This window comes from Pantoea sp. SM3, from assembly GCF_000963995.1.
GTDB classification, from domain to species: Bacteria; Pseudomonadota; Gammaproteobacteria; order Enterobacterales; family Enterobacteriaceae; genus Pantoea; species Pantoea rwandensis_B.
Map to the genome: position 1 here is coordinate 1 of NZ_JZRD01000046.1, position 49,193 is coordinate 49,193.

Consider the following 49,193-nt stretch of genomic DNA (forward strand, 5'->3'; position numbering starts at 1 on the left):
CAGTCTCTCAGTCTCTCAGTCTCTTAGTTTCTTAGTCTCTCAATCCTTAATCCTTAATCCTTAATCCTTAATCCTTAATCCTTAATCCTTAATCCTTAAATGCAGCATGCTGCGGGGCATATTCCATTCCGCTATAGCCTATAGCCAAATTATTCCGTTCCACGATAGACGCCGCCCTGCGCTTACCACTACAGTGGAGACATCGCGTTATGTGTCAGAAAAATCGCAGCAACTGCTGCTGATGGAGAGCCTAACTTTATGAGCCTGCCTGCCGTCCTGCTGGAAAACGCCCTGAAATGGCGCCGTCAGTTACACCAACATCCTGAACTCGGTTACCAGGAGCAACAAACCAGCGAGCTGGTTGCGAACGTGCTCTCCGAAGCAGGATTACAAGTGTTCCGTGGCCTGGCAGGCACTGGCGTGATTGGCACACTAGAAAACGGTCCTGGGCCGGTGATTGGCTTGCGTGCCGATATGGATGCCCTACCGATGACCGAAAAAGGTGCGCCAGAGTGGAAATCCAGCCGCCCTGGCGTGATGCACGCCTGCGGTCACGATGGACATACGGCGATTCTCCTCGCAGCAGCCTGCCAGTTGGCCACCACACGCAACTTCAAAGGCACCGTGCACTTCCTGTTCCAGCCCGCGGAAGAGAATCTTGGCGGTGCGCAGAAAATGGTGGAAGAAGGTTTATTTAAGCGTTTCCCAATGGATGCGGTTTACGCCATGCACAACTGGCCGGGTTTGCCGGTGGGTTCACTGGCGGTGAATCCAGGTGCGATGATGGCCTCGCTGGATTCCTTTGAGATCACCCTCAACGGTAAAAGCTGCCATGCGGCGATGCCAGAGAGCGGTGCCGACCCGATGGTGGTGGCAGCAGAATTGATTATGGCGCTGCAAACCATCCCGTCACGCCGTTTGTCACCGCTGGCGTCAGCGGTGGTGAGCGTGACGCAGATCCATGGCGGTGAAGCGATTAATGTGATTCCCGAGCAGATTGTGTTGCGTGGTACGGTGCGATGTTTGCAGACTGACGTACGTGACCGCGTGCGCAGTCTGATAGAAGATTTTGTCACTACCCTGCCGCGCCCGTTTGGCGTCAGCGGCGAGATTCACTGGTATCCGGGTTACCCCGTTACCGCCAACCATGCCCTCCCGGCGGAACAGGTACGTGAGGTTGCCCAGCGCGTGTTAGGCGAATCACAGGTGCATTGGCAGGTGAATCCCTCCATGGCATCGGAAGATTTCGCCTGTATGCTGGAATCCTGCCCGGGTGCTTACTTCTGGCTCGGTGCCGATGGCACAACACCTTCCGCGCCATTGCACAACGCGCATTACGATTTCAATGATGAGTTGCTGCCGATTGGTATCAGTTTCTGGCAGCAACTGGTGGAGAGCGTGCTGGTCAAAGCCTGACTAGCAGGATTCGCGGAATCCAGGAATCTCAAGCGGCATTGCGCGCTTGATCTTCTATCATCTCTGCTGTGCATTTGACCCGCAACCAAAGGCTGCGGGTATTGTTCTACCCGTCAGATCCCAGCTTGCTGCAAGCGGGTTTTCGCTTCATCCAGCGTCGCTGATTCCCCGGTTGCCACTAAGCAGCACGCCAGCTGTAAACGCAGCGCCTGTGGCACCGCTCGTTCGCCGCACAGCACCTGTTTTATCCAGTCTGCGGTGTCCTGGGCATTTTTACTTTCTGGCAGTTCCACACTGATTTCTGGCTGGCGCTCTACCCACACTTCCGCCTGTGCGCCCGCACCGGCAATGTAGTTAATCGCCGGACAGCGCTGTGGATTGGCATACACTTCACCTTCGGTGCCGTTCAGCAGAATGCCGGGTGCATCGATATCCTGAAAGAACTTGCCGACGCGCGGCACATATTCCGGATGGGAAACACTCGCCAGACGCAACGCGGCACGTTCGGCAAACGGCGTGGCCAGCTTCGCCAGCGTGTGCGCACTATTACGCACGCCCATGCGCCAGCGCAGCGACAGCTGTTTTGCCATCGGTGCACACAGGTGATCGATGGTGATAAAGGCCAGTTCGCCGCTCTCCAGCTTCGCTTGTGCCTGTTGCGCGTTGGTGACCGGCGCAATATCCAGCGCCGCCAGCACGGCTTCGGTGGTGATGCGCGTCGGATCGTCACTCACACCGTGCAGCAATACCGGAAAACCGAGTTTGCTTAACAGTAAAGCTAACAGCGGCGTGAGATTGCCCTGACGACGTGCGCCGTTGTAGCTGGGGATCACTATCGGCATCGGGCGATTGGCGGGCGGCTGCAACTGCATCATCTGCTGCTGCATGGCCTGGTAAAAACCGCGCATCTCCTCTTCACCTTCGCCCTTGATACGCAGGGCGATCAGCACACCGCCGAGTTCCAATTCGGGTACTTCATCCGCCAGCATCGCGCTGTACAGCGCAACGGCGGTGTCGAAATCGATATCGCGCGCGTGATTCTTACCGCGCCCAATCTCTTTGATGATTTTATTCAGTTCCATCAGGGCATTCCCGCTTCCAGGGCGCGCCGATATCCGGCGGCCAAAAGGTCATTGAGGTGCGCCTGGGCACACCTAAGATTTCTTACTTTTACGCTTCGCTGATTTTACTGGGGCTTTAACCACTGCTGTTACCGCTGGTTTTATGCTGGCTTCAGGCACCATTGGTTGCTCAATCGGAAACACCGGTAAGGCGGCCAGCAGTCGACTGCCATAAGCTTTATTAAGCAGTCGCCGATCGTATATCACGATCTCCCCGAAGCAGTGATGGCTACGAATCAGACGCCCGACTTGCTGAATCAACGTAAACGAGGCGCTGGGTAAACTCTGCACTTCGAACGGGTAGCGTTTGAGGCTCTTCAGCCACTCCCCTTCGGTCAAAATTACCGGACTGTCAACCGGGGGAAAAGCAATTTTATGGATATGCACCTGCGTCAGCAGATCGCCCTTTAAATCCAGGCCTTCAGCAAAAGACTGCAGTCCGACCAGAATACTGGTTTGCCCCGCTTCGACTCGCTGGCGATGCAGCTCCACTAAGCGCGAACGAGGTTGATCGCCCTGCACCAACATCGATAAGCGTAATGCGCTGACATGGCTGACAAACTGCTGCATCGCGCGCCCGCTGGCAAACAGCACCAGCACGCCTTTGTGCTTCTCTTCTGCCATTTGTTGCAGGAAAAATCCTGCCATCTCAGCGATGTGCTCTGCTTCATTGACCATCAGCGGTTCATAGCGCATTTGCGGGATCACCAGCTTGCCCTGATCGACATGATTAAATGGCGAATCCAGCGCCACAAAGCGATCGCCCGCTTTCTCGTTTAGCCCTGACATCTCTTGCAGCCGATTGAAGCTGTTCAGTGAGCGCAAGGTCGCCGAGGTCACTACCACATGCGGGATTTTACGCCACAGCAGTTTTTCCAGCTGATCGCTGACGCGAATCCCGGCGCAGTGAAACAGCAGATGCGCCTGGCCGTCGCGAATTTCTCGCGTAATCCATTTCGATACCGGCGCATTAGAGGCTTTCTCCATGGCCGCCAGTCGCCAAAGTTTACTGATCGATTCGAACCAGCCAAACTGGCGGTTAAGCTGAATAATCGCCCGATGCAGTCGCATAATGTCGGCTTTGCCGGTTTGCTCACCTAACTCATTGAGTAACCCTTCGCTCAACCCGCGTAAGGCATCGCTCAGTTTGAACAACCGTGCGCACATCGTCATCAGTTCTTCCGGCAACTCACCCAGCACAAAACGGAACTCACCCGGCTGGTTGTGCGCGGGTAATAACGGATTCAGCGCGTCGCACAGAATTTGCAGCAGTTCACGCATCTCATCACAATGGCCTTTTAACCGCTCAGGGTGGGTCAATGGAGGAGGCGATTTCGGGCGGAACTGCGCCATGATGGTTTCCACCAGCCGCACAAACAGATCGAGCTGCAAACTGCTCCAGCCGGGGGTGATTTCTGCGCTCATCTCCAGCGCGTCACGCGCCACTTCTGGCAGATGATGACCTTCGTCCAGCACCAGCATCAGGTGTTTGGCAGGCGGTAAGACAGATTCATTCTCCATCGCCGCCATCACCAGCGCATGGTTGGCCACCACCACATCCGCCTGTTCTATTTCACGACGAGCAACAAAGAACGGGCATTCACGATACCAGCGGCAGTGATGCCCCAGGCAGTTGGCTTTATCGGTGGAAAGGCGCAGCCACAGGCTGTCATCAATCGAGACATCGGAGTGATCGCGCAGGCCATCCCATTTGTAGCTGCTGAGTTGCTTTTCCAGTTTGGCGCAGAACTTCTGCTCTTCTTTCGACCCGGTTACCGCTTCTTCATCGAGATACAGCAGCAGGTCACCCTGCTGATCCTCGGTCGCCACTAGCGCCGCGAGATTGCGCGGGCAAACATAGCGGCCACGACCAAACGCGGCGGTGAAGGTGAGATCGGGGATGATTTTTTTCAGCAGCGGCAGATCTTTGCTGAAGATCTGATCCTGCAGCGCGACGTTGGCGGTGCTGATCACTAACCGCTTCTCTTCGGCGCGGCTCACCGCAATGCCGGGAATCAGATAAGACAAGGTTTTGCCCACGCCGGTGGGAGCTTCAATCGCCAGATGGCGGCCTTCATCACCGGCCAGACTTTTTGCCACTTCGGCAATCATCTGACGCTGGGGCGCACGGGGGATAAAGTCAGGAACCTGCTGCTGCAGCGCCTTATACCATTGCGCAATCTGGCTTTTTATCGCTGCTGTCAGGGCCATGTTCATTACTGTTTGCTGAATTGGCCTGTATTTTTACACAGTATCGGCGCAGCGTCAGCTTTCGCTGCTATTTTTTCGCGCTGGATTCAGAATTTCACGCATCGCACGAATCAGCGTTTCGCGGGCGCGTCCCCGACGGAAGGCAAAGGAGAACGGTGCGCGGAAGTGAAAATGTTGCGGCAACAAGCGGCATAGCTTGCCCTGCTGTTCTCCACTTTGCGCGTAGTGTTCCGGCAAATAGCCGATATATCTCCCGGAGAGGATCAGCGTCAACTGCGCCTCTATACTCTCCACTGAGGCGTTAGTCTGGCGGAAGCCGCGCTTGTTTAGCTCCTGCTGATTCCAGTAACGCCGCGTCACCATGCCGGTTTGCTGCACGGTGCGCATATCCGGATCGCCCTGCGCCAGGGGATGTTGCGGACTGCAATACAACCAGTGTTGCTCCTCATAAAGCGGAATGGTGACCAGATTGCTGGCACGCAGTGGAAAGTGTCCGATTGCCAGATCGAGGCGGTCTTCCAGTAACTGCTGCTGCAGTTCATTGGGATCGCGCACGCTGAGATTGAAAAATACCGCCGGAAAACGCTGATTAAAGCGCGCAATCGCCGCCGGCAGATCCAGCGTGCTGTCCGTGACAGTGGCATCCACCACGCCCAGCGAAAAGGTGCCACCCTGGGCACTTTTTAGCGTCTCAACCTGCTCTTGCCAACCCGCCAGCGTGGCCAGCATTTCCTGACTGTAACGATGAAACTGTTCGCCTTTCGTGGTGAGGGTAAAACCGCCACGTCCGCGCTGACACAGAATAAAACCCAGCTGCGTTTCCAGCTCGCTCATATAGGCGCTAATGGCGGGCGTGGTCATATTCAGCGCCTGCTGAGCACGTGAATAGCCCTGATTCTCCACCACGCTGGCGAACACCTGGAGCAGTTTGAGATTGGGGAGCGTTTGCACCTCATTTCCTTCAGTGATTACAGACTAAAGTTAACCAATCTATGAAGTGATTATTTGCTGTCAAGGATTTTTCCCGCGCCTGCCTCAGGCCATGATGAGACTCACTTAGCCGAAGGAGTTCGTGATGACCGATTTTCCTCAGCCGCAGGGCGGCAACGAGATGCCCCGTTTCGCCGGCCGTGGCACCATGATGCGTTTGCCCGCTGCCGAATCCCCTGCCGATCTTGATGTCGCGTTTGTAGGCATTCCGCTGGATATCGGCACGTCGCAGCGTAGCGGCACGCGCTATGGTCCACGCGCCATTCGCGCTGATTCCGTGATGATTCGCCCGTATAACATGGCGACGGGCGCAGCGCCTTTTGATTCGTTGCGCGTCGGCGATCTCGGCGATGTGCCCATCAATACTTACAGCCTGCTGAAGTCGGTCGATATCATCGAAAACTATTATACCGAGCTGAACAATTGGCCGATTATCCCGTTAACGCTCGGGGGCGATCACACGCTAACGCTGCCGATTTTGCGGGCGCTGGCGAAGAAGCACGGGCCGATGGGCCTGATCCACATTGACGCGCACACCGATACTAACGATGAGATGTTCGGCGAAAAGATCGCCCACGGCACCACATTCCGCCGTGCGGTAGAAGAAGGCCTGCTCGACTGCCAGCGCGTGGTGCAAATTGGTCAGCGCGCTCAAGGCTACGCCGCCGATGATTTCCAGTGGGGCGTCGATCAAGGCTTCCACCTGGTGCCGGCCGAGCAGTGCTGGTATCGATCCATGACGCCTCTGATGGCCGAAGTGCGTGCGCGTATCGGCAACGGTCCGGTGTATCTCAGCTATGACATCGACAGTTTCGATCCTGCATGGGCACCCGGCACCGGTACGCCAGAAGTGGGTGGATTGACCTCAATGCAGGGACTGGAGATTGTGCGCGGCTGTCGCGGACTCAATCTGGTCGGTGGCGATCTGGTCGAAGTGTCACCGCCTTACGATATCAGCGGCATGACCTCCCAGCTGGCAGCCAATATCCTTTATGAGATGCTGTGCGTATTGCCCGGTGTCCGTTACACAGAGAAAAAAGCATGACACAACAGAATTTGGTGTTTCCGGCGCGCGTGCTGCGCGGCGCGGGTATGATCAATCAGCTGGGCGAGATTTGCGCGGGGCTGGGCAAACGCGCTCTGCTGATTGGCGGCCATCAGTCACTGCAGTCGGTGGAAGCGCAGGTGCGCGCTCAACTGCTGGCGGCCAACGTGACGCTGCTGGCGCAGGAGTGGTTTGGTGGTGAGACCTCGATTAACCAGATTAACCGTCTGGCCGCCATCGCCACCGAACTGCAAGCTGACGTGATTATCGGTGTCGGCGGCGGTAAATCGCTGGATACCGTAAAAGCCGTGGGTGCGCAGTTGGGCTTGCCGTTTATCACCATCCCGACCATTGCCGCCACCTGTTCGGCAGTGACGCCATTGACCATTCGCTATGATGATAACGGCAATTTCTTCGATATTTTCCCGCTGCCACAGGCACCCGCGGCAGTGATCATCGACAGTGAGTTGCTGGCTAAAGCCCCTGCTCGCTGGCTGGCAGCCGGTCTGGGCGATACCCTGGCAAAATGGTATGAGTTCCGCGCGGTGAGCGTCCGCCATCCGGCACGCGAAGGCAATGCATTGTCATCATTGGCTCATAGCCAGATTTGCTATGACGTGATCGCGGAACACGGCCCGGCGGCCTATGCGGCGGTGCTGCGCGGCGAGAGCAGCGCCTCATTGGATCAGGTGCTGGATGCAATCTTTACCTGGGCCGGATTGACCTCGCTGATGAGCAACGGCGCCCATGCGGCAGCATCCCATGCAATTTATGAAGGATTTACCTTCTGCGATAAGACGCGTGAGTTCGGTCATGGCCTGTTGGTTGGCTTTGGCAACTTGTGCCTGTTGGCGCTGGAAGATCGCAGCGATGAAGAGGTACTGGATGAGATGCGTCTGGCGCGCGATTGCGGTGTGCCATTGACGCTGCATGAGATTGCCGAGTTGGATGATGCCGAGCTGGCGCTGATTGTGCGTGAATCCGTGCATGCACCGGACATGGAGAATATGTCGGTAGCGGTCACCGAAGCCCGCCTGCTGGCGGCGATGCAGCGGATTGAAGGGTTGGCTGGTCGGGTTTAAACCCGGGGGTGAGTGCTTGTGCGGGCCGTAGCACCGCTGCTGCTGCCGGGCAGTCCTCGCGCCGCTGACGCGGTGCCCTCGGCTTCCACGTCGTGCCGACGGACCGTTCGGGGATCGACCATCCCTGGTCGGCCCCGAACTGATCCACGCATCCCTGCGTGGATCTCCTGGCCCAACGTAAAAGCCTCAGCGCTGCGGATAGCCCTTGTAGCATCAGCGGTGCTACGGCCTCAAATATTGTGCCCCTTTCAATAACATTCACTTCAGCTCATCAGCCGACTGGGAAATTTGGCTCATTGCTGCGTGGATTTCCCTGCCCAACGTAAAAGCCTCAGCGCTGCAGATAGCCCTTGCAGCAGCAGCGGTGCTTCGGCCTCAAATATTGTGCCCCTTTCAACAACATTCACTTCAGCCCATCAGCCGACTGGGAAATTTGGCTCATCGCTGCGTGGATTTCCCAGCCCAACGTAAAAGCCTCAGCGCTGCGGATAGCCCTTGCAGCAGCAGCGGTGCTACGGCCTCAAATATTGTGCCCCTTTCAACAACATTCACTTCAGCCCATCAGCCGACTGGAAGTTCTGGATCAACATGCCCGCTATGGACTTAAACCCGGAGGTCTTTAACAGCAAGCACGATGGTTAATGAGCAGGCTGGGGGCGCTTTGGCGCAGGCAATCCGCAGCGCCGAACAGAGTGAGTCTGCCAGGATAGCCCGCAGGGACGCGGGCGAAAGGCGGGGCGGCACAGGGATGTGCCATCCCCGCCGTTCCGTCAGGCAGACGAACGAAGTGAGGGCACCGCGTCAGCGGCGCGAGGACGCCAGCGCCAAAGCGCCCCCAGCCTGCGTCATCACCTGCGGACATCAACATCATTACCTGCGAACTACAACATCAGCCGTGAATTAATCTGCGAGCATGCAAATGCATCAGCAGACTCTGTTTTTCTACAAATTCTGGTGCAAATTCTGCACCCAAACCCTATACGCGAGCCAGCAGTGCCACCAGTTCCTGCACATCCGCGACGTCTTCCAACTCCATGCAAATCGCTTCCAGCTGTTCAACCTGCTCAATCGGCAATACACGCCCCGCTAAGCTACGGTATTTAGCCAGCAGCGCTTCAAGGCTCAGCGGATTAGCCGGCGCACCAGACGGCACCGGCACATGCTGCTGCCACTGCTCGCCCTGCAGGGTTTCAATCCGCACCCACGGCTCGTCGTCACGGCCCTGCTGCTCATCAATCACCAGCTCAATCCGCGCCATAAAGGCTTCCACCTGTGGATGCAGACGTTTGGCATCATCGTAGCTGGCCAGCTCGGCGGAACCGTACAGTGCACGCGCCGCCAGTGCATACGGCAGGCTCATTTGTGCACTTGCCAGGCTTTTCAGCTTATGTCCGCCACACATCTCCAGCAGGAACGGATTTAATCCCACCAGGATACGTTCAATCTGTGCAGGCTGTACCGAATGCTGCGTCAGCATCAGGTTCAAGGCATCCACCGCAGAATGGGTTCCACGACAGGCGGCATACGGCTTGATCGAGCAGCGTGCCAGCTTCCACACCACGCCAAGATCGGCGGTTAACGCAGCGGGTTGCTGTGTTTCAGATGCAAGGGTTTGCAGGAATCCGCCCCACTTCGCTTCGAAAACCGCCGATGGACCATTAATACCACGCTGCGCCAGCTGTGCTGCCTGCACGCCACCTTCAGCCGCACGCGCCGCATGCAACTTTTTGGTGTGCGAGCCGTCGTGAATAAAGCCCCACAACCCACCGCTAAAGCTGGCGGCAATGCCCAAAGCCGACGCGCACTGTTCACGATCCAGCTGCAGCAGTGAACACACCGCCGCTGCGGCACCAAACACGCCACAGCTGGCGGTGGAGTGCCAGCCTGCGCCGTTGTGCGCAGAGTAGCCGCCGCAAGCTTCCAGCACCCGGCGTCCGACGTCATAACCGATCACCATCGCCACCAGCAGCGCCTGGCCGTCAACCGGCTGCGTCGCCAAAGGTAGTGCCGCCAGAATAGCGGGAATCACCACCGCGCCCGAGTGATCGCAGCCGCCGGTATCATCCAGCTCATACATATGCGCAGCCACGCCGTTGAGCCATGCCGCCTGGCGTGGACTCACCTGCTTTGCACTTCCCCACACTTGTGCCTGCTGATGCCCACCTTCTGCGAGCGCCAATAGCAGACATTCGCGCCAGATTGGGCTGTCGCTGCCCGCCAGTGAAGCCCCGAGCGTATCCAGCAAATGGCGTTTTGCCTGTTCGACCAGCGCATCAGGCAGCTGTTCAAAACCTGTTTCGGCGATAAATGCCGCCAGTTGATCAAGCGAACTGCCCATGCGCACCTCCTGTGATGCGGGTAAACACTTCGGCTGGATGGGAAACATCGTTACCCGGCTGCGTTTGCCAATGCGTCGCCACCTGCTCCGCCGTGGCGATCCACACGTTGTGCTGTTGCAGCGTCTCGATCAACTCACGCAGCAAGCCGATGCGCCCGGCAGTGCCGATGATTTCCGGATGCAGGCGCAGCAGATAACACAGACCAAAGCGGTGGAAGCCCTGGAAGTCTTGTGTCATGTTTGCCAGCGTTTCGGCATAAGGTGCAATCCGCGACTGCCCCGGCGGGATGGCCGGGCTCAGGTTAAAGGCGAAATAGGGTTCGTCTTCCAGCGTGTAGTGCATCGGCAATTCCACCATCCGCGTGCCGGGATGGAAGTACGGCAAATCGTCGCCGCGCCAGCTGGATGACCAACGAATACCCTGATCCACCAGCGCCTGTGCCAGACCCGGTTTCCACTGCCCTGCTGGGGTGCGGAAGCCCTGAATCGGTTTGCCGGTAAACTGTGCCAGCTGCTCACAGCCGCGCGTCACGCTGGCAATCTGCTGCTCCAGCGACAGCACCGAGAAATCTTCATGGCGCTCGCCGCTACAGGCGATTTCATGGCCATCAGCCACGATGCGTTTAATCAGTTCCGGCTGCTCTTCCGCCACAATTGCCGGTAAGCACCAGCTGGCTTTCAGCTGTTTTTCTGCCAGCAATGCCAGCAAGCGATCCACGCCGCGCAGGGTGCCATAGCGCCATACCGACAGGGTTTTATCACGTCCGGCGACGGCCGGTGCCTGCGTCAAAATGCCGTGAATGTCGTTGAAATCGATGGTCAAAACGGCGGCGGACTGGAAGCCCAGCGGCCAGCGGGAAGATTCAGTCATGCTGTTGCTCCTGCAGATACCACTGCGCCACCGCATCACAGCGCGCAAACCACACGTCGTCACGCGCTGTCATATGTTCAAACAACTGCTCCAGCAGCAAGATACGTCCTGGCTGGCCGGAAATTTTCGGGTGGAATAACGTGGTCAGGCACAAGCCTTCATCCATCGCACCATCGAATTCGCGCTGCCAGTTATCGCGTGTGTACGCATAGCTGGCGATGCGGTCGCCGCCTTTCGGGAAGTCCGGCTGGCGCGTGTAGGCCAGTGAGGCGTAATCATCCATCTCCCACTTGCCTGGGATCTCGACCAGCGGCGTGTGACCCGCCACCGGGATGCTATAAGGACGGTCGTCGCCGCGCATGCTGCTGGAGTAAATCACCCCAGCATCACGCAAAATTTGTGGCGTTTCGGCATGCCAGTCACCCGACGGCGTACGGAAACCGCAGGCGGTGATACCCAAATGCTGTTTAAAGATTTCAGCGGATTTCGCCATCACGGCACGCTGTTCAACTGGCGGAATCGCCCAGAAAGATTCGTGACGATAGCCGTGATAGGCCACTTCGTGGCCTTGTTCGATAATCGCCTGACACTGCTGCGGCCACTGTTCCACCACCCACGCCGGCACAAAAAACGTGGCGGGAATCTGGAAAGCGCGCAGCAGGTCGAGCAATCGCCCGAGCGCACGGTACGGCCCATACGCACCGAAGGTGAAATATTCTGGCGTTGACCACAGGCTGCCATTCAACATGGCATCGCCGGTGGGACCATCAAGGTCAAACGCCAGCGCCATACAGCCGCGTTTCCCCTGCGGCCAGCGCACTGCGCCCGGTTGTTGCATCGCTACGCTCCTTTAGCCCTGGTTAACGGTCGCCTGAGTCACGCCATTGTCGGCCAGACCCCATTTCGCGAGGATCTTCTGGTAGCTGCCATCGGCAATCATCGCGTCAATGGCCGCCTGAATGGCTGTGGTCAGCTCGCCAGCATCTTTACCAATTGCCATGCCGGTGTACTGGAAGGAGAAGGCTTTATCGAGCGGCTTATATTTGCCTTTCTCAAGATCCATGATGTACGGCAGCGTTTCACTCCCCTGCACCACGCCATCCAGACGGTTTTGACGCAGCTGAGTACGCGCATCGGCCGTCCCTTCGGCGCCGACCACAATGATTGCTGGCTTGCCGGCGGCTTCGCAGTGCGCTTTAGACCAGTTGGCAATCTCTACCGGGAAAGTGGTACGACGGCTGGTGCCGACTTTCTTGCCGCACAGATCCATGGCGCTGTTGATGTCGCTACGCGCTGCCTGGGTGTAGAACTGCGGGCCGGTTTTGAAGTAATCGATGAAGTTAACCACCTTCTGACGTTCTTTGGTGTCGGTCATACCGGACATCACCAAATCGACACGCTTGGTCACCACGGCGTTCACCATCTGCTCAAAGGCGATCTCCTGCCAGTTGATCTTCACACCCAGCTTCTCACCGATCGCCTGACCGAGATCGTAATCCACACCAGTGAGCTGGTTGGTGGCCGGATCTTTGAAATCCATGGGCGGATAGTTCGGCATGATCGCCACGGTCAGGCCTTTCTCTTTGATGGCGGCTGGCACGGCGATGTCCGCCCAGGCAGAAGATTGCAGTAACAGCACGGCACTGATGGCACTCAATAACAGTTTTTTCATGTTTTTCACCCCGGTCACGTTAAAGAAGAATCGCGTTAATAAAGTTTTTCATCCGTGGGTTTTGCGGGTTCAGCAGAATGTCTTCTGGTGCGCCCTGCTCGATAATGCGTCCCTCGTCCATAAACACCACCTGATTGGCCACTTCACGGGCAAAGCCCATCTCATGAGTGACCACCAGCATGGTGGTGCCCTCTTTTGCTAACTGGCGCATAACGGCCAGCACTTCACCCACCATCTCCGGATCCAGCGCCGAAGTGGGTTCGTCAAACAGCATCAGTTTCGGTTTCATCGCCAGCGCACGCGCAATCGCCACACGCTGCTGCTGCCCGCCAGACAGTGACTGCGGATAATCGTGCGCTTTGTGTGCCAGACCAACGCGATCCAGCAGTGCCATTGCCTCTTCCGCTGCTTCACGCTTCGGACGCAGCAGGACACGACACGGCCCTTCGATAATGTTCTCCAGCGCGGTTTTGTGCGGGAACAGATTAAAACGCTGGAACACCATGCCGGTTTGCAGGCGCTGGCGGGCAATCTGCTTATCGCTTAACGCATGCAGTTTGTTGCCCGCAATGCGATAGCCCGCTAATTCGTTGTCGACCCAAATGCCACCCTGATCGATTTTCTCCAGCTGGTTGATGCAGCGCAGGAAGGTGCTTTTACCGGAACCGGAAGGCCCGAGGATGCACATCACCTCGCCGTAATTCACTTCGAGGCTGACGTCCTTCAGCGCGTGGAACTGGTCGAAATATTTGTTCACCTTGACGGCGCGCACGATGTTTCTCATCTCTCTCTCCCAATTACTGACGCTGGCGGTGGCCGCGTGAGAAGAAGCGCTCAAGGCGACTTTGACCAAACGACAGCACGGTGACGATGATCAGGTACCAGATGCCCGCCACGAACAGCAGTTCCATCACGCGCGCATTGGCGAAGTAGATGGTTTGCGTGTTGTAGAGCAGTTCGGAGTACTGGATCATGCTCGCCAGACTGGTGGTTTTGATCATGCTGATGAATTCGTTGCCCACCGGCGGCAAAATCACGCGCATCGCCTGCGGCAGAATAATGCGTTGCAGCGCTTGCAGACGTGGCATGCCAATCGCTTTCGCCGCTTCATATTGACCGGTATCCACGGACAGCAAGCCGGCGCGCACCACTTCGGAGGTGTAAGCCCCCTGGTTGATGCTCAGACCCAGCAGGGCCGCGAGGAACGGCGTCATGATGGTGACGGTTTGCACGCTGAACACGCCGGGAATACTGATGGTGGGAAACACCAGCGCGAGGTTAAACCACAGCAGCAGTTGCAAAATCAGCGGCGTACCACGGAAGATCCACGCGTAGCCCACGGCGATGTAGTGCAACACCGGATTGGGCGACATATACATAATCGCGGTGATCACGCCGAACAGGATGCCGAGCCCCATTGCCAGCACCGACATAATCAGCGTGTTCACCACGCCGTTGAGGATCGCCTGAGCAGTAAAGAACTGGCCGACAAACGACCATTCAATGTTGCCGTGGGCGAAGGCATTCACCAGCAACGCCAGCAGCACCAGGATCACCGCCGAGGCAGTGATGCGGCCGTAATAACGGCGCGGCACTACCTGATAGCGATCCAGATCGTAATGCGTCTGCTCGCGGCTGTTTTTCAGGCTGGGTTCAACCGGGGTGGTTTGCGACATCAGCGTCTCCTCAGGCGCGCGGGCCAGCGTAATCTTCAGTCCAGCGCTGCTGGTCCTGCATCAGGATTTGCAAACGCGCTAACTGTTCACGTACGCGGGCGGGTGCTGTGCCGCCATAGCCACTGCGTGCCGCCAGTGCCGCTTCCAGCGTCAGGGCACTGCGCACTTCAGGCGTTAAGCGGGCATCGACAGCCTGCAACTGCGCATCGCTCAGGTCGGACAGACCGCAATCTTCGCGTTCGCACAGTTGCACCAGCTGACCGGTGATTTCATGCGCTTCACGGAACGGCACGCCGCGCATCGCCAGCCAGTCGGCGACTTCCGTTGCTAAAGTGAAACCATCCGGCGCCTGCTCACGCATGACGTCGGTGTTGAATTTCAGCGTCGACATCATGCCCGCCATGGCAGGCAGCACCAGCAGCAGTGTGTCCACAGCATCAATCACGTTGCGCTTGTCATCGCTGAGGTCGCGGTTATAGGAGAGCGGCATGGCTTTCATGGTGGTGAGCAACGCCATCAGATTGCCGACCAGACGTCCTGAACGACCGCGCGTCAGTTCGGCAATGTCCGGGTTTTTCTTCTGCGGCATGATTGAGCTACCCGTGGCATAGCTGTCATGCAATTCCACCCAGCGGAACTGGCGCGACGCCCACATGCACACTTCTTCGCACAGGCGAGACAGGTTGATACCGATCATGCTGGTGACAAACAGGAATTCTGCGGCGTAATCGCGGCTGGCAACGGCATCGATCGAGTTCTCGCACGGTGCCAGATAGGTCAGGTCTTCAGCGGCTTTTTCCGGCTGGCGCGCAATTGCCGATCCTGCCATCGCTGCGGCACCCAGTGGGCAGCGCGCGCTGCGGCGATCCCAGTCCTGCATACGCTCGATATCGCGGGCAAAAGATTGCGCATGAGCCAGCAGTTGGTGACCAAACACAATCGGCTGTGCCTGTTGTAAATGGGTGAAACCCGGCGCCACGCTTTCGGTGTGCAGTGCCGCTTGCTCAACCAGAGATTGCTGCAGTGCCAGTAAAGCGCTGACCACTTTGCGGCCGTTATCACGCAGGTAGAGACGCAAATCGTTGACCGTCTGATCGTTACGAGAGCGACCGGCGCGCAGTTTGCCGCCCAGTGGTCCTAAGCGCTCGGTCAGTGCGCGTTCAATGAACGTGTGGACATCTTCATCAGCAGCAATCGGGTGCAGATTGCCCGCACGATAATCAGCATCCAGCGCATCAATCGCTGCCAGCATGGTTTTGAGTTCTTCACTGCTCAGCAGATCGCCGCGTGCCAGTTCACGGGCATGTGCCCGGCAGCCTGCTAAATCGTAAGGTGCCAGGGCAAAGTAATAATCCGGGCTGCGCGACAGCGCGGTTAAACTGGCCGCCGGTGCCGCTTTAAAACGCGCGCCCCATAACAGTTCGGCATTATCAGACATGCTATTTCCCCTTACAGATACTCGTCAGCGATATGGAAAAGATATGAATAAACCAGCCGTGATAATAAAAACTTATTTCACACTCACACTGGTAAATACGTCATATTTCAGGTTCACTGTACTTTCACCGCAATTATTCCGGAGTTGAATAGCAAAGATGGAAAGTAAAGTTTCCCAGTCTGGAAACAATGCAAATAATCGCGGCGACAATGCGGTTCTGGCACTGAGTAATATTGACTTAAAATTGCTTCGCGTATTTAAATGCGTGGTGGAAGCCGGAGGATTAACCGCTGCCAGCAACGAACTGAATATTGGTTTAGCCGCCATCAGCAAGCAGGTTTCCGATCTGGAGATTCGTCTCGGCATGACGTTATGCAGCCGTGGACGCGAAGGCTTTGAACTGACGCAGTACGGCATTAATGTCTATCAGGCCACGCTGGAACTGTTCGTCTCCCTGAATCTTTTCCGCGAACGTCTGCACAACAGCCGCAATGAGTTGCTGGGTGACATCGCCATCTGTGTGGTGGACAACACTATTTCTGATCCGCATTCACCGGTCACTGCGGCGGTGCAACAGTTGCACCAGAAAGCACCAAAGGTGCAGATTCGCTTACAGACTGCGCAATTAGATGATATTGAACGGGGCATGAGTGAAGGTCGTTTTCATTGTGGTATTGCGCCGGTTTATGAAATGAAAAGTGATTTTGATTACTTCCCGCTTTATAAAGAATATTCGAAATTATATTGCTCCATGTCACATCCTTTATATTCTGGATCTTGTGATAAGAATATATCGGTGGAAATATTACGTGAGCAGAAAATCATTAATCATTTATATGTCACACCGCGCGATGACCGTCGCCTTATTCCATTAAAGGACAGCGGAGCGCAGGCGGTGCAAGTGGAATCCGTCGCCATGCTGATTCTAACCGGGCACTTTATTGGTTATTTACCCGAACACTATGCTGCCCCCTTTATTGCGCGGGGGCAGCTTTGTGAGTTAGGTGATGAATCGGTGCGCCGGGAAAATCCGTTCTGCCTGATGATGAAAAAAGGCCGGAAAATTAATCCGATTATCCGGCTATTTATGCAATCACTGGGCCTGGCAGAGGCCGAAGAGGCGCACTAAGTTGGTGCAATCACCCCACCACTTTATACATCACCGTGGTGGCATCTAACGCCCCTTCCGTCGATTCGGCGTACAACGGAATGGAACCCGCAATTTGCCAGTCCATCGATAAGTAGAGTTGCGTGGCCACATCGCCGCTGCGCGTATCCAGCACCAGCAGTGTTTTGCCCTGCTCAACCGCTAATTGCTCAGCCTGCTGCATCAGACGACGCGCAATTCCCTGACGCCGGGCACGGGGATGCACCAGCAATTTACTGATCTCCGCGCGATGACGGCCATTGGGCATAGCACTAAACCCAACCATCACTGTCGCGACAATCACACCCTGCTGCCACGCCACGAGCAGTTGATTATCGCCGCTTGCCAGGCTGTAGATTTTATCCTGCCAGAAGCGTTCCATCACTGTGCGATCATCGGCATCAATAAAACCGACGCTGGCCCCGTCAGCCACGCAACCGTGTAACACCTCGGTCAGCGCGGCCAGCAGGGGCTGTGCCTGTGTAGCACTTAACTGTTCAATTTCAGTCATGGTTTGCACACCACCAAAATGTAACGTGCGCCGCCTTCAGGGTGCGCCTGGAATGATGATTTGCCGGTGAGATGAAAACGCAGGCAATCCCCCGCCTGCAGTGTCCAGCGTTGATCGTCCATGGTGAACGTCAGCTCGCCGGATTGCAGCCAGATATGCTGTTCCAGCCCCTGTATCGGAGGTGCGTCATAATCGATGCGCGCGCCGGGGCGCAGCACGCCTTCCACCATTTCCGCTTTGAAGTGGCTGGCCGGTGGCGAGACGCTGCGGCGCTGATACCCGCTGGCATCATCACGCCACACTGTTTGATCGCTAGCCTTGAGCAGCAGCGCCGCCTCCTCTTCCACTTCACTCAGCAGGCGTGACATGGTCAAGCCATAGGCAACGCACAGCCGGTTAAGCAAAGCGGCTGTGGGGCTGGTCTCCGCCCGTTCAATGCGCGACAATGAAGCCCGGCTGATGCCGGTAGCCATCGCCAGTTCGTCCAGTGACCAGCCACATTGCACGCGCAATTCGGCTAAACGTGCGGCCAGTCGATCTTCGGTATCCGGTACAGGCATGTTCACCTCTCATATATGGGAAATAATTCTCACATATGAAATAAGGCCTTAATTTGCATAAAACGTCAAGTTGTACAAACATAAAAGAGTTGTACAACCCAAGCGAGGCAGTTAAGGTGTTGTAATGCAGGTCAGAATTTTCGAGGACGCCATGGCCTTATACAGTATCGGCGATGTTGCCGAACGCTGTGGAATCAACCCGGTAACGTTGCGCGCCTGGCAGCGCCGTTACGGTTTATTAAAACCTCAGCGTACAGAAGGCGGTCACCGCCAGTTTGATGATGAAGATGTTCAGCGGATTGAAGAGATCAAACGCTGGATAGAGAGTGGTGTGCCTGTTGGCAAGGTCAAAGCCCTGCTGGAAGGCCAAAGCATTAATGTGCACGATGGCTGGACCGCAATGCAGGAAGAGCTAATGAGCGTGCTGCGTCACGTTCGTCCGGCTAAACTACGCACTAAAATTGCCACCATTGGCCGCGAACATCCGGTGGATGCACTGATTGATCATGTGTTTGTCCCGGTGCGTCAACGTCTGGGATTGGATCAGCACACCGCGCGCACCATGTGTAGCCTGTTAGATGGCGCACTGATTGATTACGTGGCGTTTTGTCTCGCTGGCGGCCGAAAAAAGGCCGGCAAAGATGCTTTAATGATTGGCTGGGGCGTGGAAGATCGTACCCGTCTTTGGCTCGAAGCCTGGCGCTTGTCACAGCAGGGCTGGCGCATGGATGTCTTAGCCGAGCCGCTGGATATGCCGCGTCCTGAACTGTTCCCCGGTCAGAATCTGTTTATCTGGACCGGTAAAAAACCAACACGACGCCAGTTAGAGCAGTTTGAGCACTGGCAGGCGCAAGGGTTTGCCACCCATATTCACGAACCAGCCTGACAAAAAATCGCACACACGGCCTTTGCCTTGCCGGGTGTGCGCGTTATCATGCCGCACTCCATGACTTTTCTCAGGTTTCCCTTATGAACTGGAATAAAATTCTCATTGGCACCCTGTTTGCCGTGATGGCCATTGGCGGCATGGGTGGCATGATGCTGGTAGGCTACAGTCTTATCCTTCCCAGCCACTGAGTTGACGTTGCACGCGTTCTAACACGCGGTCGCAAATCAGTGCCAATAGCGCCACCAACAGCGCGCCCTGAATGACATAGGCGGTGTTAAAGCCGCTCAGTCCGATAATCACCGGCGATCCCAGACTTTCTGCGCCCACCGTAGAAGCGATCGTTGCGGTGCCGATGCTGATCATCACCGATGTACGCACGCCAGCCATGATCACCGGTGCGGCCAGCGCCAGTTCAATCTGCCATAAGCGCCGCCAGGGTCCCATACCCAGCCCAACGGCAATTTCCCGGTTGCTGTCGGGCACGCTATCTAATCCTGCCAGCGTGCCCTGCAAAATCGGCAACAGCCCGTAAAGAAACAGCGCCATAATGGCAGGTGTCGCGCCAAATCCCATCACTGGCACGGCTATCGCCAGCACCGCTACCGGCGGAAAAGTCTGCCCTGCTGCCGCCAGCGTCTCCAGTAACGGTCTGAATGCCCGCCCGGCACGTCGCGTGGCGAAAACACCACAGCCTACGCCAAAAATTATCGCCAGGGCGCTGCCGCTGACCACCAGTGACAGATGTGCGAGGGCCAGCCGCCAGAAGCTCTCCTGCTGATATAACGGACGTTCCAGCTGCGGGAACCAGTGGGCAAACAGCGATCCGCTGTACGGCAATCCCCACAGCAACAGCAAAAACGTCGCCAGCAGCCAGTAAAGGGGATCGCGCCATAACCGCATCACATCGCCTCCCGCTGGCGCAACAGATCGCTGAAGTGCAATACACCCAACGGCTGTTGATGCTGATCGATCACCGGCAGTTTGTCGGTGCGCCGGGCGATAAACTGTGACAGCGCCTCACGCAACGTCAGGCTGGCGGCTATCGGCTCACCGTCCAGCCACTCACCGCGCCGTGCTGCACCGCCCGCACGGCCCAATGCCAGCAACCGTACGCCTAGCTCGCTGCGGCCAAAGAATTCACGGGCAAAATCCGTGGCCGGTTGCGTCAGCAGTTCAATCGGCTTGCCCTGCTGCACGATTTCACCGCCATCCATCAATACCAGTTGATCCGCCAGCGTCAGCGCTTCGTCGATATCGTGCGTCACCAGCACCACCGTGCGTCCTGACAGCTTCTGAATGCGCAGCATCTCCTGTTGCAGCGCCTGACGGTTCACCGGATCGAGCGCGCCAAACGGCTCATCCATCAGCAACAATTCAGGATCGGCCGCCAGAGCGCGCGCCACGCCAACCCGCTGCTGCTGCCCCCCGGAGAGTTGATGGGGAAAACGCGTCGCCAGATGCGTATCCAGATTCAGCAACGCCAGCAGTTCCTCTACGCGCTGTTGAATTTTTGCCTGCGGCCAGCCGAGCAGTGACGGCACGGTGGCGATGTTCTTTGCCACGTTCCAGTGCGGGAACAAGCCAATCGACTGAATGGCGTAGCCAATGCGCCGCCGCAGCGCGCGCGCATCCATGCGTTCGATCGGTTCACCGGCAAAGCGGATTTCGCCGCTGTCATGTTCCACCAGCCGATTGATCATTTTGAGCGTGGTGGATTTGCCTGAACCGGACGTGCCAATCAGCACGGTGAAACTGCCCTTCTCAATGTGCAACGTGAGATCACGCACCGCCGCTTTGCCGGCAAATATTTTGCTTACCTGGTGAAACTCAATCATCGGTTCTCTCCAGCAGTGCCGACAGTAAACGCAATGCGGCATCAAACACCACCGCCAGCGCGACCACCGGAATCACGCCCAGCAACACCAAGTCCAGTGCGCTGCTTAATAATCCCTGAAAAACAATGGCGCCAAAGCCACCGGCACCAATCAGCGCGGCAACCACCGCCAGGCCAATGGTTTGTACCACCACCACGCGCAAGCCCGAAAGCCACACCGGCAGCGCCAGCGGGAGTTCGGCGAGCCAGAACTGTTGCAGCGCGCTCATGCCCATACCGCGTGCGGTTTCACGTACCTCCTGCGGCACCTGCTGCAACCCCGCCACCACGCTGCGCACCAGCGGCAGCAACGCATACAGCACCAGCGCAATCAGCGCCGGAGCCAGACCAATACCGCTGATGCCCCAACTTGCCAGTACCGGGAAGTGAGCCACTAGCCTCGCCAGCGGCGCAATCAGCAAACCAAACAACGCCACAGAAGGCACGGTCTGGATCAGGTTGAGTACGCTGAAAGCGGCACTTTGCCAGCGCGATCGCCGGGCAATCACCAGGCCGAGCGGCAAACCAATCAATACCGTCGGCAACAGCGTGCCAGCCAGCAACAGCAGATGCTGGCTAAAGGCGGCATCAAATACCGCCCTGCGGTTGGCATACTCTTTCATCAGGGAGAGGTGGTCGAGGTGACCGCTGAGCAATAACAGCAGCGGTACCAGCCAGATTTGCAGATTCAGCAGGATACGCCATGGCGTACTGGCCGTGAGTTGGCGGATAGCCTCAGCGGCCAGCAATAACGCCAGCGCCGCCGTACACCATAAACCGCTGCCAAAGGCCGTACGTGCCAACGGGCTGCCATTGTTAGCCAGCTGCGCCGCCGTCTGCCCGCCAATAAAGATCAGCAGCGCAAACAGAATCTCAGCGTCCAGCAATGCCATCACCAGATTGCGACGCCGTGGCTTCCACCACAATCCTTGCCATAACCAGAGTAACGGCAGGAGCAACAACCAGGATTGCGCCACTTGCCATAACATCAGCGGCTGTCCGGACACCAGTCGGTTGGCGGCGAAACTGAGTAACGGCAAAGCCAATAGCGCGCAAGTGATCAGCAGCGTGAGTACCAGCAGCACCGGCTGCTGGCGCGGTCTTGATAACAGTAACGACACCGCTTACAGCAACTTATTCTGCTGTAGCCACTGCTTCGCCACCTGGCTGGCATCCTGACCGTCAACCGCAATCTGCGCATTGAGCTGTTGCAGGGTTTTCTCATCCAGCTTACTGAACACCGGCTGTAACCAATTGCCGATGTCCGGATACTGTTTCAGCACGCTTTCCCGAATCACTGGCGCAGGCGCATAGATCGGCTGCACCCCTTTAGGATCGGTCAGGGTTTGCAGTCCGAGCGCTGCTACCGGGCCATCGGTGCCATAAGCCATCGCGGCATTCACGCCAGACGTTTGCTGCGCGGCCGCTTTGATGGTCACCGCTGTATCACCGCCTGCCAGCGACAGCAGCTGTGACTGATCCAGCTTGAAGTTGTAGGCTTTTTCAAACGCAGGCAGCGCATCGCTGCGTTCGATAAATTCCGCCGACGCCGCCAGCTTGAAGGTGCCGCCTTTTTTCAGGTAAGCGCTGAGATCGTCGAGAGAGTTAAGATTATTTTTCTGAGCCACATCGCCGCGCACCGCAATGGTCCAGGTGTTGTTGGCGGGCGCTGGGGTTAACCACACCAGATGGTTTTTATCCGCATCGAGCTTTTTCACCTTCTCATAGCCCTGCTGCGCATTTTTCCAGGCCGCATCTTTCTCATCACTGAAGAAGAACGCGCCGTTACCGGTATATTCCGGGTAGATATCCACTCACCTGCGGTGATGGCTCCGCGCACGACCTGCGTGGTGCCGAGCTGGATCTTGTTAACCGTTTTCACCCCATGTTTATCCAGCACCTGCAGAATAATGTTGCCTAACAGCGAGCCTTCCGTATCAATCTTTGAACCGACCTTGACCGGATCGGCGGCATTCGCTGCGCTCACACCCATCGCGAGTGCGATTATCCCCAATAAACCCTGCTTAATCATGCCGCTGTCCTCTGCTTATGTTTTCAGTCTGTGACTATCAAGCGTAGCCTGGCGAAACAGGATGGGGGCGGTCAAGCGCCTAAGTTCGAGCTTTTTCTGCTATTTAATGCACATTGCTTATAACCCATTCGCAGGACATATAACCAAATGGAATTTTTATTGGGTTTCAGTAGGCTTATTCTCATAGGCCCACTCTTTACAATAAAATACATAACATCATGTCCGATTTAGCTTCTCCGGCGCACGTCGCGCTGGCAGGGAATGCGCCAACTGGCGAAACCAAGTGGATACGCAGCGCGGCTGACGTGTCGAATCTCGTTAACAACAGCAACGAATCACGCAGCAATGCGCGCATCGTGGTGGCCATCGCCCTCGGCGGTGTGTTCCTGGATGCCTACGATCTCGGCGCACTGGCCTTTGGTATCAAAGATGTCACGCGCGAATTTAACCTGACGCCGACCGGCACCGGCATGGTGGCCTCTGCGATTACCTTCGGCGCGATTGTGGGTGCGCTGATTGGCGGTTATCTCACCGATAAAATTGGCCGCTACCGCGTGTTTATGGCCGATATGTTCTTCTTTGTGATTGCCGCCCTCGCCTGCGCCTTTGCCCCTAATGAATATGTGTTAGGCGGTGCGCGCTTTGTGATGGGGCTTGGTGTTGGCATCGATTTGCCGGTCGCCATGGCGTTTCTTGCCGAGTTTTCTAAACTGCGCGGGCAAGGGAATAAGGCCGCCAGCGTGGCGATGTGGTGTCCCACCTGGTATGCGGCGATCAGTATTTCCTATCTGCTGGTATTGCTGCTGTATGCGGTGCTGCCGGAGAGTCACACCGATTGGTTATGGCGGCTGATTCTTGGTTTCGGCGCGGTGCCGGCGTTGCTGATCATCGCCATTCGCAGCCGTTATATGAGTGAGTCACCGGTATGGGCGGCCAATCAGGGCAATCTGCACGGCGCCGCGCAGATCCTGCAGCGCTCTTACAACATCAATGCACACGTTGCGGATGATGCCGAACTGACGCCCGCTAAACCGGTGCGCAAAGCCAGCTGGCGCAACTATGGCGCGCTGCTGCAGGGGGTTTATCGTCGCCGAACTATTCTGGCCACCGTGACCTCTATTGCTTCATCGTTTGCCTATAACGCGGTGGCTTTTGGCCTGCCGGTGATTATTTCCAGCTTCTTTGCGCAATCGATGCTGACCACGATTTTGGTGTCACTGGCGTTGAATTTGCTGTTCGCTTTCGTCGGTGGCTTGCTGGCCGTGCGTCTGGTGCCGCGTCTCGGCGCGTGGAAGATGTCGGTGGCGGGTTACAGCTGTCAGTGCATTGCCCTGTTGGGTTTAGCGCTGATTGGTCGCCCGGAAGGCGGTGAACAAGCGGCATTGGCGATTGCGATGCTGGCGCTGTTCCTGTTTGGTCAGGGGTTCGGTCCGGGTTCGCACACCATGACCTTTGCCTCGCTGAGCTACCCGGCTTCACTGCGTGGCGTGGGTGTTGGCTTTAACCAGACACTGATGCGCGGCAGTTCAACCGTGTCGCTGTTCCTGTTCCCACTGCTGGTGGCGGCCTTTGGCACTGGCGTGTTCTGGGTGATTTTCCTTGCCCCGCTGATTGGCTTGCTGGCGCTGCTGGCGATTCGCTGGGAACCCTCAGGCTACGATGTGGATGCGGAAGACTTTGTGTAAATAACAACGCCCCATCACGGGGCGTTTTTTATGCGGTCAGGCGGAAATCGCCGAACGTATGGGGAATGCGTGGGAAGGTGTGCAGGAACCAGGGCGTAAATTGTTCGGGCTGATCCTGCATCTCCTGCTGAATCTGTTCAACCGAACGATAACACCACGCATCCGCTTCTTCCGGATTGAGTTTCGGCTCAACATCACTAATGGCAAAGAAGACGTGACCGTACTCGTGCTCGGTCAACCCATTGCTAAGTGGCAGGTTGTAGCTCAACTCGAACACCGGGGTCAGTGCCAGTTGCATCCCCATCTCTTCACGCAAGCGACGTTCAGCCGCATCGCGGGTCGATTCCTGCGGATAAGGATGCCCACAACAGGTGTTGCTCCACAGGCCGCCACAATGATATTTACCGTTAGCACGACGTTGCAATAGCAGTTCATGGCGCGAATTGAACACGTAGACCGTCACCGCACGATGCAGCAATCCTTTCTCATGTACTTCCAGCTTTTCCATCTTGCCGGTGGGACGATCGAGGTGGTCGACGAGAATAACTTCAATGGCGGGCATGACAACTCCTTCAGATAATTCTCAGCTATTGTACACAACCTTAAAGACCGAAACTGAGGAAATCGCGCACATTCCGTGCGCTTAAGTGGCGAAATTTAAGCTTAGCAGTCATCAGACAAAGCGGTAACGACGACGGAGGCAGAAATCATATTGATCGGCGCTGAGCAGAATAAAGCTGTCGTAGTCACCAGCTGAACTGCGGTTGCGAGCGCCATTACGGCCCCTTTGCATCCCACGTCATCGCATCTTTAAAAAGCTCGAACGGTATAAGCGCGCAAAAGCTGCCATTCCTCACATGGCAGCCCTATTTGCAAAAATCCCAAACGGGGAGGCATACGTTCTAAGGTCGCCCCTTCAGTTTTAGCTCGGATTCGATCGTCGTATCGCGGGCAGTTGTGTGACGGGTTGCGCCCCACACTTCATCATATTCATAGCCAGTGAGATCTTTAATCACCACACGCGTTTCAGCATCGCAACCTCTCGCCGTGCCACCCAGTTTGCGGCGCGCCACCTCTTTGATCAGCAACTTATGGCTACGCTGCGTCAGTTTGAATTTAAAAGTCAGCCAGAAGCTCGCCACCAGCAGAGCCGTGGTGACAAACACCATCAACCCGACAATCGCATGGATGGCGCTTTCTGGTTGCGCGCCGTTGCCTTTCACAAAACCACTCTCCTGCAGCACGATGCCAATCATGAAAATGGCGATGGCCACCGAACTTTTACGCGTCAACACCATGACACCAGCAAATATCCCTTCACGTCGCTTACAGGTCACCATCTCATCAATATCGGGAATAAAGCTGTAGATGTTCCACGGGATGTAAAACAGCCCGGCGCGTACGATGCCCAAAAACAGAAAGACTGCGCTGAACAGCAGCGTGGGCACCTGCCATTGCCACAGATAAACCGCAAACAGGAACAGGAAGATGACGACGATACTCAGGTAGGAGATCCGTAGCGCGTTGGAGGGCGTCATATTAAAGCGGCCCAGCAGCATCATGAAAATGAAGGTGCCGGGAATCGACATAAACATCATGTTGCTCAGCAGCAGCGAAGCCAGTGAGGCATCCTGCTTCAGGCCGTAGATTACGAAATAGGTGAACACCGCCAGAAACGCATCCATCGCGGTGAAAGAGCAGATATAGATCAGCAGATGCTGGCGGAACGCTTTGATTTTGAAGGACGATGCCAGATCGACAAACAGATACTTTAGGTGGGCCTTCAGGCTTCCCTGGCGTGCCGAATGTTGCGCTACATCCTCTTCCGGCTGGATGTCTTTGGCCTCCCAGGTGGTCAGCCAGGTAATAAACACCGCCACGCAATAAATCACCGAGAAGATGACGCCGGTCAGCGTATAGGTAATGGCATTATCTTTACCGGTATAAGTCATGATGACGCCCGGCACCGAAACAGCGAGGAAGCTGCCGAGCGCCGAGAACATCAGGCGCACGCCCGAAAGACGTGTGCGCTCGCTAAAGCGATTGGTCATCTCCGAGGACAAGGTTTCCCACGGCACCAGCACCATCGCTGACAGCAACTCGATGGTGAGATAGGTGCCGAGATAGTACCAGTAGCCCATATCCGTGACCCACAGTGCGCCATACAGCATCATCAAGGGAGAGGAGATCAGCAGGAAGAAACGACGGCGGCCAAACTTACGTCCCAGCCAGGTGTTGCCGAAGTTGTCGGTAATGTAGCCCATGATTGGGCTTAATATCGCGTCAATGACGCGGGCGATGGCAAATATCGAGCCCGCTTCAAACACCGATAATCCGCAGTAGGTGGTATAGAAAAACAGCAGCCAGGTGCCAATCACCGCAAAGGCACCGCCGCCAAATAAATCCGTCAGGCCGTAGCCGATTGCGACGCCATAACCGACGCGACGTTCTGTAGGTTTAACCATCGATCCGATTCCTGTTCTGGTAGGGTATGTAATAGCGGCAAGGTGCTATGCCCTGCCGCCGTTGTTATCAACAGAATTGGAAATCAACTTATTGGGCCGGGATGCTATCCCGCATTGGCTAACATCTGCGCTTTGACACAGAGTTCCGCCGCCTTAAAGGCATGGGCTTGCGTCATGGCGTGCTCTGTACGATGGAGGCAGTCGTTAATCAGCTGTCCAAAGAACGGGAAGCCCACTTCGCCGGAGACGGCATAGCGGAACTCGCCCTCTTTGTTCACCAGATACACCACATCCTGCTCGCCACGCGTGAGATCGGTGTATTTGCGAATCTCGATGTAACCGTCTGTGCCGAGCAACGTCATGCGCCCATCGCCCCAGGTCGATAAGCCGTCCGGCGTAAACCAGTCGCAGCGGAAGTAACCGGTGGCGCCGTTCTCGCCTGCCAGCATCGCATCGCCAAAATCTTCAAATTGCGGATGTTGAGGATGGCGGAAATTCCGCACCTGACTGGCCACCACCGTGGCTTCGCTGTTGCCGGTGTAGTAGAGGAATTGCTCGATTTGATGGCTGCCGATGTCACACAGGATGCCGCCAAAATAGCGACGCTGATAGAACCAGTCGGGCCGTCCGGTGCCTTCACGATGTGGACCCGTGCCAAGGGTTTGCACCACCTGGCCGATAGCCCCTTTTTCCACCAACTGCCCGGCAAACACGGCGCTCTCCACATGCAGACGCTCGCTGTAATACACCGCATATTTGCGCCCGGTTTTAGCGCACATCGCTTTGGCATCTTCCAGCTGTTCCAGGCTGGTGAGCGGGGCTTTATCCGTGAAGTAATCCTTGCCCGCCGCCATCACTTTCAGCCCCAGTGCACAGCGTTCTGACGGAATCGCCGCGCCTGCTACCAACTGCACCTGCGCATCGGCCAAAATGGTCTCCAGCGAGTCTGCGATCTGCACCTGTGGGAATTGCTGCACAAACTTATCGACTTTGGCGGCATCGGGATCAAATACCCACTTTAGCGTGGCTCCGGCTTCGGTCAGGCCATTGCACATGCCGTAAATGTGGCCGTGATCCAGTCCGGCCGCCGCAATGATAAATTCCCCCGGCTGCACCACCGGCTGCGGTTTGCCTTTCGGCGCGTAGTTCATGCCATCCTGCTTATTCATGGTTGTTTCCTCACGCAAAGTTTTTGCCCAATGGGATGTCATCGACATCGGCGAAGTTGTCGACCGAAGCCTGTTTTTCATAGAAGTGCGGTGCATGGGCGGTCAGGCCGCCGGTGCGATAAAAGGCATCATCTTTAGGGATAGGTAACGAGACGGTGCTTTTGGTGATGGCCGATTTGTAGATGGCGGTAATCAGTTCCAGCGAGCGTTTGCCCTGCTCGCCATCAATCAGCGGTGCACGCTGCTGCTCAATCGCCGAGAAGAAGTCATCGACCTGTCCGGCGTGCAGCGTCCAGGTGAGAGGTGCGGTGCTGGCATGCAGGCGGTCCAGCTCGCGCTCCAGCGCCAGATTATTCTCTTTTTCCGGGAAACCATTCTCCGCTGCCTGCATGGCGACCGCTTTCCACGGTGCCGACAGGCGCGCGTTCTCTCCCTGCAGCACGATTTTCTGATCTTCACCGTGATGCACAACGGAAGCGGTCAACTGCGCCAGCGTGCCGTTGGGATAGCGGAAAATCGCGGCGCTGAGGTCTTCCACTTCGGCGTTGTCATGTGCCACGTTGCCGATCATCGCCACCACTTCACTGGGCGCACCGAGCATCCACTGCATAGCATCAATGTGGTGAACCGCATGGTTAAGCGTGCAGCCGCCGCCCTCTTTTTCCCAGGTGCCGCGCCACCACAGGTCGTAGTAAGAATGGCCACGCCACCAGAATGAATCGATCTGCGCGTGGCATATTTTGCCTGCCAGCCCCGAATCCACCGCGGCTTTCAACTGCCAGAACACATCAGTGAAACGGTTCTGCGCCACCACTGACAGAATTTTGCCGCTGGCTTTTTGCGCGGCAATCATCGCATCACACTCTTCCAGCGAAGCCGCCATCGGTTTTTCGCACAGCACATGCTTGCCCGCCTGCAGGGCTGCAATAGTGTTTTCCGCATGCACATAAGGCGGCGTACAGACATCGACCACGTCGATATCCACGCCCTCGGCCAGCATCTCACGGTGATCGTGGTAAACCCTGACATCGTGCAGGCCGTAGCGCTGCAATTTCTCCCGCGCTTTTTCGGGATACATATCCACCACCGCGACAATTTTGCCGCGCTCTGGAAACTGCAGAAACGCCTGGATATGTGAATTGGCGATGTTGCCCATGCCCACTATGGCAATTTTTAACATGGTGATTCTCCGCTCATGGCCGCTGTTGAGGTGTCTGCGAGGAACATAAAAAAGCGCTGCTAACCGGACAATCTGTTTTTGTGAGAATGCTCGCAGAGCGATGCAGGAGTTTGTGAACCAAATGTAAAACCGTCTTAATATCAGTCCACTGCGTCTGCAAAAACTTGCAAAAAATGATTGGGATGGGGATCACACTATGGCCGGCAAGCTCAGGATGGACGAAATTTCAGCAATTACGGGCTACTCGGTCAGTACCGTTTCGCGCGTGCTGAGCGGAAAATCCTACACCAGTGATAAGGCGCGTGAGGCGATTGTCGACTGCGCCCGTCGACTGGGCGTCTTGCAGGAAATGGTGAGTGGTCGTCTGCTGATCAATGACATTGTGGTATTTGCGCCGGGACGCACCTTCACGCCACGCGGCGATCACTTTTATCATGAGGTGACGCGCGGGATAGCCGAGGCATGCGCATCGCATGATGTGCATATCAGCTATTGCCCGCTAGAAGAGCAGCGCGCCGATGTGAAACTGTTTCTGGAGAAAGCGAGTGCGAAAAATATCAGCGCCATCATCATCATCGGTACCGACGATCAAGCGATCTTTAGCCTGGCGGCATCACTCGGCAAACCCTGTGTGCTGATTAACTCTCGTGATAAAGATATGCGGCTGGATGCGGTGTCCCCCGATCACCGGGCGATTGGTTTCAGCGCTATGCAGCATCTGTTTGAGCAAGGCCATCGCCGGGTGTTGACTGTCACCTGTCTGCGGCGTGAGACACTGTTTTTGCGTCTGGAAGGGATCAAAGACGCTTACCGCCATTTTCATATGCCGTTTAATGCGCAGCAGGATTTGATTGTCATCGAAGCTTACTCCTCGCAGGACACCGAGATCGCACTAAATCACTGGCTGGATACACACCCACGCGATCAATGGCCTGATGTGATTTTGCCCGGCGGCAAAGGCATTATTACCGGCGTGCAGAATGCACTGCTGTCACGCGGCTTGCGCATTCCCGAAGATATTTCGCTGATGACGACAGATTTAGCCAGCCGGCTGGAAGGATCGCCAGAGATGCCGATCACCGGCTTTGCGGTGCCGTGTCGCGAGCTGGGTTATGAGGCGATCCAACTGATCCAGAACCGCCTCAATCGTCCGCAGTCGTCGATTTACAATCTGTTGTTGCAGGGAAAACTGGTGGATCGCGGTACGGTGGCGAATGCCACTCGCCATGCCGCGCGTGAGGAGATCCGTAACGCGTTTCCGTAAGGTGACCCAAAGCAGAAACGAACGTAATAAGAACATCGTGCTTGCGCACCCAAACCCAATGTCAAATCCTCGGCGCTGAAATAACCCTTTGAGTCACCAATCCATTCAAGCCTGAAACACATAGCCTTTTCTAACAAGCCACACAAAAGTTAAGAAGCAAGCTGGTGTCGCGCAGGGGCAGGCAATCCGCAGCGCCGAACAGAGTGAGTCTGCCAGGAAAGACCGCATGGATGCGGTCGAAAGGCTGGGCTGGAACAGGGATGTTCCATCCCAGCCGGTCCGTCAGGCGGACGAATGACGTGAGGGTACCGCGTCAGCGGCGCGAGGACAGTCGGCCCCTGCGCGGCACCAGATTGCGTTATCACTTGGGGTTTAGCAGCCTGCTATAAGCCAGCCTTACAACTTAAAGCTCTGCACCACCAGCTCCAGCTGTACGCTCTGCTCTTCCATCGCGCGCGCGGCAGCCGACACCTGCTCAACCAGAGCGGCGTTCTGCTGGGTGCTGCCATCCAGCTGGGTGATCGCCTGGTTAACCTGCTCAATGCCCATACTCTGCTCGCGGCTGGCAGACATGATTTCACTCATCAGGGTGGTCACACTGCTCACGCCCTGCATCAGCTCATCCATGGTCTGTCCGGCTTGTTCCACCAGCTGGCTGCCGGTATCGATATTCGCCACCGACTCCTCAATCAGCTTCTTAATCTCACGCGCCGAGTTCGCGGAACGTTGCGCCAGATTACGCACTTCTGACGCCACCACGGCAAACCCACGACCCTGCTCACCCGCTCGGGCCGCTTCCACCGCCGCGTTAAGCGCGAGGATATTGGTCTGGAAGGCGATGCTGTCAATCACACTGATGATATCCACCACTTTACGGGATGAGTGATTAATCGCCCCCATGGTGATGACCACCTGACGCACCACATCCGTTCCGCGCGCCGCCACCTGCGAGGCGCCGTCCGCCAGTTGATTGGCGTGGGTGGCATTGTCGGCGTTCTGACGTACCGTGCCGGTCAGTTCTTCCATTGAAGCCGCGGTTTCAACAATCGAACTGGCCTGCGATTCGGTACGAGCAGACAGATCGGCGTTGCCGCTGGCAATTTCACGTGAGGCAGAGGTAATCGCCAGTGCGCTGTCGCCCACCTGACGCATCAACCCCTGCAGATACTCAATAAACTGGTTAAAGCTTTGCGCCACCGCGTTAAATTCCGGGCTGTTGCTGGCAGGCAGACGCTGAGTTAAATCCGCGCCGCCAGTCGAGAGCGCTTCGATATTGCGATTCAGCAGGCTAAGACGTTTCATCATGGCGCGCACAAAGCCGAGCAGCACCAGCAGCAGAATTACCGCCAGCGGGATCTGCACCAGGCCCAGGCGAGTCAGCATGCTGTGAGTTTGCGCATCCAGCAAACTGGACGGCACATCGCTGGCAAGATACCACGGGCTACCGGCAATCGCCTGCAGGAACAGCGTGTGCTCGCCATCTTCGCCTTTAAAGGTGGTTTGCGTAGGCTGATTACCTGCCTGGCTCAGCAGACCTTTCAGCGCACCCGCCATCGGCAGTTGCGTATCCGCGAGATTTTCCAGCTTCGGTGCGCCTTCCAGCAGTGCGGCGTTGCCCACCACTTTGCCATCCGCTTCCACGATCAACACACGTCCGTGAATGGCGTCGCCCATCTGTTTCGCCAGTTGGTTGAAGAAACCGAGCGTTACGTCGATGGTTGATACCCCCCAGACCGTGCCATCACGATAAATCGCCATCGCACAGTTGGTACGCGGCTGCGGGCTGGCCGCATCCTGATAGGCTTTGGCCCAGGCACACTGCCCTTTGGCCGCGGCCATACCGTCTTTGTACCACGGCTGCTCCCAGTATTTGTCCGCTGCATCGGAGTTCCAGTAGGTGTTGACCTGTAACTGGTTGCTGGCGTTACGGGCGAAGAACGAACTGTCTTTTTCCTTCGCCGGATCGCGACGATTAGGCAGCGGCCAAATACCGCCGCCAAACACGTTGCTGTCCTGATACTGGTTCACCAGCGCAGGTAGCAAGTTGTCGATGGACGCGCTATCCATCACGCCTGCGGCTTCGGTAATGGCACGTTGCTGCGCCTGCACGCGGTTCATCTGCTCGACGATACGTCCCGCCAGGCCATCCACTTCATAGCGCACCAGACGGCTTTCGTTTTGCGTTAACTGCGGAGCGATAAACTGATTGATCACCACCACGGTAACCAGCATCAGCACCACGAAAAATGCGACCAGCGTCGCGGTAAAACGAGATTGTGTAGTTTTTAACATCGATGTGCCCTTACCCTGGTTGGCGAGTTGCCTGATCGAGGTTAACGGCGTGTTGCAGGGGAACTTGAGGTGCGCCAGATCACAAAAATGCAAATAGTTGATTTAGGTGATCATTAGGCGGGTGACTAACGTTGCGCTTACTGAGTCGCGTGCGGGCAACCGCCCGCAGAGAGGGCTATTGCGGCGGATCCACCACTTCCTGACGTGGCCGAAATACATGGTCATTACCTTCTGCCTGCAAACGCTGCAGCAGCTGTTGTCCACCGCGATCGTCGGCCTGAGCAAACTGACGTTCCGCTTCGGTGATTGGGGTGGCCCACAGCAGATTCGGCCGATCGCCATCGCGCTTGGGCAGTCGGAACTGGGCACCTTCCGGTGCTAAGCCATTGGCCAGCAGGAAGCTCTCGAAGCCCACTGGCGCCACTTCCGATGCCAGCGTATGCCCTTCGCCAATCCACGTCAGGCGCGCCCACGGCAAGTGCGCGAATTCGGCCAGCGCGCTGGCCATCTGCACCGCATTGGCTTCGGTCATCACTTCGCCGTCCACTGCCATCGCCAGCTCAACACGGCGGTACTGCGGGGCCAGCTCATCAAACAGGTAATCCACTTGCGGCATGGGCCGAATCCCCATACCCAGCGTGAGAAAAACCCACACGCCATTGTGCCAGTGCTGAGAGATGGCCATTGGCGGCCAGCTCCCCTGATCGATGGCGTAATACTTTACCGACTCACCAAACTGCGCCTGGTAGCACTGCATCAACTCATGCTGCACAACATCCCATAAATGGCCGTCATGCCAGTCACGCCAGAAGTGCCGCTGCTGCTCGGCGCGAGCATAGTAATCATTGGTGGAGGCGGAGCCGAGCGGCGCGGTCAGGCGATTCTCTTTGATGCAGCCCGCGGAGAAACTGACCTGCTTATCCTGATACAGACTCCAGCCAGGGATCACCGCCAGCAGTTGGCCGTAATACCACAGGGCTGCGCCGTCATCACTCGGTTCCCACAGAATCTGTAGACCGGCAGGATCGAGCATCGGCTCGGCTTCCAGGGTGCGGCAATACTCTGCGCTGAGCAGTGGCGCAATGCCCTGCTCCATCGCTTCACGATCTTCACGCGCCGGTGCAGGCAACAGATTGCGCAGCCAGCAGCCGCGCACCGCATACTGGCTGCGAAACAGATCGTTCGGCCAGATGTAAAAGTAGGCTGTGCGCGCATCCTGTTCGACGATAGCGGTGAGTGTGTTTTGCTGATTTGGCACCTCAGCAATCAGAGGTTGGTGTGTCATAACGCCTCGACAAAGCCTTGAGGGATCCATTTTCCCTGAGAATAGAGCAGGATCGGCACTCGCACCACGTGACACAAGGGTAAAACTCTCAAAGTGCAGTCAGGAAGAGTGAGAATGGCTGATGAATGCCAGCACAACGCCCTGACAAACTTCAAATTAATTCGCGATTCATTTGCCGCCTCGCATGCTATTGTCTGCACATTCCTCCTTGCGGAGCTGCTCAGCATGGTGCTGCAAAACCTTGATTTGAACCTGCGCGATGTCGTGATTTTCGCGATTTTGGTGTGGCTGTTTCTTCGCTATACATGGGTGATGTCAGCGCTCACGTTCATGCTCGGTGGTGCGGTGCTCTTGGTGTTGTTACCCACCGACATTTACTACAGCTTGCTGCCATTAGCGCTGCTGGGAGTGGGATTAGGGATGCTGCTTCATCATTATCAGCAGCGCCAGCTCACTCTTAAACGTGAAGCCCGCACACCGCGTACCTACACCAAAAAGCAGGACGAGCTGCATTTGTAGCGTTAGCGTCCCATGCGTTGCATGGCGCGGGAATAAGCCCCGCGCTGAATCGACCAGCGCAGCAAACCGGCAATCACCGCGATCTCTTTATCCACGCGCCACTGTGTCAACGGGCTGATCGGCTGCTGAATTTGCTGTTGCGCCCAGTCCGGTAGCAATCCCATCCCGGCTTTTAGCATCACCCGCATCGCCGGTTTCGCCTGCCAGCTTGGGGCCGGTGCATTGATTAATAGCTGCATCACTTCCAGCGTGCGTTCATCGCAAATCAGTTCCGGGCGCATGGCCTGCAGATAAGCGTCCACCGCCTGCACCGTTTTCGGTACCTTTTCCGCGCCCAGCGCTTCGGCGATGAGCGCCGCTTCATCGTAATAGCGATCCTGCTCGGCCAGCGAGAGCTGCGGATTTTTATAGCGCAGATGCGCGGCGAGGAAGCGGCTGGTTTCCGCCACGTGCACCCAGGTCAGTAAATGCGGATCGCTGGCGGCGTAAGGTTGCCCGGCGTTATCAATACCGGTGACGCGCAGGTGGATACTTTTAACGCGCTCGATCAGGATGTTGGCATCCTGCGTGTTACCAAAGGTGGTGACAGCGATGAACTGGCTGGTGCGCCGTAAACGGCCCAGCATGTCCTGACGAAAGTTAGAGTGATCCCACACCCCCGCCAGCGCTGCCGGATGCAGCATTTGCAGCATGAGTGCGCTAATCCCACCGCACAGCATCGAAGGGAAATCGCCGTGCACACGCCAAATCACATGATCGGGGCCAAACAGACCCGGATCGCCCAACGGTTGCGAGATATCGAATTCGTTCAGTGCGAGGCCATTCAGGCGAAAGACTTGCTGCTGGATGCGGTTACGAAGATTCATGGTGTCTGGATGATGAGCTGATTGACGTAGCAGGCATAAATGCCAACCCTGTAAAATCTGGCAAGCAAAGCATTGCAGGATCAGCACTCAGGCCAACCCTGCAAAACCTGGCAAGCATGGCGTTGTCAGATCGGTTTTTAGGTCAACCTGACAACACCCCGCCAGCATAGCATTACAGGGACAGCATTCCTGCTGACCCTGTGCCAAATCGCACTAACGTTTACAGATAATCAAACTGCCCGTCTTGCGTGCGGACCGAATCCAGGCCAATCATCACATTGAATTTGCCCGGCTCGGCGACATGCTGCATTTTTTGATTCCAGAATTTCAGTGCATCCACATCAATCTTAAAGCTTACGGTCTGTGACTCGCCCGCTTTCAGCATGATGCGTTTGAAGCCACGCAGTTCCTGCACCGGACGGCTGATGCTGGCCACCGGATCGTTGAGATACATCTGTACCACCGTGGCACCATCACGTTTGCCGGTGTTGGTAACAGTGACGCTCGCTTCAACGGATCCATTGCGCGGCATGGTTTTGGCGGACATTTTCACCGGCGAAACGGTGAAAGTGGTGTAGCTCAGACCGTAACCAAACGGATACAGCGGACCATTCACCGCATCGTAGTAATGCGAGGTGTACTTGTTCGGCTTCGCGAAGTTGTACGGACGCCCGGTTGGCAAGTGGTTGTAGTAAATCGGCAACTGGCCCACGGAGCGCGGGAAGGACATCGGCAGTTTGCCCGATGGGTTGTAATCGCCAAACAGTACATCAGCAATCGCATTCCCCCCTTCGGTGCCGCTGAACCAGGTTTCTACCATCGCATCCGCGATACGATCTTCATTCACCACCGTCAGTGGGCGGCCATTCATCAGCACAATCACCAACGGCTTGCCGGTCGCTTTCAACGCCGCCAGCAGTTTTTGCTGGCTTGGCGGAATCACCAGGTCACTGCGGCTGGAGGCCTCATGCGCCATCCCCTGCGCTTCGCCCACGGCAGCAACCACCACATCCGCTTTCTTCGCCTGGGCAACGGCTTCATCAATCAACTCCTGCGGCGAGCGTTTATCCACGCTAACCGCCTGCTCGTAGAGGTTGAGGAAGTCCTGAATACCTTTGTTATCGGTGATGTTGGCCCCTTTGGCATACAGCACGGTGCCTTTGCCCGCCATCGCATTGCGCACGCCCTGCAGCAGCGGAATCGACTGTTTCGCCACGCCTGCGGCTGACCAGCTGCCCATAATGTCACGCTGGCTGTCGGCCAATGGCCCCACGAGCGCCACGGTGGCGTCTTTTTTCAGCGGTAAGGTTTCATGCCAGTTTTTCAGCAGCACAATGCTCTTACGCGCCACGTCACGCGCTTCGGCACGATGCAGACGGCTCTCGGCATTGGTGTCCTGCGGATCGCTGCCTTTTGGCCCCAAATGGCTGTAAGGATCGTTAAACAAGCCCATATCATATTTGACGTTCAGCACGTGACGCGCTGCATCGTCGATCTCTGCCATGGTAACAGCACCACTCTTGACCAGCCCTGGCAGGTATTTGCTGTAGTACTCATCGCTCATACTCATATCGATGCCGGACTTCAGCGCAATACGCACCGCATCCTGCGGATCGCTGGCCACGCCGTGTTTCAACAGCTCTTTGATAGCGCCGTGATCGCTGATGGTGATGCCTTTAAATTTCCACTCACCGCGCAGCAGGTCTTTCAGCAACCAGCCATCCGCCGTCGCTGGCGTGCCGTTCAGTGAGTTGAGCGCCACCATCACGCCGCCGCTGCCCGCATCCAGAGAAGCTTTGTACGGTGGCAGATAATCCTGGAACAGGCGCTGTGGGCTCATATCCACGGTGTTGTAATCACGTCCGCCCTCCACTGCGCCATAAGCGGCGAAGTGCTTCACGCTGGTCATGATCGAATAACGGTCGGCGGCGCTTTTGCCCTGCATGGATTTCACCATCGCGCTGCCCATTTGTGAGGACAGGAAAGTGTCTTCTCCGAAGCCTTCAGACACGCGTCCCCAGCGCGGCTCGCGCGTGACATCCACCATCGGCGCCCAGGTCATATTGAGACCATCATCGGCGGCTTCATAGGCGGAGATGCGGCCGACTTCCCCGATCGCATCCAGATCCCAGCTGGCTGCGAGGCCGAGCGGGATCGGGAAAATGGTACGCTGACCGTGCACCACGTCGTAGGCGAAGAACAATGGAATTTTCAGGCGGCTGAGTTGCATCACCTGATCCTGCATCGCGCGAATATCCGGACGCGTGACGGTATTGAAGATTGCGCCAACCTGACCGTGCTGGATCATGTCGCGAACCGCCTCTTTTGGCGTGTCTGGCCCCACGCTAATCAAGCGCATCTGCCCGATTTTTTCATCAAGGGTCATTTTGCCGAGCAGCTGGTTAACAAAGGCGTCACGCGCCTGTTCAGTCATCGGATGGGGGCCAAACAGGTCATCTGCGAAGGCAGGCTGCATGGCAAGGGAAACAGCGAGGCTAACAGAGCAAATCCATTTCATCAGGTCGGGTTCTCTTAAGTGACTGCGCAATATCGAAATAACCGGGCCAGTGTGCCACAAGTTCAGGATAGCAGGTAGCCACCGATGTCACACCGCGACCATGCCGTTGACGCGTGCTAAAGTAGATGCGCAACGTTAACGACAAGGACTGGTTCATGAATAACAACACCTCACACCCTACACTGCTGGCTGAACTGCGCCGCCTCGTCGGCCCGTCACACCTGTTAACCGAGGCGGAACAAACCGCACGCTATCGTAAGGGTTTCCGCTCCGGTGAAGGCGATGCGCTGGCGGTGGTGTTCCCCGGCTCCTTGCTGGAGTTGTGGCGGGTATTGCAGGCGCTGGTGCAGGCCGATGCGGTGATTCTGATGCAGGCCGCCAACACCGGCCTGACCGAAGGCTCGACGCCCAACGGCAATGATTATGATCGACCGGTGGTGATCATCAGTACTTTGCGCCTCGATAAATTGCAGCTGATCGATGGCGGCAATCAGATTTTGGCCTTCCCCGGCAGCACCCTTTATCAGCTGGAAAAAGCCCTTAAGCCGTTGGGACGTGAACCGCACTCGGTGATCGGTTCCTCGTGTATCGGCGCCTCGGTCATGGGCGGGATTTGTAATAACTCCGGCGGTTCGCTGATCAAACGCGGTCCGGCCTACAGCGAAATGGCGCTTTATGCGCAGATTGATGCCGACGGCAAACTGAAGCTGGTCAATCATCTCGGCATGGATCTCGGCCACTCGCCGGAAGAGATGCTCGGTCGACTGGATGACGATCGCTGGCAGCAGAGCGATGTGCGCTGGGATGAACGTCATGCTTCGGATCATGAATATGCAGAACGCGTGCGCGATATCCATGCGGATACACCCGCTCGCTTCAACGCCGATGAGCGCCGCCTGTTCGAGGCTTCGGGTTGCGCGGGCAAACTGGCGGTATTCGCCGTGCGTCTTGATACCTTCCCCACCGAACCGAAACAGCAGGTGTTTTATATCGGTACCAACGATCCGGCGGTATTGGGCGATCTGCGCCGCCATATTCTGGCCGAGTTTAACAACTTACCGGTAGCGGGCGAATACATGCACCGCGACATTTTCGATATCGCCGAAGTGTACGGCAAAGACACCTTTGTGATGATCGACAAGCTCGGCACCGACAAAATGCCGCTGTTCTTCACGCTGAAAGGTCGGGTGGATGCCTGGCTGGGTAAGCTGAGTTTTGTTAAACCCCACTTTACCGATCGCGTGTTGCAGCGCATCAGCGGTTGGTTACCTGCCCATCTGCCGAAACGCATGAAGCAGTATCGCGATAAGTTTGAACATCACCTGATGCTGAAAATGTCCGGTGAAGGCGTAGCGGAAGCGCAGGAGTATTTGCACGAATACTTCCGCGAAGGCGGTGGCGAGTTCTTTGCCTGCGACGGCAAGGAAGGCGCTCATGCTTTCCTGCATCGCTTCGCCGCTGCCGGTGCCGCGGTGCGTTACCACGCGGTGCATGCGGATGAAGTGGAAGATATTCTGGCACTGGATATCGCGCTGCGCCGCAACGATAGCGACTGGTTTGAACGTTTACCCGCCGAGTTCGACAACGATCTGAGCCATCGCCTCTATTACGGCCACTTCTTCTGCCATGTATTCCATCAGGATTACATCGTGAAGAAAGGCGTGGATGCGCATGCGCTGAAAGAGAAGATGTTGGCGATTCTGAGCGAGCGTGGTGCCGAGTATCCCGCCGAGCACAACGTCGGGCATCTTTATCAGGCGAAACCGCAGCTGCAGGCGTTTTATCGTCAGCTCGATCCGACCAATACCTTTAATCCGGGGATTGGTAAAACCAGTAAGCAGAAGGGATGGGCGGTGAAGGCTTGATTAAACTAATGGGCGGCCCGAGAGCCGCCCATTGGATTATGACAGTTGCTCGCCTTCATCCTGCGCTGCGGCAGGTATTGCCCGACGTTCAATGATCATCGTCTGCGGCGTGGACAACACAATGCCCTCTTTACGCAAGCGCGTCAGAATGTCGAACAGCAGATCACTCTTGGCGCTGGAGATCTGACGCTGGCCCGCCACGTTGCCGGTGACGCTCAACACGATACCCGCAGAGGTCAAATCCTTGAATGAGACGGATGGCTCAGGCGTTTCCAGAATACGCTCGTTCTCCTGGTAAACCTCCAGCAGAATCTCACGCACGCGCACCGGATCGATATCCAGCGGGAAGGTCAACATAATGGTCACCACACCCTGTGCATTGCCCATGGTGGCATTACGCACGTTCTGTGAGATGAACTGTGAGTTCGGCACTATCACCGTGGATTTATCACTCAGCTGAATCTCGGTGGCGCGCACATTGATACGGCGAATATCCCCTTCAATGCCGCTGATACTCACCAGATCGCCCACTTTCACCGGGCGCTCGGTTAACAGAATCAAACCGGAGATAAAGTTCTTCACTATCTCCTGTAAGCCGAAACCGATACCGACCGACAAGGCGCTGACGATCCACGCCAGTTTGTTCCACTGCAGGCCCATGATCGACAGCGTCAGCAGAATGATCAGCACATAGCCGATATTGCTGAACAGCGTCACTAGCGACACGCGCATGCCCACATCCATGGTGGTTTTTGGCAGGAAATCTTTATCCAGCCAGCGACGCACCGAACGCAGCACGTAGATGCCCACCACCAGACACAGAATGGCATTCACCATATGCGCCGGCACGATGTTCAGTGATTCCAGACCTTTGCCGCCCCAGAACTCAATCACTTTCTGAATCAGTTCGATCGGCGTTGAAGAGGCGAAGGTGCCGTTCAGCAGCGCCAGCACCACAATCCCTATCAGTGCGGTTTTACCAACAGCGCCCAGCAGCGTAGCCGCCTGCTGCAGATGGCGTTCGTCAATGTTTAACGAGGTCTGCAGACGTTTGCCGGTAGCGTTGTTGGTAGAAAACAGGCTTTCACAGCCGTCATTGATCAAATGGCTGAGGAAGTAGAACGAGCCAAACAGAATGCCGCACCAAATCACCTCATAACCGAGGAAGCGTGCCAGCGTGACATAACCGACGATCAGCGAAATCAGAATCGCCAGTGCGGTCAGCGTCAGCGCCAGCTGTACCAGCCCGACAATAGTCGGACGGGCTTCAGGAGCATTGCCCTCTTGCACCATACGACGACGCACGCGGTTGGTACGCATGCTGATCGCCATACCGGTGGTACCGATCAGCAGTGCCGTCAGGCCGTTAGCGAAGATGGTGGTGTTCAGGCTGGTGCCGACGCTGTAGTTAAAGGACTCTGCGGTCTGGAAAATAAACACCAGCGCAGCGGTAATCGGCGGGAACGGCTTCAGCGCCTGCGCAACTTCATTGGAGATGCTGGGCAATCGCCAGCTCGGACGGCGCGTCGACAGGAAAGCACGGCCCAAACCGGCGATCAAACCACAATAGACGCTGAGTTGTACCAGACGCTCAACAAAATCCTGCACATCAGTCGAGACCTCATCACGACGGGTAAACGCCAGCGCGATAAAGTTAAAGGTCAGCACCACCGCGGCCAGGGTCGTCAGCGCAATCGCTGCCGCCAGGAAGCTACGGCGCAGACGCCCTTCCGGCATTTTGTGGATGCTCACCCAGGCGAGAAACTCTTCGCTGTAACGACGCCCCAGCGTCATCACCAGCATGGCCGCAATCAACCAGCCGATAGTGCCAAAACGCCAGCCAGGCTCCCAGGAGAGTGCTGCGGTGTCCTGCAATTCAGCGATAAAGTCGCTGATTTTCTCGCCATCCAAATCCTGACGGCTGACCATCGGCGCCCAAAAGCGCGGTCCCAGGATGCTACCGGAGTTCAACGCCAGCTGGCTCTTCAGCTGGTCACGACGCAGGTTGACGATCTGGGAGGAAAGCACCAGCGCGCCATTTTTAATGCCATCGGCCTGCTTGATTTGATCGTCCAGTTTACTTTTCTGGCTCTCCAGCGAGGCGCGTTTGCGCGTCACTTCCGGCGTTTCTTTTACGCCGCTGTCCGGTTTCGGTGCCGGACCCAGCACCGCGAGCTGCGCATCCAGTTGCTGACGCTGCGGGATCAGCGCCTGGCCTAAAGTTTCTGCGTTACCGGATAGCTCCAGCGCCATCTCATTGAGCTGGTTAAGCTGGCTCTCATTGGTATCGCCTGACACCTGGCCTTTAATCTTGTCGAGGATTTTCTGCATTTTCGGCAGCTCAACCGCAGGATTGACCTTGGGTGCGGCGTCCTCTTGCTGAGCCGCGGCGGCAGTGTTGTCATCCGCGTAGCTCAGTGCCGGGCTTAACAGCACCAGCAGCAGTATAAATGGGGTAAATAGCGAACGAAGCTTGTACATATGAGTGAGATTCCAGCGCAATGACAGCCGATAAATGCCAGTTAACTTTAGATGGCGGCCAGTGTAGAGCGTAGCCGAAGCGGAAACTATAGGAATGAAGCGCGAAAACTTTGGTGCTAACGATTAGGGATTTTTTTGGTCGTTCGGGAGTGCTTATCCCGCCAATCGGAAGCACTCACAGACACACAATCCATTGTGCATCTGTGAAGGGAAACAGACGTCGTGATTACTCGTTGCTGGCCGTTTGCGACGATTTCTGCTTCTTGTAGGCCAGCGCCGCTGCCGGAACCGGCGCCGCTTTGCCGGTTTCCAGCCAGTCACGCAGACGGTTGGCATCGGCAAAGTGGGTGTACTTGCCAAACGCATCCAGCACCACCAGCGCCACCGGACGGTTGTTGATCACCGTGCGCATCACCAGGCAGTGGCCGGCTTCATCGGTATAACCGGTTTTGGTCAGCGCGATACGCCAGTCGTTTTTGTACACCAGGTGATTGGTGTTACGGAACGGCAGCGCATAGTTAGGATGTTTAAACACCGCTGTATCTTCTTTGGTGGTGCTCAGTTCACCAATCAACGGATATTGACGCGTGGCTTTTGCCAGCTTAATCAAATCTTCCGCATTGGAGACGTTGTGAATCGACAAACCTGTCGGTTCAACATAGCGGGTATGCGTCATGCCCAGCGCACGCGCTTTGGCATTCATCGCGCGGATAAAGGCGTCATAACCGCCCGGATAGTGATGCGCCAGGCTGGCGGCAGCACGGTTTTCCGAAGACATCAGCGCCAGCAGCAGCATATTGCGGCGGCTGATTTCACTGTTCAATTTGACGCGCGAGAACACCCCACGCATTTCTGGCGTGTGGCTAATATCCACCGACAGCATCTCGTCCATCGGCAGTTTGGCATCCAGCACCACCATTGCCGTCATCAGCTTGGTGAGTGACGCGATAGGCCGCACACGATCCGGATGGCTGGAGAACAGCACTTTATTGGTTTCAAGATCGACAATCATGGCACTGCCGGAGGCGATTTGCGGTTGGGCAATCGGCGCCAGATTAGACAGCGCAGCAGGCGCGGCCAGTGCCGGAGTGACAGCTGCCGGTGCGGCGACAAACAGCGCCAGCGACAGCAAGGAAATACGCATTTTTACAGACATCGTGTCAAAAAAATCCGGTAAGGAGTTTTGCGCCGTGTTTAAGACACAGGCCGCGCGCATCAAACCAGACGGGATGCGGGCTGGCAGCAGCATAATACGCGCTTATCTGCGAAATTTCTTAGGTAGATTGTTTCTGAGCGTTAAAAAAACGGGAGTCCTAATGGCCTCCCGTTCACGGTGTCATTGCAGGTTAGAACAATCGTGGTCCGTAACCCCACAACACCACGGTCAGTGCCAGCAGCACCTCAAACACCAGCACACCAATCGCCAGTGTCGATCCTGAGAAGCGCATGCTCTCTTCACGATCAATATTGAGGAACACCGGAATGCCGACGTACAGCAGATAACCGGTATAGAGTAACGCCACCGCGCCGACCAACACGCACAGCCACACCAGCGGATAAAGTGCCACCAGCCCACTGATAAACAACGGGGTGGCGACATAGCCAGCAAATACGGTACAGCGCTGAACGCTGGGACGCTGCGGATAATCGCGCGCCATCCAATGAATGACGCGGCCCATCACCGCCACGCCGCCTAAGATAATCAGATAGAAAAGAATGCCGAGACCGATGCCGGTCAGCAGGTTGAGTTGTACGAACTGCCCTTCGCCCAGATTCCAGCCCAGTTGTGTGGTACCGATAAAGGCACAGATCACCGGGATCGCTGCCATCATCAAAACATGGTGGGTGTAGTGGTGCGAAACGCTCTCGTTTTCTTGCTTGATATCGCGCATTTCCTGGTTAGGATGCGCCAGAAGACCCCAGACATGATTCATAAAATCACTCCTCTGATGCGACGGGCTGCCACTTCAGCGATCAGGCTGTCTCACTCAGGCAGCTTCCCTTCAAGTATAATCGGCGCGGCTGTTTTTGCGGACAGCGGCACAAAAAAAGCCGCTGGCGTATAAACTGTTACCTGAATCAATCGCGAAAGGGAGGATAATTTGCATCTCGATATCAATGGATTAATTACGCAGTACGGCTATCTGGCGTTGCTGATTGGCTGTATCGCGGAAGGGGAAACTTTTACCCTGCTGGGCGGCGTGGCGGCGCATGAAGGCCTGCTGCACTTCACCGGCGTGGTGCTGGCCGCGATGATCGGAGGGATTATCGGCGATCAGCTGTTGTTCTGGCTGGGCCGTCGCTACGGCACGCGCATCCTGCGCCGTTTCCGTAAACATGAAGACACCATTCGTAAAGCCAATCGCCTGATTCAGAAGCGCCCGAGTCTGTTTGTGATTGGCGTGCGCTTCATGTACGGCTTCCGCATTATTGGCCCGATCATCATCGGCACCAGCCGGTTAAAACCGCTGCGCTTCTTTGTGCTCAACGTGATTGGTGCAGCACTGTGGTCGCTGATTTTTGTCACCCTCGGTTACTTCGCCGGGGAGATCATTACGCCGTGGCTGCATAAGCTCGACCAGCACCTTAAACATTTGCTGTGGCTGGTGGCGGCGATTGTGTTCGGCATCGCGCTGCGTTACGTGATTCGCCGCTGGAACCGCCGCCGGGCGGATTAGTGGTGGTAGCCTTTAAACTGCGGGTTGGCCAGCATAAATCCACCATCGACAATAAACGATTGTCCGGTGGTATAGGTCGCCCACTCCGAACACAGCCACGCCACTAAACTTGCCACTTCACGCGTATCGCCGGGACGTCCAATCGGAATTTCCGGCATACGTGTGCTGCGCGCCTGATCGTCAGTGAGATGGTTCATCGCGGTGGCAATCGCGCCCGGTGCAACGGCATTCACCAGAATGTGATGCGGCAACAAACTCAACGCCATCGATTTGGTCAGACCGCCGAGCGCATGTTTCGCCGCGGTGTAAGCGGTGGCATCCGGCAACGGAGTGTGTTCATGCACTGAAGTGATGTTAATGATGCGCCCACCATCGCCCTGATCGACCATATGACGGGCGGCGATCTGTCCGCAGATAAACGAACCATCCACATCGACGCTGAACGTTTTCCGCCAATCTTCAAAGGTGACATCGAGAAAATCAGCTTTCATCATCACGCCCGCGTTGTTGACCAGTACGTCAATGCGACCCAGTGAATTGATGAGCTGCGCCAGTTGCTTGCCCCCTTCTTGCGGATCGGAGAGATCCAGCTGCCGCACCTGTGCGGTTTGCCCTTTACTCTCGACCAGTCGCGCCGTTTCCTGTGCCCCCGCTTCATCTGAGCGCCAGGTGATCCCTAACGTGTAGCCCGCTTCAGCCAGCATGACGGCACAGCTGCGGCCAATGCCGGAATCGGATGCGGTAACCACGGCCACTTTCTGTTTGCCCAGTGCCATAACATTCTCCTGCGTGATGGGTGTCTTCACAGTATAGAAGTTATCGATCTGTGCCTCGGGTCAGCCGAAAACACCTTTTCGTCTATAGTTAACAATTAGATGCAGTCAAGGAGGCAGGATGAGCAAAATTAAACGCAGAATTGATGATCACGGCGTGATTGGGGATTTACGGACCTGTGCATTGATCGCCAATGACGGCACCATCGATTATCTCTGCTGGCCGGAACTGGATAGCCCGTCTGTGTTTGCTGCGTTGCTGGATGGCGATGATGCCGGTCTGTTCTCACTGGCACCGGACTGGAAAAATGCGCGCCAGCAGCAGCTCTATCTGCCGGATACCAATATGTTACAGACGCGCTGGTTAGGCGATGCGGGCGTGGCAGAGATCACCGATTACATGCCGATCTGCGACCAGCCCAATAAAGTGCCGCGACTGGTACGTCGGGTCAAAATGGTGCGCGGATCGGCCACCTTCAATCTGTTGTGCGCCCCGCGCCATGATTATGCCCGTGCCGAAACCCATACCGAACTGCGCCCCGGTGGCGTGGCCTTTCTTGCCGAAGGCCAGCCCGCGTTAAGGCTGAGTGCTACGGTGGTAATGACCCGGGAAAACCACAGTGCAGTTGCCGAATTTACCCTTCAGGCCGGGGAATCTGCTGAGTTCGTATTTGGCAGCGATGACGATCCCTTTGTGGCAGAGATTGCCACTGAACAGTGCTTCAGCGAGACACTGGCCTACTGGCGGCGCTGGAGCAGCCACAGCACGTATCGCGGACGCTGGCAGGAAATGGTGACGCGATCCGCACTGGCACTCAAACTACTCACCTCGAAACAGCACGGTTCGATTGCCGCTGCGGCAACCTTTGGCCTGCCGGAAGAGTTAGGCGGCGAGCGCAACTGGGATTATCGCGCCTCGTGGATTCGGGATGCCTCCTTTAGCATGTATGCGCTGATGCGCCTGGGTTATGTGGAAGAAGCGCGAGACTTTACCCATTGGGTGGGTCGCTGTGTCGAGCACAGTCATGACGACACGCCGCACCTGCAGGTGATGTACCGTCTGGACAGCGGTACCGAACTGCATGAAACCGAGTTGCTCAATCTTTCCGGCTATGCCAACTCGCGCCCGGTGCGCATCGGCAATGATGCGTGGCGGCAGACCCAGCTGGATATTTACGGCGAGCTGATGGACGCCATTTACCTTGCCAATAAATACGGTGAAGCCATTTCACAGCGCGGCTGGCGGCATGTTTCCGACATGATTGATTATGTCTGCGGCAACTGGAATCAGCCTGATGCCGGTATCTGGGAGATGCGCGGTGAGCCAGAGCACTTTCTGCATTCGCGCCTGATGTGCTGGGTGGCGCTGGATCGCGCCCTGCGTCTCGGCCTGAAGCGTTCATTGCCGATGCCGTATGAGCGCTGGGATCGCGTGCGCAGTGAGATCCGCGACGATATCTGGCAAAACTTCTGGAACCCGGAACTGGGACACTTTACCGCCACGCGCGGCGGCAAGTTCCTTGATGCTTCGATGCTGCTCATGCCGCTGGTGCGCTTTGTCAGCTCCACCGATCCCGACTGGATTGCGACGCTGGATGCGATTAAAACGCATCTGGTGAGCGACGGTTTAGTGCGCCGCTATAACATTAGTGAAACCCCTGCCGATGCCTTAACCGGGGGTGAAGGTTCCTTTGCCGCCTGTTCCTTCTGGTATGTGGAGTGTCTGGCGCGGGCCGGGCGCGTGCATGAAGCCCATTTTGAATTTGAAAAGTTGCTGAGCTATGCCAATCCCCTGGGGTTGTACGCCGAGGAATTTACTACGCATGGCGAAGCGCTGGGAAATATGCCGCAGGCGCTGTCGCATCTGGCGTTAATCAGTGCCGCTTTTTTCCTCAATCGTAAATTGAGCAATGAAGTGACGCTGTGGCAGCCTTAAGAAAATTCACATTTTGGGCGGTACGGCAACGAGATGGGTCGGGAAATGCCCACTATTTAAGTAAAGTATCATCAGCCATTGAAAATCCTGATTCCCATCACTGCGCCTATGCACATATAATGCGCACCGGGTCATTGAGACCAAGATGGATTCGACACACTGACAAGCCTGAAACACGGCTATAACGACTTGAAAAACATGAAAAAGAGCATTCGCGCGTTCGCTTCACTTGCTTTGGTACTGGCGGCGTTCAGCCAGTCGGTATTCGCAGTAGTGTATCCGCTGCCAGCGGCTAACAGCCGTTTGATCGGCGAAAACCTTGAAATCACTGTGCCTGATGACAGCCGACTTCCGCTGGAAGCCTTCGCTGCTCAGTACCAGATGGGCCTCAGCAACATGCTGGAAGCCAATCCGGGCGTTGATGTTTATCTGCCAAAAGCGGGCACCAAAATGGTGATCCCTCAGCAGCTGATCCTGCCTGACGCTCCGCGTGAAGGCATCGTGATCAACAGCGCGGAAATGCGTCTTTATTACTATCCGAAAGGCACCAAGACCGTGGTTGTGCTGCCAATCGGTATCGGTGAACTGGGGAAAGACACGCCAGTGAACTGGACCACGACCGTTCAGCGTAAAAAAGCCGGTCCAACCTGGACGCCAACCAAAGCGATGCACGCAGAATACGCATCACGTGGCGAAAGCATTCCAGCGGTATTCCCGGCAGGTCCGGATAACCCGATGGGACTGTATGCGCTGTATATCGGCCGTCTGTACGCAGTTCACGGTACTAACGCCAACTTCGGTATCGGTTTGCGCGTGAGCCACGGCTGTGTGCGTCTGCGTGCTGACGACATTAAATGGCTGTTCGACAACGTGCCGGTTGGCACTCGCGTACAGTTTATCGACCAGCCGGTGAAAGCCACCGTTGAGCCAGACGGTTCTCGCTATGTAGAAGTGCACAACCCACTCTCTACTACCGAAGAGCAGTTTAACTCACGTGAAGTGGTGCCGATTACGCTGACCGCTGCGGTGACCAAAGTGATTGCCGATGGCAGCACTAACCAGGATGCGGTGAATAACGCGATTCAGGCGCGTAACGGCATGCCAACTAAAATCAACGGTCCGCAGGGTGAAGTGATGCCTGCTCCGGTACCGGTTCAGGAATCTTCTGACGCCACGCCAAAAGAAGAGCCGATGACCCCGCAGGGCGCCAGCGCCGTTGCACCGCAGAGTGATGTGGCTCCAGCTGCTCAGCCTGCGCCAGCGACCGGCAACAGCCTGTAATCGCTGATTCGCCATGCAGTAAAAAGCCAGCCCATTGTGGCTAATGCCAGTCAGTTAAGCCTGA

39 protein-coding genes and 1 pseudogene are annotated in these 49,193 nt (G+C 56.4%); 12 read left to right on the plus strand and 28 right to left on the minus strand.

The features are described from left to right. Positions 1-258 precede the first annotated feature (258 nt). Entirely contained in the window at positions 259-1,416 is a 1,158-nt protein-coding gene (locus VI01_RS22160) for a M20 aminoacylase family protein (RefSeq protein ID WP_045816644.1), read from the plus strand. Positions 1,417-1,529: 113 nt separating this feature from the next. Here VI01_RS22160 and ybiB read toward each other — a convergent pair whose 3' ends face one another. The 3 genes from ybiB to VI01_RS22175 form a co-directional block, all read right to left on the minus strand. Next, entirely contained in the window at positions 1,530-2,498 is a 969-nt protein-coding gene (gene ybiB, locus VI01_RS22165) for a DNA-binding protein YbiB (RefSeq protein ID WP_045816645.1), read from the minus strand. A 72-nt stretch (positions 2,499-2,570) separates the two neighbouring features. Then, positions 2,571-4,748, minus strand: a complete 2,178-nt coding sequence (gene dinG / locus VI01_RS22170; protein WP_045816669.1) for an ATP-dependent DNA helicase DinG — start codon at positions 4,746-4,748, stop codon at positions 2,571-2,573. A 54-nt stretch (positions 4,749-4,802) separates the two neighbouring features. Next, positions 4,803-5,699: a LysR family transcriptional regulator gene (locus VI01_RS22175; RefSeq protein WP_045816646.1), complete on the minus strand. Its 897-nt coding sequence runs from the start codon at positions 5,697-5,699 to the stop codon at positions 4,803-4,805. Positions 5,700-5,823: 124 nt separating this feature from the next. On the opposite strand from VI01_RS22175, the gene speB reads away from it, so the two are divergent. Next, entirely contained in the window at positions 5,824-6,783 is a 960-nt protein-coding gene (gene speB, locus VI01_RS22180) for an agmatinase (RefSeq protein ID WP_038647995.1), read from the plus strand. Continuing rightward, positions 6,780-7,865: an iron-containing alcohol dehydrogenase family protein gene (locus tag VI01_RS22185; RefSeq protein WP_045816647.1), complete on the plus strand. Its 1,086-nt coding sequence runs from the start codon at positions 6,780-6,782 to the stop codon at positions 7,863-7,865. The genes speB and VI01_RS22185 overlap by 4 nt, the downstream gene beginning before the upstream one ends. A 976-nt stretch (positions 7,866-8,841) precedes the next feature. On the opposite strand, the gene VI01_RS22190 is transcribed toward VI01_RS22185, so the two are convergent. The 7 genes from VI01_RS22190 to argH are packed head-to-tail and all read right to left on the minus strand — an operon-like array spanning position 8,842 to position 15,860. Continuing rightward, a complete protein-coding gene (locus tag VI01_RS22190) occupies positions 8,842-10,203 on the minus strand; it encodes an MmgE/PrpD family protein (protein ID WP_045816648.1) in 1,362 nt (453 codons plus the stop codon). Beyond that, positions 10,187-11,074: a polysaccharide deacetylase gene (locus VI01_RS22195; RefSeq protein ID WP_045816649.1), complete on the minus strand. Its 888-nt coding sequence runs from the start codon at positions 11,072-11,074 to the stop codon at positions 10,187-10,189. Before VI01_RS22195 ends, VI01_RS22190 begins: the two co-directional genes overlap by 17 nt. Beyond that, positions 11,067-11,912, minus strand: a complete 846-nt coding sequence (locus VI01_RS22200) for a polysaccharide deacetylase (RefSeq protein WP_045816650.1) — start codon at positions 11,910-11,912, stop codon at positions 11,067-11,069. Before VI01_RS22200 ends, VI01_RS22195 begins: the two co-directional genes overlap by 8 nt. 12 nt (positions 11,913-11,924) lie before the next feature. Continuing rightward, a complete protein-coding gene (locus VI01_RS22205; RefSeq protein ID WP_045816670.1) occupies positions 11,925-12,746 on the minus strand; it encodes an ABC transporter substrate-binding protein in 822 nt (273 codons plus the stop codon). Positions 12,747-12,765: 19 nt separating this feature from the next. Beyond that, positions 12,766-13,530, minus strand: a complete 765-nt coding sequence (locus VI01_RS22210) for an amino acid ABC transporter ATP-binding protein (protein WP_045816651.1) — start codon at positions 13,528-13,530, stop codon at positions 12,766-12,768. A 13-nt stretch (positions 13,531-13,543) separates the two neighbouring features. Further along, positions 13,544-14,422 carry an amino acid ABC transporter permease gene (locus VI01_RS22215; RefSeq protein WP_045816652.1) on the minus strand — a complete coding sequence of 293 codons (879 nt, stop codon included), beginning with the start codon at positions 14,420-14,422 and terminating at the stop codon, positions 13,544-13,546. A 10-nt stretch (positions 14,423-14,432) separates the two neighbouring features. Continuing rightward, the gene (gene argH, locus VI01_RS22220; RefSeq protein WP_045816653.1) at positions 14,433-15,860 is read right to left on the minus strand and encodes an argininosuccinate lyase; all 1,428 of its coding nucleotides are present in this window, start codon (positions 15,858-15,860) and stop codon (positions 14,433-14,435) included. Positions 15,861-16,017: 157 nt separating this feature from the next. On the opposite strand from argH, the gene VI01_RS22225 reads away from it, so the two are divergent. Further along, positions 16,018-16,989, plus strand: a complete 972-nt coding sequence (locus VI01_RS22225) for a LysR family transcriptional regulator (protein ID WP_045816654.1) — start codon at positions 16,018-16,020, stop codon at positions 16,987-16,989. Positions 16,990-16,999: 10 nt separating this feature from the next. Here VI01_RS22225 and VI01_RS22230 read toward each other — a convergent pair whose 3' ends face one another. Both VI01_RS22230 and VI01_RS22235 read right to left on the minus strand, forming a co-directional pair. Continuing rightward, a complete protein-coding gene (locus VI01_RS22230; protein ID WP_045816655.1) occupies positions 17,000-17,518 on the minus strand; it encodes a GNAT family N-acetyltransferase in 519 nt (172 codons plus the stop codon). Then, positions 17,515-18,078: a helix-turn-helix domain-containing protein gene (locus VI01_RS22235; RefSeq protein ID WP_045816656.1), complete on the minus strand. Its 564-nt coding sequence runs from the start codon at positions 18,076-18,078 to the stop codon at positions 17,515-17,517. Before VI01_RS22235 ends, VI01_RS22230 begins: the two co-directional genes overlap by 4 nt. Before the next feature lie 151 nt (positions 18,079-18,229). Between VI01_RS22235 and VI01_RS22240 the strand changes: the two genes are divergently transcribed. Further along, entirely contained in the window at positions 18,230-18,964 is a 735-nt protein-coding gene (locus VI01_RS22240) for a MerR family transcriptional regulator (protein WP_045816671.1), read from the plus strand. A 171-nt stretch (positions 18,965-19,135) separates the two neighbouring features. On the opposite strand, the gene VI01_RS22245 is transcribed toward VI01_RS22240, so the two are convergent. From VI01_RS22245 to VI01_RS22260, 4 genes and pseudogenes are all read right to left on the minus strand, one after another. Next, the gene (locus tag VI01_RS22245; RefSeq protein ID WP_045816657.1) at positions 19,136-19,867 is read right to left on the minus strand and encodes an ABC transporter permease; all 732 of its coding nucleotides are present in this window, start codon (positions 19,865-19,867) and stop codon (positions 19,136-19,138) included. Further along, positions 19,867-20,802: an ABC transporter ATP-binding protein gene (locus VI01_RS22250; protein WP_038648020.1), complete on the minus strand. Its 936-nt coding sequence runs from the start codon at positions 20,800-20,802 to the stop codon at positions 19,867-19,869. The genes VI01_RS22245 and VI01_RS22250 overlap by 1 nt, the downstream gene beginning before the upstream one ends. Then, positions 20,795-21,961: an ABC transporter permease gene (locus VI01_RS22255; protein ID WP_045816658.1), complete on the minus strand. Its 1,167-nt coding sequence runs from the start codon at positions 21,959-21,961 to the stop codon at positions 20,795-20,797. The genes VI01_RS22250 and VI01_RS22255 overlap by 8 nt, the downstream gene beginning before the upstream one ends. Positions 21,962-21,964: 3 nt before the next feature. Then, positions 21,965-22,872 (minus strand): annotated as a pseudogene (locus VI01_RS22260) (ABC transporter substrate-binding protein). Positions 22,873-23,090: 218 nt separating this feature from the next. Between VI01_RS22260 and VI01_RS22265 the strand changes: the two are divergent. Then, positions 23,091-24,557, plus strand: a complete 1,467-nt coding sequence (locus VI01_RS22265; RefSeq protein WP_038648028.1) for an MFS transporter — start codon at positions 23,091-23,093, stop codon at positions 24,555-24,557. Positions 24,558-24,585: 28 nt separating this feature from the next. Here the strand turns inward: VI01_RS22265 and idi are convergent, their stop codons facing one another. From idi to VI01_RS22285, 4 genes are all read right to left on the minus strand, one after another. Then, positions 24,586-25,119, minus strand: a complete 534-nt coding sequence (idi, locus tag VI01_RS22270) for an isopentenyl-diphosphate Delta-isomerase (protein WP_038648030.1) — start codon at positions 25,117-25,119, stop codon at positions 24,586-24,588. 340 nt (positions 25,120-25,459) lie between these two features. Beyond that, on the minus strand, positions 25,460-27,022 hold the full coding sequence (locus VI01_RS22275) for an MFS transporter (RefSeq protein ID WP_045816659.1): 1,563 nt from the start codon (positions 27,020-27,022) through the stop codon (positions 25,460-25,462). 104 nt (positions 27,023-27,126) lie between these two features. Next, positions 27,127-28,191: a Gfo/Idh/MocA family protein gene (locus VI01_RS22280; protein WP_045816660.1), complete on the minus strand. Its 1,065-nt coding sequence runs from the start codon at positions 28,189-28,191 to the stop codon at positions 27,127-27,129. Positions 28,192-28,201: 10 nt separating this feature from the next. Next, positions 28,202-29,371: a Gfo/Idh/MocA family protein gene (locus VI01_RS22285; RefSeq protein ID WP_045816661.1), complete on the minus strand. Its 1,170-nt coding sequence runs from the start codon at positions 29,369-29,371 to the stop codon at positions 28,202-28,204. Between the two features lie 196 nt (positions 29,372-29,567). Between VI01_RS22285 and VI01_RS22290 the strand changes: the two genes are divergently transcribed. Next, positions 29,568-30,635 (plus strand): LacI family DNA-binding transcriptional regulator, encoded by a 1,068-nt coding sequence (locus VI01_RS22290; protein WP_045816662.1) that lies wholly within the window; start codon positions 29,568-29,570, stop codon positions 30,633-30,635. Between the two features lie 396 nt (positions 30,636-31,031). On the opposite strand, the gene VI01_RS22295 is transcribed toward VI01_RS22290, so the two are convergent. Beyond that, a complete protein-coding gene (locus tag VI01_RS22295; RefSeq protein WP_045816663.1) occupies positions 31,032-32,927 on the minus strand; it encodes a methyl-accepting chemotaxis protein in 1,896 nt (631 codons plus the stop codon). A gap of 175 nt (positions 32,928-33,102) precedes the next feature. Then, entirely contained in the window at positions 33,103-34,212 is a 1,110-nt protein-coding gene (locus tag VI01_RS22300; RefSeq protein ID WP_038648045.1) for a suppressor of fused domain protein, read from the minus strand. A 114-nt stretch (positions 34,213-34,326) separates the two neighbouring features. On the opposite strand from VI01_RS22300, the gene VI01_RS22305 reads away from it, so the two are divergent. Further along, a complete protein-coding gene (locus tag VI01_RS22305) occupies positions 34,327-34,731 on the plus strand; it encodes a hypothetical protein (protein ID WP_231638577.1) in 405 nt (134 codons plus the stop codon). A gap of 2 nt (positions 34,732-34,733) precedes the next feature. Here the strand turns inward: VI01_RS22305 and VI01_RS22310 are convergent, their stop codons facing one another. Further along, complete coding sequence (locus tag VI01_RS22310) at positions 34,734-35,597, minus strand: oxygenase MpaB family protein (RefSeq protein WP_045816673.1); 864 nt, start codon at positions 35,595-35,597, stop codon at positions 34,734-34,736. Positions 35,598-35,817: 220 nt separating this feature from the next. Next, positions 35,818-38,115 (minus strand): beta-glucosidase BglX, encoded by a 2,298-nt coding sequence (gene bglX / locus VI01_RS22315; protein WP_045816664.1) that lies wholly within the window; start codon positions 38,113-38,115, stop codon positions 35,818-35,820. Between the two features lie 155 nt (positions 38,116-38,270). On the opposite strand from bglX, the gene dld reads away from it, so the two are divergent. After that, positions 38,271-39,980: a D-lactate dehydrogenase gene (gene dld, locus VI01_RS22320; RefSeq protein ID WP_045816665.1), complete on the plus strand. Its 1,710-nt coding sequence runs from the start codon at positions 38,271-38,273 to the stop codon at positions 39,978-39,980. Between the two features lie 36 nt (positions 39,981-40,016). Here the strand turns inward: dld and VI01_RS22325 are convergent, their stop codons facing one another. The 3 genes from VI01_RS22325 to VI01_RS22335 all read right to left on the minus strand — a co-directional run bounded on the left by VI01_RS22325 (position 40,017) and on the right by VI01_RS22335 (position 44,395). After that, a complete protein-coding gene (locus VI01_RS22325; RefSeq protein WP_045816666.1) occupies positions 40,017-42,461 on the minus strand; it encodes a DUF3772 domain-containing protein in 2,445 nt (814 codons plus the stop codon). 226 nt (positions 42,462-42,687) lie between these two features. Then, the gene (pbpG, locus tag VI01_RS22330) at positions 42,688-43,617 is read right to left on the minus strand and encodes a D-alanyl-D-alanine endopeptidase (protein ID WP_045816674.1); all 930 of its coding nucleotides are present in this window, start codon (positions 43,615-43,617) and stop codon (positions 42,688-42,690) included. A 190-nt stretch (positions 43,618-43,807) separates the two neighbouring features. Then, positions 43,808-44,395: a Yip1 family protein gene (locus VI01_RS22335; protein WP_038648059.1), complete on the minus strand. Its 588-nt coding sequence runs from the start codon at positions 44,393-44,395 to the stop codon at positions 43,808-43,810. 168 nt (positions 44,396-44,563) lie between these two features. Here VI01_RS22335 and VI01_RS22340 point away from each other — a divergent pair, with 168 nt between their 5' ends. Beyond that, positions 44,564-45,139, plus strand: a complete 576-nt coding sequence (locus VI01_RS22340; RefSeq protein WP_038648061.1) for a DedA family protein — start codon at positions 44,564-44,566, stop codon at positions 45,137-45,139. Here VI01_RS22340 and VI01_RS22345 read toward each other — a convergent pair. After that, complete coding sequence (locus tag VI01_RS22345) at positions 45,136-45,915, minus strand: SDR family oxidoreductase (protein WP_034821059.1); 780 nt, start codon at positions 45,913-45,915, stop codon at positions 45,136-45,138. The genes VI01_RS22340 and VI01_RS22345 overlap by 4 nt on opposite strands. 118 nt (positions 45,916-46,033) lie before the next feature. On the opposite strand from VI01_RS22345, the gene VI01_RS22350 reads away from it, so the two are divergent. Together VI01_RS22350 and VI01_RS22355 are read left to right on the plus strand one after the other, a co-directional pair. Continuing rightward, positions 46,034-47,848, plus strand: a complete 1,815-nt coding sequence (locus VI01_RS22350) for a glycoside hydrolase family 15 protein (RefSeq protein WP_045816667.1) — start codon at positions 46,034-46,036, stop codon at positions 47,846-47,848. A 198-nt stretch (positions 47,849-48,046) separates the two neighbouring features. Further along, complete coding sequence (locus VI01_RS22355; protein WP_045816668.1) at positions 48,047-49,129, plus strand: L,D-transpeptidase family protein; 1,083 nt, start codon at positions 48,047-48,049, stop codon at positions 49,127-49,129. Positions 49,130-49,193: the final 64 nt, after the last annotated feature.

Excerpts from the sequence above, each read along its gene's own strand:
- VI01_RS22160 (WP_045816644.1), top strand. The coding sequence starts at position 259 with ATGAGCCTGCCTGCCGTCCTGCTGGAAAACGCCCTGAAATGGCGCCGT.
- ybiB (WP_045816645.1), bottom strand. The coding sequence starts at position 2,498 with ATGGAACTGAATAAAATCATCAAAGAGATTGGGCGCGGTAAGAATCAC.
- dinG (WP_045816669.1), bottom strand. The coding sequence starts at position 4,748 with ATGGCCCTGACAGCAGCGATAAAAAGCCAGATTGCGCAATGGTATAAG.
- speB (WP_038647995.1), top strand. The coding sequence starts at position 5,824 with ATGACCGATTTTCCTCAGCCGCAGGGCGGCAACGAGATGCCCCGTTTC.
- VI01_RS22185 (WP_045816647.1), top strand. The coding sequence starts at position 6,780 with ATGACACAACAGAATTTGGTGTTTCCGGCGCGCGTGCTGCGCGGCGCG.
- VI01_RS22190 (WP_045816648.1), bottom strand. The coding sequence starts at position 10,203 with ATGGGCAGTTCGCTTGATCAACTGGCGGCATTTATCGCCGAAACAGGT.
- VI01_RS22195 (WP_045816649.1), bottom strand. The coding sequence starts at position 11,074 with ATGACTGAATCTTCCCGCTGGCCGCTGGGCTTCCAGTCCGCCGCCGTT.
- VI01_RS22200 (WP_045816650.1), bottom strand. The coding sequence starts at position 11,912 with ATGCAACAACCGGGCGCAGTGCGCTGGCCGCAGGGGAAACGCGGCTGT.
- VI01_RS22205 (WP_045816670.1), bottom strand. The coding sequence starts at position 12,746 with ATGAAAAAACTGTTATTGAGTGCCATCAGTGCCGTGCTGTTACTGCAA.
- VI01_RS22210 (WP_045816651.1), bottom strand. The coding sequence starts at position 13,530 with ATGAGAAACATCGTGCGCGCCGTCAAGGTGAACAAATATTTCGACCAG.
- VI01_RS22215 (WP_045816652.1), bottom strand. The coding sequence starts at position 14,422 with ATGTCGCAAACCACCCCGGTTGAACCCAGCCTGAAAAACAGCCGCGAG.
- argH (WP_045816653.1), bottom strand. The coding sequence starts at position 15,860 with ATGTCTGATAATGCCGAACTGTTATGGGGCGCGCGTTTTAAAGCGGCA.
- VI01_RS22225 (WP_045816654.1), top strand. The coding sequence starts at position 16,018 with ATGGAAAGTAAAGTTTCCCAGTCTGGAAACAATGCAAATAATCGCGGC.
- VI01_RS22230 (WP_045816655.1), bottom strand. The coding sequence starts at position 17,518 with ATGACTGAAATTGAACAGTTAAGTGCTACACAGGCACAGCCCCTGCTG.
- VI01_RS22235 (WP_045816656.1), bottom strand. The coding sequence starts at position 18,078 with ATGCCTGTACCGGATACCGAAGATCGACTGGCCGCACGTTTAGCCGAA.
- VI01_RS22240 (WP_045816671.1), top strand. The coding sequence starts at position 18,230 with ATGGCCTTATACAGTATCGGCGATGTTGCCGAACGCTGTGGAATCAAC.
- VI01_RS22245 (WP_045816657.1), bottom strand. The coding sequence starts at position 19,867 with ATGCGGTTATGGCGCGATCCCCTTTACTGGCTGCTGGCGACGTTTTTG.
- VI01_RS22250 (WP_038648020.1), bottom strand. The coding sequence starts at position 20,802 with ATGATTGAGTTTCACCAGGTAAGCAAAATATTTGCCGGCAAAGCGGCG.
- VI01_RS22265 (WP_038648028.1), top strand. The coding sequence starts at position 23,091 with ATGTCCGATTTAGCTTCTCCGGCGCACGTCGCGCTGGCAGGGAATGCG.
- idi (WP_038648030.1), bottom strand. The coding sequence starts at position 25,119 with ATGCCCGCCATTGAAGTTATTCTCGTCGACCACCTCGATCGTCCCACC.
- VI01_RS22275 (WP_045816659.1), bottom strand. The coding sequence starts at position 27,022 with ATGGTTAAACCTACAGAACGTCGCGTCGGTTATGGCGTCGCAATCGGC.
- VI01_RS22280 (WP_045816660.1), bottom strand. The coding sequence starts at position 28,191 with ATGAATAAGCAGGATGGCATGAACTACGCGCCGAAAGGCAAACCGCAG.
- VI01_RS22285 (WP_045816661.1), bottom strand. The coding sequence starts at position 29,371 with ATGTTAAAAATTGCCATAGTGGGCATGGGCAACATCGCCAATTCACAT.
- VI01_RS22290 (WP_045816662.1), top strand. The coding sequence starts at position 29,568 with ATGGCCGGCAAGCTCAGGATGGACGAAATTTCAGCAATTACGGGCTAC.
- VI01_RS22295 (WP_045816663.1), bottom strand. The coding sequence starts at position 32,927 with ATGTTAAAAACTACACAATCTCGTTTTACCGCGACGCTGGTCGCATTT.
- VI01_RS22300 (WP_038648045.1), bottom strand. The coding sequence starts at position 34,212 with ATGACACACCAACCTCTGATTGCTGAGGTGCCAAATCAGCAAAACACA.
- VI01_RS22305 (WP_231638577.1), top strand. The coding sequence starts at position 34,327 with ATGGCTGATGAATGCCAGCACAACGCCCTGACAAACTTCAAATTAATT.
- VI01_RS22310 (WP_045816673.1), bottom strand. The coding sequence starts at position 35,597 with ATGAATCTTCGTAACCGCATCCAGCAGCAAGTCTTTCGCCTGAATGGC.
- bglX (WP_045816664.1), bottom strand. The coding sequence starts at position 38,115 with ATGAAATGGATTTGCTCTGTTAGCCTCGCTGTTTCCCTTGCCATGCAG.
- dld (WP_045816665.1), top strand. The coding sequence starts at position 38,271 with ATGAATAACAACACCTCACACCCTACACTGCTGGCTGAACTGCGCCGC.
- VI01_RS22325 (WP_045816666.1), bottom strand. The coding sequence starts at position 42,461 with ATGTACAAGCTTCGTTCGCTATTTACCCCATTTATACTGCTGCTGGTG.
- pbpG (WP_045816674.1), bottom strand. The coding sequence starts at position 43,617 with ATGTCTGTAAAAATGCGTATTTCCTTGCTGTCGCTGGCGCTGTTTGTC.
- VI01_RS22335 (WP_038648059.1), bottom strand. The coding sequence starts at position 44,395 with ATGAATCATGTCTGGGGTCTTCTGGCGCATCCTAACCAGGAAATGCGC.
- VI01_RS22345 (WP_034821059.1), bottom strand. The coding sequence starts at position 45,915 with ATGGCACTGGGCAAACAGAAAGTGGCCGTGGTTACCGCATCCGATTCC.
- VI01_RS22350 (WP_045816667.1), top strand. The coding sequence starts at position 46,034 with ATGAGCAAAATTAAACGCAGAATTGATGATCACGGCGTGATTGGGGAT.
- VI01_RS22355 (WP_045816668.1), top strand. The coding sequence starts at position 48,047 with ATGAAAAAGAGCATTCGCGCGTTCGCTTCACTTGCTTTGGTACTGGCG.